Here is a 57,671-nt window from a genome sequence, read left to right as displayed (position 1 = left end):
TTTGATGCAACATTCTAAAGAGTCTAAGTTGGAAGTTGAACAGGGAATGAAAATATTTTGACATTCTGATTTAAATATCGTAATATTACGATATAACGATTCAGGAGGGGTAATTTTGAATACTGAAGCTTTTGATAGCACTAATCTAAAACTGTTCGACGAGCCTGCTAATTTACTGAAAGCTCTATCTCATCCGATTCGTCTGTGCATTGTGCGCGGGTTGATGCGAAAAAAGAAATGCAATGTTTCATATATGCAGGAGTGTCTGGATCTCCCGCAATCAACAGTGTCTCAGCATTTGCAGAAGCTACGCAGTGCAGGTATTGTAGCGACTGAGCGCAATGGCCTTGAAGTAAATTATGTGCTTGCCGACCAACGGATTGAACAGATGATACCTATTTTGTTTGGAGAGGAAGATTGTGAATCATGAGCAAAAAAGTACTGATTGTAGGCGGAGTAGCGGGTGGTGCATCAGCAGCTGCCCGTCTGCGCCGTCTGGATGAACATGCCGAAATTATCATATTTGAAAAAGGACCCTATATATCGTTTGCCAATTGCGGCTTGCCTTATTATATTGGTGGCTCGATCGAGGAGCGAGAACGTCTGCTGGTACAAACGCCTAAAGGTATGGCTGATCGCTTTAATATTGATGTACGTACTCGAAGCGAGATCGTCGCTGTTGATCCGCATACTCGTACAGTTCAGGTACAAAGCCAGGAGCGTGGTCAATATGAAGAAAGCTATGACGAGTTGATTCTGTCACCAGGTGCTAAGCCAATCGTCCCTGATCTGCCGGGTAAGGATAATCCACTGATTTACACGGTGCGCAGCATTCCTGATATTGATCGGATCAAGAAGCAAATAAGTTCGTCTAACAACGCATCATCAATTGTTATTGGTGGAGGATTTATTGGTGTTGAAATGGCAGAAAATTTGAAGGAAGCCGGGTTGGATGTAACGTTGGTGGAGGGGAATGGTCAGCTGCTCACCCCATTTGATGCTGAGCTGGCAGCAGCCTTGGCACAGGAAATGGAGCAAAATGGGGTAAAGCTGCTGTTTTCCCAGCGTGTTCAGGGCTTTCGTTCACTTGAGCAGGGAATTGGTGTCGAGCTTGTTGATGGTCGTGTTCTGACAGCTGACATGGTTATTCTTGCAATCGGTGTAACTCCAGATACAGCTTTTCTGAGAAATAGCGGAGTTTCCCTGGGAACACGTGGACATATTATGGTGAACGATGCACTCGAAAGCAGTGTGCCACATATCTATGCTGTTGGCGATGCGATCGAAGTAACTGACACCATTCATGGCACAAAGACAGCTATTCCGCTTGCTGGACCTGCCAACAAACAGGGACGCATTGTTGCAGATCGTATTGCCGGACTAAGCTCCATCTACAAAGGAACACAAGGGACAGCCATTATTAAAGTGTTTGGAATGACCGGGGCAGCTACAGGCAGTAATGAGAAAACACTAAAACGTCTCGGCATCGAGTATCGAACTGTAATCGTGCATCCTGCATCTCATGCATCGTATTATCCCGGTTCCAGCGCGATTACGCTGAAACTGCTGTTTACACCGACAGGTAAAATTTTAGGCGCACAAGCAGTTGGTTATGACGGAGTGGATAAACGGATTGATGACATTGCTGTAGCCATTCATTTTGGGGGTCACATCAGTGATTTGACAGAGCTTGAGTTGAGTTATGCGCCACCGTATTCCTCTGCAAAAGATCCGGTTAATATGGCTGGTTATGCAGCTGAAAATATCATGGCAGGGCGTGTTGAAACGTTCACCTATGATCAGCTATCTGAACGCCAGCCGGAGCAATCGATATTGCTGGATGTACGTAGTCAGCTGGAGCATCGCAATGGGAATATTCCGGATTCCATAAATATTTCAGTGGATGAGCTTCGTCAGCGGTTAGATGAATTAGACTCAACCAAAGATATTTGGGTATACTGCCAGGTTGGTCTGCGTGGATATACAGCTTCGCAGATTTTGCGTCAGCATGGCTTTAAGGTGAAAAATCTGAGTGGAGGTTATAAAACATACCGCCAAGCGCAATTTCGGCCCGCTCCAATTTCTACCGGCAACGACGTAAATAATGACGGACAAGATCAGAACAATAATTCGAAACATGCTGTAGTAAAGGAAAGAGAGCTTCCCAACCCAACCTCTGCACAGCCACAGCGTATCGATAACGAGTTGAACGTGTGCGGTTTAAGTTGCCCCGGCCCGCTGATTCAACTCAAGCAGAAAATGGATCAACTATCGAATGGAGAGACCCTGCGGGTGAAAGCTTCCGATCCAGGATTTTATGAAGATGTGAAAGCATGGGCAACCATGTCTGGCTCCTCACTCCTACACTTGGAACGATCCAAAGGCGGCACTATTGAAGCTGTTATTGCGAAGAATATCGCGCAGCCCGTATCTTCAGCTATGGAAACTCCTAAAGAGGAGCCTGCCAGCACGATGGTTGTCTTCAGTGGTGATCTGGATAAAGCGATTGCTTCTCTTATTATTGCAAATGGGGCAGCAGCAAGTGGACGTAAAGTAACCATGTTCTTCACTTTCTGGGGATTGAATATTATCCGTAAGCATCAGCCACAGCCTGTATCCAAAACAATGATCGGCCGCATGTTTGACATGATGTTACCGCGCGGCAGCCACAAGCTTGGCATGTCCAAAATGAATATGCTCGGCGTTGGTCCGAAGATTATCCGCAGCGTTATGAAGAATAATAATGTTGCTTCTCTGGAAGAACTGATGCAGACCGCAACTGCGCAGGGAGTTGAGTTTGTCGCTTGCCAGATGTCCATGGATTTAATGGGGATTCAGCGTGAAGAATTAATGGATTCGGTTAACATTGGTGGAGTGGGTTATTATCTGGGGCAGGCAGCTCAGGCAAATCATAATCTATTTATTTAAAATGGGTGTATTAGTAAACCATTCAACTGTTCAGTGACATGTATTATCTTAAAAAGATAAAAGGCAAAAGCCCCTTCGTTTCTGAAGGGGCTTTGTTTCGTTTTTAGGTTCCATCAAAAGGATATGACATTCCTTTTCGGCGGAAGGTTTGATCTCGAGTCCCCTCTGGACAATAAACATCTCATCTTTGAATATTCTCACCTGACCATCACAAAAATCAATGATCATCTCGCCTTCAATCACGAAAAATAACTTATCGGTTTCGGGATGAACATGCCATTCATATTCCCCGGCAATTTTAACGATTTTAAATTGATAGTCATTCATTTCACCTATTAATTGGGGGGACCAATTATCGTTTATTTTAGATAGTTCCTCGCTTAGTTTAATCGCTTGATAATGAATAATAATCCCTCCTTGTTGTACCTTCAGTATTCTGATGCATACGCAATTCAAGACATGATGATGTTGTTTCCTTGGTCTACCATAAGTATACGGATTTAATTTTGGATATAAAATGGATGCCTGTTGAAGTTAGCATGGATTATTGATGAACTTCCGTCGATATTCAGTAGGAGAAAAGCCAAATTCTTTCTTGAACACTTTACTGAAATAAAAGGGGTCAGCGATTCCAACCGTTTGTGCAATTTGCTGTACTGGCATATCGCTTGTAAATAGCATTTTTTGCGCTATGTTAAGACGGTGTTTTAATAGATATTCTGCCGGTCCTAACTTGAAAAGGAATGTGTGCAAAATGTTCTGCTAACTGATTCACGTCTATTTTCACGTTGCGTACCTCATTTCGATAATAGGTTGCTGATGATTCTGCGATTTATCCGGGTATAACTCATCTTACATTATTGATAACGATTATCATTGTCAACTTATAAAATGAAAAAACACATCACTTGGGTAATTTTAACAGGGAATATGAGGACACATCGTCGAATACGTAAAATATGTTGGTCGCCTTGTGCCTATTTACTGTAAATGAGGCAAACCATAAACTTCGAGGAACGTTTTTTTCTTCTGATCTTTAAGCAAGTTAATGTATCTTCCCAGCCAATAGAACGTAATAGAAGTAACTATTCTGATATCGAGGTGATTAAATGAAAGCTGTAAGTAAGTTGCTGGTCCTATGTATGATTCCTCTATTATTGTCTGCCTGCTTACACAACGCGGAAAGTAACCACCCGACCATTAATTCGGAACTGAGTCCTCCAGTTGAAATTTCATTGGAAGAGGCGGAAGCTAGAACCCCGTTTGAAATCCAACAACCGTCAGTGCCTTTCCAAGTTACTCAAAAATCAGCAAGGATTTTAGATACCAATGGTAAATTTGATGCAGTAGAAATCACGTATGCCAATCCCGATGAAGGATTGAACCTGATCATTATGATTACAAACTCACAGGTTGATACGCCTCCGAATGGAAAGAAAGGTCTAAAATTATCTAATGGTTCGCAAACGTGGGACCAAGGGGACGGACATGTAAGTGCCGTCTATTGGAGAAACGAGGGGTTAACTTACTCTCTTGTTTCAGGGAAAAATAACAATCTTGAACCGTTATACGATTACCAAACATTAATTGAAATAGCAAATACAATAATATGATTTTGATATGCTGAATGGTTATGGTAAAGGGGAGATCGATGTTAGAACGGATGATTAATGATGGTAGCCAATCAGGTCACACCTCATCTATAGTTAAATAAAATCAAGAAGGCAGACGATCAAACGTGATCGAATGCCTTTTTTTGGTTCGTCGAAACTACTTTTTAAAGTTTTTTCTTTACAAAGTAGTTTCGTTATTGTATATTCAGGACATAAAAAAGGTGAATTTTTCCATAAAATCATTTAGGTATGGGGGTGTAGGAGACAAACAACAATCCAATTGGAATTTTTGATACTCCGTACAGAGCGACTACAATTGGTATTATGCTGGTTCTGACAACTGTAGCTTTTGAGGGACTGGCTATCACGACAATTGCCTCGAAAATGGCACAAAGCTTGCAGGGCATTCATTTGTACGGTTGGATTTTCAGCGCATTTTTGTTATCGCAGCTTGTAGGAACCTTGGTCATGGGTCAGCAGGTTGACAAGCGCGGCGTTTTTACATCCATGCTTGTGTCGTGTAGTGTTTTTGTGCTAGGTACCATAGTTGCGGCTGTTTCTTTGAATATGGATATGCTTATTGCAGGAAGAGCCCTTCAAGGGTTTGGAGCGGGAGCTTTGATCACATGTGTTTATACCTGTGTAACATTACATTATCCAGATGCTCTTCGTACTCAAATCTTAGCTGCATTCTCCATGGCATTTGTTCTGCCTTCGTTAATCGGGCCTTATGTGGCAGGGCTTATTGCCTCCTATATCTCTTGGCGGTTTGTTTTCTGGATCGTTCTACCCTTGCTTGTATTGGCAATAAGTCTCACATTTCGCTCTTTTCGTGATCTGCAGCTTCGTCAAGCTCTGACTGGTTCAGCCCAAACAGCCAACTCGAAGATTATCCATGCGATTTTACTTGCCATTGGAACGGGATTGTTACTCACAGGGCTCGGGATGATAACCGATTGGAAAGGAATAGTACTGACTTTTGGTGGGTTATTCATCATGATCCCGCTAATGCACAAGTTGCTTCCAATAGGCACTTTCACGGTGGAAAAAGGGTTGCCGGCAACTTTGGTTTCCAGAGGGCTGTATGTTGCTTGTTATTTTACAACGGAGAGTTTTGTGATCCTGGCACTGACCGAAGTGAAGGGGTTATCATCAGATCTCGCGGGCCTGCTTGTTGCAGCAGGGTCTCTGAGCTGGTCCGCAGCAGCGTGGTTGCAAGCCAAGCTTGATGCACGAGATTATGGTCATGGCCGAAAGCGCAGAGTTATGGTGGGAATTGGGATTATGGTCGCTGGAACTATACTTGTGATCCTAGCCCTTATCTTTTCAAGCGGTGGAATTATACTCATCCTAATCTCACAAATGATTACGGGGTTCGGTGTTGGATTGGCCAACCCTACAACTGCGGCTATCGCTTTACAACATGCCGAGTCTGGGAAAGAGGGAGCAATGTCCGCGGATCTCCAATTTGTGGATTCCTTCTATATGGGTGTAAGCATTGGAGTTGGCGGTGCTCTAATTGCTTTGTCCGAAACTTTACAGTGGGGCATATCGACAGGCGTTTTGATGGTGTTAACGCTCCAATTACTCTTTGTTTTATCAAGTTTCTTAGCATCCTTAAGAATTACGGAACTTGTTCATCAAAAACATCATTCATTAAGCGATGCGAAGGATTCGCTTCCCATGTAATGGAAAACGGATACATCGCAAAATACATCATGAAGAACGGGGGTACTTATTGAAATTGGGAGGTGGAAAAGATGGCACGTGTGTTGGTTGTAATTACTCCGGCTGAAGGCCATGTGAATCCGTCGTTAGGATTAGTTACTCAGTTGAGGAACAATGGCGAGGAAGTTGTCTATGTGTGCACGGAGGAGTACCGTTCCCGAATTGAACAAAGCGGAGCCCAGTTAATTACCTATCCATTTCCGCAAGATGCCTTCTCGCATGATCCAGTACTGAAACCACAGGAGTACAAGCATTCTTATCAATTCATTTATATGATGGTAGGCGGTATCATTCGGAGGGTGATCCCCGCTGTGCTTCGAGCGATAGAACATCAAAAGTTCGATTATTTGATCTTTGATTCCCTGATGGGCTGGGGTGGGACTATTCTTGCCGAAAAGCTGGGAATTCCAGCGGTGTGTTCGATTGCCTCCTTTGCTTTCGCAGAGCCCTTAGGTTCTGGCCAAGATTTGAATGAGAAGGATGATGCCGATACGATGGAACTGTATGAGGCCACGATGAAGATAACGCGTGAGTTGGCCCAAGAGTTCCAAGTGAATATTCCAGCCATGGAAGAGATTCCGGCACATGCAGGTCGGTTAAAGCTCGTGTATACAAGCCGTTATTTTCAGCCGCAGGCAGAAAAGCTGGATGATAGTTTTATTTTCACGGGTCCTTCGATCATACCGCGTCAAGATGCTCCGACCTTCTCGTTCGAGCTGCTTCGTGAACGTTACCCGCAAACGGTGTACATTGCCATGGGAACCATTTTAAATAAAAACCTGGATTTTTATCAGCTTTGCTTTGAAGCATTTGGGGATTTGCCGGTGAATGTTGTACTATCTTCTGGAAAATACACCGATATGGAGCCACTGGCTGATCGAATTCCAGATAATTTTATCGTCAAGCCATACATCGCACAGTTGGATATGCTGCAGCATACGGATGTTTTTATTACACATGCCGGAATGAACAGCACTAGTGAGGCGCTTTATTACAACGTTCCATTGGTGATGATTCCATTAACGTCGGATCAGCCTCTTGTAGCCAGTCGGGTAGAGGAGCTGGGCGCGGGTATCACTTTAGATAAGCATAACCTCACCACAACTGGTTTGAGAGAGGCATTAGCAGAAGTACTAAGAAACCCTCTTTATAAACAGCAGGCTTACCTCATCGGCGAATCTTTACGGCAGGCCGGTGGTTATAAGCGAGCCGCCGATACAATTATGAATCATTTTGCTAAGGTCTAATCTTCATATTCCATAATCGTATATAGTACCATTCAAAGTCGCTGAATTAGCGGCTTTTTTTGCTTTAAGGAACCAAGTTATTGTCCCATAATAAACAAGAAAATAGTGCAAAAGAGTACTTGATATTACATGAAATTCAAAAGTTTTATTTTTAGGACAAGACTTATCTTAATAATTTTCTCCACGATAATAGCGCTCCAGTTTGTGATCCAGATGAACGAGCTGCGCTTTTTTCTGCTCGATATCTTCCAACAGCTTTTGCCTTTGATCTTGAATCAGTTTGGTTCTTTCAGGCAGAGTTGAGGTTCCTTCATTTACCTTGTCATAATACGTTTTAATGTCCTCCACACTCATCCCCGTTTCGCGAAGACATTTGATAAAAACCAGCCAATTCAGATCATCTTCCGTGTAAAGACGGTTATTCTGCTCACTGCGCGCAGCAGGCTTCAACAGGCCCTTTCTTTCGTAAAAACGTATCGCCCCGACAGCGATATCGACTTTCTTCGCTACTTCTCCAATTGTTAACATGCTAACCCTCTTTTATCAAAATTTATGGTTGACCTACACTAAGTGTAGCATAGTAACTTATACATTGTTAATGAAAATCAAATTAGAGAAAAGAGGATTCACATGAAAAAAATCGCTTTTGTAACTGGAGCAAATAAAGGTATCGGATTTGAAATCGTTAAGCAGTTAGGTCAGGTCGGCTGGAAAGTCCTCCTTGGTGCACGCAGCGCTGAACGGGGGGAAGCGGCTGTTTCCGAGTTAATTTCCGAGGGGTTAGACATAGAGTTTGTGCAAATCGATATGAGTGACTTGGAAAGCATCAAAAGGTCGGCCGATACGATTACTAAGGATTATCCGGACTTCAAACTTCTGATCAATAATGCGGGTATGCCTGGTGCTTTCTCGCGTTCATTTACGGATACCAAAGAGGAGGATCTGAGGAACGCTTTCGAAGTCAACTTTTTCGGAACCTTCCGTCTGAACCAGCGTTTGTTCCCGTTAATCAAAGATAACGAAGGCACAATCGTTAATGTATCGACCGACATGGCTTCGCTGGATCATATGCAAAATACGGGATTTACTTTAAACGCATTTGACTATAATTCATCCAAAACCGCCAACAACGCCATGACAGTTTCGATGGCATATGAACTCAAAAGCAGCAGGGCTCAAGTATTTGCGGTAACGCCTGGATTCACATCAACAGACCTTAACGGTAATGCCGAAGGCGGTAAATCAAAAGAAGCAGCTGCTGCGATAATCGTGGGTTATGCGACAGATGGCAAACATCATAACGGAGAGTTCTTGGATGAGAAGGGCGTGTACGCCTGGTAATGCAGATCTGCAAAACGATGGTATCGTAAAATACGTTGTTACTCGTTAAAAAACAGACGTATTAAACCGGGTACTCGCTTGGGGCACCCCGTAATACGTCTGTTCTTTTTTTAATAATGAAGAGATATGGGACGACATATGGAGTGGTCTTTATTTTAAAATAACCAAATATTCTTCCCAAGGTCCCACCTCCGAATCGTTTCTTTTGGCCATTATCCAAACGATCTTTGCGATGTGTGTTAAATCATGATCAGCCCATGCAGCAATTCATTCGTTATGAAGTGATCAGTCAATTAACCACTCCGATTGGAGAATGGCATACTGATACTCGTCCACCCAGTTTCCTTTTGACATGTAATTTTGCAACATATGCCCTTCACGCCTCATGCCTAAGCGTTCAAGAACGCGAATGGATTTGTCATTCCGTACATCCGTAAATGCAATCACCTTGTGTTTGCCCAGTGTTTTAAAAATATAATCCAACAATGCCTTTAGCGCTTCATGGATATATCCATGCCCTTGATGCTCAGGTGAGAGAGTGAACCCAATCTCTACAATTCTCGGTTCATTAAGGGGTGTATGCAGAGCGCAATCTCCAATAAGCAGATCCGAATCCGCTAAGGCAAGAGCGAATTGAAACCATGTACCTGGCTGATTAGGAGTGTGGTTCATTTGCTTGTCAACAAACAATTCGGCATCCTCATACGAATAGTTCTCCCAGGATTGGAACTGGGAAATGGTTGGATTTGCTCGGTACTCGTAGAAAGGCAGCGTATCCTGCAAGCCAAATTGCCTAATATGTAGACGATCTGTTACTGCATATACCTGTGACTTCTTCATATTTTCTATCTCCGTTCTGAAAAGTAATTTAATTGGAGTATATACGCTTTTTTTTCTTTCTTAATAATATTATCTTACTAACACAGTAAATAAAAGTGAATGCAATAGAGCTTCAGTAACAGCATTTCTCTTGTTATTCGCAAGCTAATGTTTTATATTGACATAATAGTAGGTCAAAAAAAGAGGTGATCCGACGAGATGACTCCACGCACGAAAGAACAAAACGAAGAAATCCGGCTGCGGCGTCTGGCGCAAATCCGTAAAGCCGCTGCCGATGTGTTTTTGAATAAAGGGCCTTTACTGGAAATCCGAGATGTGGCCGCTCAGGCTGGACTCGGGTATGGCACGGTATATCATTATTACAGCAATAAGGGCGATTTGCTCAACGATCTCCTGTGGGACGCATTGGAGCGGGCCGAGGGATGGCCAGATGCCCCGCGCGATTCGGCTTTGGGCGAGGAGCCAGCGAGTGGGCCCTTCGTCTTGGGTGCTGCCGTGCACACCGGGAATGCGGTTGCGACGAATTCCAGCCGGGAAAGCCATGAAACGACTGCTTCCGCAGAACTTGGCCCCGTCGCGGCAGCCAGCGTCCAGTTGCTGCAGCTTTGGGCGGAGGACCACGCCCTATACTTGCTGCATAAGCTGGCTGTTGAGGGTTTTGCCTCGCTACCTGAAGCTCGATCAGCCACACTCTTGGCCGCTTTTCAGCATGAAGTGGTTGCGCCATTTGCCGCGCTGGTGGACACCGGGCATGCGTCAGACGGGGATGCCGCTTCCGGCGGGAAAGCGGCGGAGCAGCCCTATGGACTGCAGCGCGCGGAAATGCTGCTGGCCGCCTTGGTTGGCTGCGCCTCGCTATCGATGCGTCGCGACAAGCTGCACGGAGAGGCGATGGATATCGTCCGGATATTAAAATTATAGGATGGATGAGGAGTGAATAAACAAAAGATGATCATTATAAAATCACCTAAGGAAATTGAAGAAATGAAGCCGGCGAGCCAAATCGTTGCGGACTGCTACCGCGAGGTGACCAAACTCATTGAGCCCGGCATCACCACGCTAGAAATCAATGATTTTGTTGCCAGACACATCACCAAGCTGGGTGGCAAGCAGTTTACGAAAGGGTATAATGGTTTTCCCGCCGAAACCTGCATTTCGATCAACGATGTCGTAGCCCACGGCATTCCCTCGAACCGGGTTCTTCAGGACGGTGACTTGCTGAAACTTGACATCGTCGCGGAATACGGGGGGTGGTTTGGCGACTCGTGCATGAGCTATGCGGTGGGCAATATTCGGCCGGAAGCGCAAAAATTAATGAAGGTGACAAAGGAATGCTTGGATCTGGGAATTGCCCAGGCTGTACCCGGGGGCCGACTCGGCGATATAACGTCGGCGATTCAAAAGCATGCGGAAGCTCACGGGTATTCGGTCGTACGCGATCTGTTGGCGCACGGAATCGGTCGGAGCCTACACGAGGAACCGACCTATGAGCATATCGGCGTAGCCGGCAAAGGCATTCGATTAAAAGAAGGCATGGTGTTTACCATTGAACCGATGATTAACGAAGGTACGTTCCGTATCACGATCGACGAAGATCATTGGACGGCGAGAACGGCCGACGGCAAGTTGTCGGCACAATATGAGCATACGATCGCAATCACGTCGGATGGACCGCTGATTTTAACGGCTCAGTAATAAATTTATGAATCTAAGAAAACCGCGTTGTTATGCGGTTTTTTTATTATGACTTGGGTATCATGCCCAGGATAGCGCAATTGTTAAGTGATAATATCATTTAGTAATATAGAAGAATCTAGCCATACGTAATACTTAAGTTACATGGGGATTTCTTACAGGGAGGTTACTTACAATGCATTATGACGTAATCGTAATAGGAGCAGGTTCAATGGGGATGGCGGCGGGTTATTTTTTATCCAAGAGTGGGAAAAGTACATTATTAATCGATTCTTTTAACCCGCCCCATAACAAAGGCAGTCATCACGGAGAGACGAGAATCATTCGACACGCGTATGGTGAAGGTGAAAATTATGTTCCGTTGGCGCTCAAGTCTCAAGAATTATGGAATGACTTAGCAAAAGTGTCGGGAAAACAGTTATTTCTCCCTACCGGGGTTCTAAACGTGGGTTACGAGAAAACAGATTTTATCCAAAATATCATTTCAAGCTCAAAAACATATTCATTGCCACTTGAAATTTTAGATTCCATTGAAGTAAATAAGCGCTGGCCAGGCATCACTTTACCGAACAACTACATCGGCTGTTACGAACCAACTTCAGGAGTGCTGAAATGTGAGGAGTGCATCGAAGCCTATCGAGAACTCGCAGAGCAGAACGGAGCGACCATCATAACCAATAGCAAAGTAAAAGAAATCATGGTTCATGATCAAAGAGTTAACATCAAAACCGATGATCATACTTTTAGCGCAGATGCATTAGTAGTTTCGGCAGGGGCCTGGTCAGGAAGTCTTCTTTCCATGTTGGATCTAAATCTTCCTCTTAACCCTATAAGAAAAACATTTGCCTGGTTTGATACTAATGAAGATTTATATAATCATAAGGAGTTCCCAGCCTTTTCCTTCGAAACATCTAACGGACATTATTATGGTTTCCCAAGCATCGATGGTTCCGGATTAAAATTAGGCCGACATGATGGAGGAGATACAATCGATCCAGATGAAGCCATCCAGGGATTTGGTGAACTAAAGGAAGACACAACAGATTTAAAACAATTTTTACATCACTATATGCCCTCTGCACAAGAATTGAAGTTCGGTAAAACGTGTATGTACACAATGACTCCTGACGAAGATTTCATTATCGATACACATCCTAACTATCCTAACGTTGCCATTGCATCCGGTTTCTCAGGACATGGCTTTAAATTCAGCAGCGTAGTTGGACAGATTTTAAGTGATTTGATTATATCAGGGAAAACGGAACATAACATTTCTACATTTTCAATCAATCGATTTTAAGAATCCATTCAAGAGAATCTTTACGAGCTGCCCCTCGTATGCCGTGCGAAAACAATCTAGCGATAAAAAGATAAAAAGACCGGTCTTCTTTTAATAGAAGTTTGGTCTTTTTTGCATTTACAGAATATTAACACGATGCAGATACGGATTTGATTTTTAACCCGTAACATAAGTATTAGATGTGGGAACGGTCCCACATTCAGGGGAAGTGTATCACGCAAGTCATCAATATAACGGAATAATGAAAGGTGGTGCGGCGCAATGAAGCTGCTGGATCTGCAAGGATACGCATCTCCCGAGGATTCCAAAACACATATCCGCATTCCTTTTGAATTGGAAGAGGGCTGTGGAAAGCTGAACCTGCGACTACAATATACGCCGAAAACGCTCGAGAATCGGGAGAAGGCGCTACGGCTGCTCAAGGACAGTTACGATCTATACATTTTGCCGCAAAATCGGGAATACGCGATTGCCAATGCCGACCATCATCTCCCTCTGAAAAATCTGATCACACTCTCGCTGGATGATGCGCGGGGATACCGAGGGGCGTGCCACCGCCAAGACGAGGTGCAGGATCTATACGTATCGGAGGGAGAAGCTTCTCCCGGCCTAATGGCGGGCGAGCTGGTTCCGGGGCCTTGGAGCGTCACATTAAGCCTGCACTGCATCGTGACCGATACGTGCGCTTATCGACTGGAAGTCTGGACGACAGAGGAGGACTCGATATGAAGTGGTTCGCCTGTGAACTGCATACGCATACGCTGCACAGCGATGGCAGTCAGACGCTGGGAGAACTGGCAGCGGGAGCAGCTAATCTGGGCTTCGACGCCATCGCGCTGACCGATCACAACACGATGTCCGGTTTGAGCGGCAAAGCAGAAATCGAGCAGAAATACGGACTACGAATCATCCCCGGCATGGAATGGACAACTTTTCACGGCCATATGGTGACGATCGGACTGAGCGCTTTTGCTGATTGGCGTCAAGCGAATCGGGATGGAATCGATGAGGGGATCGAGAACGTGCATCGCCTTGGTGGAATCGCTGGGCTTGCTCATCCCTTCCGGATCGGAAGTCCGGCGTGTACGGGTTGTTTCTGGGAATACGAGATTGGGAACTGGTCCGCCGTTGATTACATTGAAGTCTGGTCCGGCACGTTCCCTTCCATTCAGACGAACAATCGGCGTGCATTTGATCTGTGGACGGAGAAACTGAATGAAGGATATCGGATCGCGGCCACTTCAGGCAGGGACTGGCATGCGCAGGGCGAGACAGACGATCCGATCTCGGTGACTTACCTCGGCATCGAGGACGACGCAGTGGCGGGGAACGGGGATTCGACAGCCCTTTCGCTCCATGAAGAAATGCTTATCCAAGCGCTGCGAGAAGGGCGCGCGTCCGTAACGATAGGTCCTCTGCTGACCCTGACACTGGCCGCTGGAGGTGCAATCTATGCAATCGGCTCTACGTTTCCAACGGCAGACGAGAGACGGGAAGCTGCAGAGGAGCCGATCCGGGCGAACTTGACGCTGGACTTCTCGGTCCGCACCGGACTGTGGTCGCTACCGAACCAGGTCTGCAAATTGAAGCTGTATTCCAATCTGGGCGAGGAGCTTAACCTTGAAGTTCCGTCTTCATCGGACGGACAGATGATGCAACTCGAAGCCCAACTGAGGGAGTCAGCTCCAGATATCCCCCGCAGGTGGATTCGCGCCGAGCTATGGGGAACCGTACGAGGAGCCCATGTGCTGATCGCCTTTACCAACGCGATCTATTTCGAAGAAGGAGGATACTCGCGATGAACAAATTCCCGCTGATCACAGCCCATACTGGCTGCATGAGCCATCCCGATCATTCTTTCGAGTCACTTGAGGCGGCGCTAAGACTTGGCGTAGATATTTACGAAGACGATATCCGTTCCACTCGGGACGGCGTACCGGTGCTCGCCCACGATGAAGATATCACTTTGGCAGATGGGAGCTGCGGCAGTCTTACAGAAATGACACTGAAGGAGTTGAACACCGCTAGACTAGCGCCCGTTCCGACGCTTCAGGATGTGCTTGAGCAGATACGCTCAGCCGGTAAAATGATGAATCTGGATATCAAAACAGACAGCGCTCTGGAGCCGGTGTCCGCCTTGATTGAACGGATGGGGATGACGGAGATGGTGTTCTTCAGCGGCTGCGAATATGAGACGGCCCTCCAAGCCGGTCGATACGCTCCAAGCATCCGCAGACTGCTTAATGTGAACATGCAAAGCTTCAGGAGTCTGAGCTGCGACGAGGCAGTGTTCAAGGCGTGTGCAAATGCTCACGAAGCCGGCTGCTTTGGGATTAACGTGCCGTATCAGGTCGTTCAGCCAGAACTTATGGAAGCTGTGCGGCGGAATGGTCTGGCTATCTACGTCTGGACGGTTACGGAGGCGGACGACATGCGGCGACTTGCACAGTTGGGCGTTGACTCGATAACAACCCGTGATCCGGCGAAGCTGATTGCTGTCCGGGAAGAGACGGATTTTGCAAAGGAGAATAGGGATTGGACAATAAGCTGAATCATAGTTTGCGGGAGCTGGCCCAACTGGCCGGTGTATCGAAATCGACCGCTTCTCGGGTGATCTCCGGAAACGGATATGCGAGTCCTGAAGTCCGGGATCGCGTCCTGAAGGCGGTCGAGCAGCTTCGCTACAAGCCGAGCGCCGTCGCCCGGGCGATGGTTGCCAAGCGTACGTACAACATCGGAGTCATCGTTTTCCGTGACAGGCTGCCGATTGTGTCCCACACGCTGTATGGCAGAATCATTGACGAGATACTGATGTCCGCTGAAGAGATGGGCTACTCGATTTTCCTGAAGACCGATAGGGAAATGTCGCTGCGCTCCACCGATTATATGCTGGAACAGCGTGTGGATGGACTCATTCTGGTCAGCCGGCTGCAGAAGAACGTCATCGATTACGTCAAAAACTTCAATATCCCTTATCTGATGGTGAACGGATCGACGGAAGATCCGGACGTCGTACATCTTGTGAGCAACGATGAAGCCGGTGGAGAACGAGCGGCACAGCATTTATATGACTGCGGACACCGCAAATTCTTTATCATCGCCGGACCGAGCGAGCATCGGAGCCACTCGCTGCGATTGGAGGGCTTCCGAAAGCGGCTTGAATCCCTCGGTGTTAGTTCTGAACAGGACGGGTTTACCATTGCCGAGTCGTCGGAATCAAGCTTCGATTCCGGTCGGAAGTTGATGGAGGAGCATTATGTGGCCTTCCGGGAGGGACGATACAGCGCTCTGTTCAGTACAAATGACATGCTTGCACTGGGGGCGATGAAGGTGCTGATGGAGCGCGGCGTCCGCGTTCCGGAGGAAGTATCCGTTATGGGCTACGACAATACCGAAGTGGCCGGCATGTACCACCCATCGCTGACTACCGTCAGCGTGGATGCGTCTGGTATCGGCCGAGACGCGGTATCGATTCTGGATCGCCTGATTAGCGGCGAGGGGAGCGTGCCGCGACTGATTGAATACGAAAGCGAAGTGATTGTTCGTCAATCGACGAATGGAAGGGAGGACGGAACATGTCTTGGTACTGGAAACACGTAGGTCCGAGAAGAATAATCGAATTTGTGTTGCTGACCGTGTTCGCCATTTTTTTCGCGGGTCCGCTGGTCAATCTGCTAGTGCTTGCCTTTAGTGAAAAGTGGAATTATCCGGATATTCTGCCCCAGGTATGGGGCTTCAAATGGTGGGAGTTCGTACTGGCGAAGGACGATATTGTCTCGTCGATCTCATTGTCGTTCCTCATTGCTACTCTGGTGACCTTGCTGTCCATCGTCGTCTGCATCCCAGCAGCGTATGCCTTCGCAAGACTCCAGTTTCCGCTGAAGCGGATGTTCCTGTTCTCGTTCCTGCTGACGCACGCTTTTCCGAAAATGGGGTTGTACGTCTCCATCGCAGTTCTTTTCTACCGGATTGGACTGATGAATACGCTGCTCGGCGTTGTGCTGATCCATATGATCAATGTGCTGATGTTCATGACCTGGATTCCGACCTCCGCCTTCCGCAACGTGCACCGGGCGCAGGAGGAATCAGCGCGGGATGTTGGGGCAAGCCCGTTCAAAGTGTTCCGCAGCATTACCCTGCCAATGGCGATGCCCGGCATCATGGTCGCTTCGATCTTCACGTTCCTCAATTCGCTAGACGAAGCACAGGGGACGTTCCTGGTCGGTATTCCGGATTACAAAACAATGCCAATCGTCATGTACTCCATTATTTCCGACTTTCCGAGCAGCGCCGGAGCCGTATTCTCGATCATCCTGACGCTGCCGACCATTATTCTGCTGGTGGCAGCCCAGCGGCTGGTGAGCGCGGACGTGCTGGCGAGCGGTTTTCAAATGAAATAAACATGTTTCGGTCGATATATCGAAGCAAAGGGAGGCAGAAGTATGCAGTTGTCTGTACGAGAGTTAGCCAAACGTTACAAAACGGGTGACGGGGTCAGCGGCATCAACATCGATATCAAAAAAGGCGAGCTGGTCACCCTTCTTGGTCCCTCCGGGTGCGGGAAAACTACTGTACTCCGAAGCATCGGCGGGTTTCTCGAACCGGACTCCGGTGACATCCTGATTGAGGGCAAGAGTGTCATTCAACTGCCACCGGAGAAACGGCCGACCTCGATGGTGTTCCAGAGCTATAACTTGTGGTCGCATATGTCGGTATACGACAATCTGGCTTTCGGCCTGAAGATCCGCAAAATGCCGAAGGAAGAGATCCGCACGGCGGTTGAGGATGCGCTCAAGCTGGTCCGACTGTCGGGTTTCGAGAAGAAATATCCCGCAGAGCTTTCGGGTGGACAGCAGCAGCGGGTTGCGCTGGCGCGGTCTCTGCTGCTCAATCCGGCGGTACTGCTATTGGACGAGCCTTTCTCGGCGTTGGACGCCAAGCTGCGGCACGAAATGCGTGAGGAGCTGCGTGAGATCCAAATGAAGACCGGGCTCACCATGGTCTTTGTCACGCATGATCAGGAAGAAGCGCTGTCGTTGTCCGACCGCATTATCGTCATGAATCACGGGCGCATCGAGCAAATTGCTCATCCACAGCAGATTTACGATGAGCCCGCTTCATTATATGTCGCCGGTTTTATAGGCAAAATGAATTTCCTTAAGGGGGTGGCGGAAGGGGAGAGCATCCGGGTTGGACATCTTCGCCTGCCGAACGAGAAGGGGTTAAGCGGACAGGTGACAGCTGCGGTCCGACCAGAAGACGTACAGGTGAGCAGTACTACGATGGGTGAAGGTATTTTGGCGGGCAAGGTCAAGCAGGTCATGATTCTTGGACATTACGCCGAAGTTACCGTGGAATTGGTGGAATTCGGCATTATACGTGCTTTTCTGAACAAGGAATTCGTTGAGCAGCTGCAGGTAGGAAAAGATGTCGGCGTCTCGATCTCGAAAATGACCGGATTCCCGGTCGATGAATCGAACTGAGGAGGATGAATGATATGCGTATGAAAAAGCCATTTTTATCATTGTTGACTGTTGTGGGATTATCAGTGTCATTGCTAGCCGGGTGTGGGAACGGAAGCGAGATTAAAAGTACAACTACCACCGGAGGGAGCGCTGCTGCATCGAGCGATCCGGTGAAATTTAACTTCTACTTTACGGGCTCTCAGAACGTCAAGGATCTGTGGGATTCGCTGGAGCCGATGTTTGAGAAACAGCATCCGGATATCGACGTGAACCTGGTTTATATCCCGTCCGGTACTGGCGCTGAGCCGACCTACGACCGGATCGTGGCTGCCAAGAAAGCGGGTAAGGGCTCAGGAGACATTGACCTGTACGAGGACGGAATCACCTCCGTCGCGCAGGGCACCAAGGATGGTGTTTGGGAGCAGCTGAACGAGAAGGACATTCCTAATCTGAGCAAAGTCAACACAGACACGATGAAGGATGTGGACAACTTCGCAGTTCCGTATCGTTCGTCCGCCGTGGTTCTGGCCTATGACAGCAGCAAAATCTCCAATCCGCCAACTACGCTGGACGAGCTGCTGCAGTGGATCAAAGCCAATCCTGAGCAGTTCGCCTACAATGACCCGTCAACGGGTGGTTCCGGCAGCTCGTTCGTGCAGACGATTGTCTACAAAGACCTGCCGGAAGAAGACATTCACAACTCCGATCCGGCGATCATGGAGAAGTGGGACGGCGGTTTCGACACGCTCAAAGAGATCGGACCGTATGTCTACGGGCAGGGCATCTATCCGAAGAAAAACCAGGGCACGCTGGATCTGTTGATGAATGGTGAAGTGTCCTTAATTCCGGCCTGGTCGGACATGGTGTTACAGCAGCTGAACGAAGGTTTGTTGCCGGATACAATTAAGATGCAGCAGATCACGCCGGGCTTCAACGGCGGACCAACGTACCTGATGGTCAACCAGGAGTCGGACAAGAAGGAAGCGATCAATGAATTCCTGAACTTTGTCCTGTCCCCTGAAGCGCAGGAAGTGATCGTTGACAAAATGAATGGCTTCCCGGGCATTGAGCTCTCCAACATGTCACAGGAAATGCAGAATAAATTCGACGGTGTGGCCGAAGGCTTCCGCACGTTCAACATCGGGGATCTGGGCACGGAGATTAACAAACGCTGGCAGAGCGACGTTGCCGCGAAATGAGTAAGGAAGCCAGACAGTCGATCACAGGCCTGGCGATGGTGCTCCCCTCCTTCGCCATCCTCTTGATCGTCGTCATAATCCCGATTGTTCAATCCTTCATCATGAGTCTGAGCAACAGTTCGGGTGGATACGATCTGAGCCGCTATACCTATCTGTTCACTGATAAAGGGATGCGCAGCAATATCGTATTTACACTTCGGGTGACTGCCATTACGTGTGTTGCCGTAATTTTGATCAGCTACACGTTGGCAATCTACATGCGCTTCAATCAGGGGCCAATCGTTAATCTGATTCGTAAAACGTACATGATCCCGCTGTTCATCCCTGGTGTCATTGCAACTTATGGTCTGATCAACTTGCTCGGCAACCATGGCTGGCTCGCCCGCATGCTTGAGGTGGTTGGAATCACGCTGCCACGCATCATCTTTGACGAGAAAGGAATCATCATCGCCAACCTGTGGTTCAACATTCCATTTACGACGATGCTGCTCAGTTCCGCGCTGTCGGGCATTCCTTCATCGATCATTGAAAGTGCAAAGGACGTGGGTGTAGGCAGACTGACGCTGTTTACCCGGTTTATTTTCCCGCTGTCATACAAGACATTTCTTGTTGCCCTGACCTTTGTCTTCATGGGGGTCATCGGCTCGTTCACTGCGCCCTATCTGATCGGAGCCAACTCTCCGCAGATGCTTGGTGTCTCCATGCAGCAGGTATTCAGCGTTTTCCAGGAGCGCGAACAAGCCGCAGCGATTGCTTTCTTCTCATTCTTGCTGTGCTCGGTGCTGGGTGCTTTCTACATCCGGTCGATGGCGGAGGAGGAGAAGGCGAAGATATAGATGGGGGTATAGATTATTCATTGTTGAAGAGTCTGAAAAGCTACAGCGCTCCTTTATTAGGGAGCGCTTTTTTGGTGCAAAGACATGAACGAATTTCTTCACCATCTCTCTTTGTTAAGTAGTCAGATCAAGACGGATCATACCCGCTTCTTATACACTCTCATTGCGAAGATATATGCTACAACCAAGATCCCGACACACCAGGCAAGCGCGACCCATATATCATTGCCTACCGGCTGACCCAACATTAGTGCCCGGATCGCTTCCACGATGGAGGTTACCGGTTGATTTTCGGCAAAGGCTCGAACGACCGAAGGCATCGACTCGGTTGGTACAAAAGCAGAACTGATAAAAGGCAGGAATATAATCGGGTAGGAGAAGGCGCTTGCGCCATCCACAGATTTGGCGGACAGTCCGGCAATTGCCGCGACCCAGGTTAATGCCAGCGTAAACAGAGTGAGTATGCCAGCTACCCCAAGCCATGACAGTATCCCTGCGGGTGAACGAAAGCCCATAACGAGCGCTACGAGAATGATGACTATCACCGACAAAAAGTTGGATAACAGAGAGGTCAGCACATGTCCCCATAATAAGGTGGAACGTGAAATCGGCATGGAGTGAAACCGCTCGAATATGCCCCGCTGCACATCAATGAACAGACGGTAAGACGTGTAGGATATACCGCTAGCTATAGCAATCAATAGTATACCCGGCAGTAGATAATTTACATAATTATCGGTTCCGGTATGAATGGCTCCACCAAACACATAGACGAACAGCAGCATAAACGCGATGGGCATAATGGTGACCGTAATAATGGTGTCCATACTGCGGAAAATATGCCGCATGGAACGTCCAAGCATAACGCTCATATCGCTAAAAAAGTGTTTTTTCACCGTTTCCATTTAGTTTGCCTCCTGTTTGCCGATGATTGCGAGGAATATATCCTCCAATGTTGGCTGTTTTTCCACATACTCGACCTTTCTGGACGGGATCAACTTTTTTAGATCCGAGAGTGTTCCGCTAGCGATAATCCTGCCTTCATGCAGAATGGCAATTCGATCGGCAAGCTGTTCCGCTTCTTCTAAATACTGCGTGGTCAGGAATACCGTCGTACCTCCGGCTGACAGCTCCTTTACAATCTTCCAAACCTCTATACGTGCTTCGGGGTCAAGTCCAGTCGTTGGCTCGTCGAGGAAAATGATCTGCGGTTTTCCCACAAGGCTCAAGGCGATGTCGAGTCTGCGGCGCATACCACCAGAATAAGTAAACACCCTGCGGTCGGCGGCATCTGTCAGGCCAAAACGTGTAAGCAAATCGTCCGCAACCTGACGGGGATTTTGGAGGTATCGAAGTTTGGCAATCATGATCAGATTTTCTCGTCCGGTTAAAATCTCGTCTACGGCGGCAAATTGCCCAGTCAAACTGATCGCTTGCCGCACATTGTCGGGTTTGGTTTCCACATCGAACCCGTTTACGGTGGCGGTTCCGCTATCTTTTTTGAGCAGCGTGGTGAGGATTTTGACAACGGTTGTTTTGCCCGCACCGTTGGAGCCGAGCAGGGCGAAGATGCTCCCTTTTTCCACCTCGAAATCAACGCCCTTAAGGACTTGCAGTTGCTTGAAGGATTTTTGCAGGCCATTCACATGAATTGACTTGTTTTGCATGGGATCCCCTCCTTAGATAACCGTAACTTTTGACAAATTGGCATCCATGCCTTTAAGGGCGGCATACGTCAGTTTATCCATCATCGCACCGTCAAAGCAGATGGTTTTGATAATACGGTAATATTTTTTAGACCACGAAGATGTCGGGAAAGAGACGTTCTTAAGTGTCGCATTTTTAAACGAAACTTCGTTCAGTGCTGCCTTATCAAACTTGACACCGATAAAAGTTTGCCCGTCAAAACACATCCCTCCCAGATCGGAAGATTTGAACTCCACGCCGTCAAAGATACAGTTTTGAAAAATGGTTTTTCTAAGATCGGTCAAGGAGAACGTGACGTCGGTCAGTCTTACACCTGTGAATTTTGCTCCGTCCAGTCCCGACTTGCTGAAGATTGTGCGTACAAGGATCGATCGATTGAAGCTCACATTTCCTAGGTCTAGGGTGGATAGGTTGCAATCAGTCAAATTTGCGCCGTCGAAATTGGCATCCCGCACATCGCTGCTGGCAAACGAGCTGCCGGTCAAGTCGGCGTTCGTGAAATTAGAGCCTCGCAACGCGCTGGACTTAAATTGTCCTTTATGGGCGATAACGCCCGCAAAGTCGCTTGTTGGTAGGTTACTCGCGTTAAAGTTCGTCACCACCTGCCGCTCCAGAGAGCGGGAGAGGTTGGCGACCTCCTGTACCGTTTGCTCAATATCACCGATGCTCTCTATGGTCATCTCAAAAGCAGTTTCATCATCCTTGCCCTCGGCTTTGAGATCACGGAACCTCTCCTGCAAATCGGAGTGAAGGTCTGCTTTCAATTCGGTGACGCTTTTCACCTCATCGTACGGTGCGAAAACGCCATTCAAATAGTGGGTTAACTTCTCATTCATAACCTCAACACTCCCTATAATAAGTTTTCAAGAACACGCTTGGCGTACTCCCAGTTGTCTTTGTTACTGGCATGCGTTGCCTTACCCTTTTCAGTAATCCTGAAATATTTACGACGTCCACCTTGAGATTCATCGCCCCAATACCACTCGATATCGCCCTCCGCTTCAAGTCGCCGAACGCTGGAGTACATGGTGGCTTCTTTTAATTCGTACTCACCACCCGAGCGCTCGGCAATCATTTTGACAATCTCGTACCCGTATCTGTCAGCTTCGGATAAGAGCCGTAATATCATCGTATCGGTATGGCCGCGTAGTAGGTCGGATGTAATTTTATTCTGGCTCATGTAATCACCTCGCATCTGTATAATACGACACACTACTGTGACTGTCAAGGTAGTATTACGAACAAAATACCTTGATTGAAAATTTGATTTTTCAGAACGATATTTAAAAGGGATTAACTTTCCAGAATGAGCCGGAAATTCGCTTTAATTTTGGCAGGAGGTTACGGAATCAATTGGTTAATTTTAGCATTATCAAACTGAGACAAAATTTGCTAAAGTAATCTAAAGTTACTCTAACTAATTACAGCTATGCTGGCGGAGGATAGGACGAAGTATGAGGAAGTTTTTGAGTGAGCAGTCCATTGAGGCATTTAGATCGATCATTAATTACAATCCGGATGCCATCTTCATTGTTTCCAACGAAGCAAAGATCGTTGAAGTGAATGAAGGGGTTACAGAGTGTTTAGGTTATAAAAAGGAAGAAATTATGGGTTCATCTTACAAAGATATATTTTGTCTACATCAGCTTGATTTGATTAGCCAGTTTTTCTTTGAAGTTTTAAAGGGTGCATCCTGTCAATACGTTGCCGAAGCTTATCATATAAATGGAAATATCGTTCATTTGCAAATTAAGCAAGTTCCCTTGTTCTTTGAAGGCAAGGTCAATGGTATTTTTGGAGTAGCTAAAAACATTACTGAGCAAAGGCAGTTGCTCACGGCCTTGAAAGAAAGTGAAGAGCGATATCGATTGTTAGCAGAAAACTCCCTTGATCTTATCCAACTGATTAATCTTGACGGTATTGTGGAGTATGCTTCTCCTTCTCACAAAATGGTACTTGGATTTGATCCAAAAGAATACATAGGCAAATGGGTATTCTATCAACCGAATGATGAAGTAGATGAGAATTTTCGTACGATTTTTATGAGTATGTTGCTTTTACAAAAGCCCTTTACCTATGAGATACAGCGTCAGCATGAACAGGGATTTCCAGTATGGTTAGAGTTAAAAGGAACACCGATGTTCGATGAGTCCGGTGATTTTAAAAATATGATGCTTGTCGGAAGAGAAATAACAGAACGAAAAAAGTACCAAATACAATTGGAGCAATTAAGTTATCATGATGCCTTAACTGGAGCACCTAACCGAAGATTTCTTAATAAAATGTTAAGTGATGCCTTGAGTGGAGAAAAAACAGATGTGGGTCAGCTGGCTGTCATGTTTGCAGATCTAGACAATTTTAAGCAGATTAATGATACATTAGGGCATGATGCTGGGGATGAGTTACTTCGTCAATTTGTAAAGAGGGCTGGAGCTTACCTTCGAGAACACGAGGTTTTGACCAGAATGGGTGGTGACGAATTCGTATTTGTAATTCCCCAAGTTCAATCCTCCTCAGACGTCAGGCAAATGGCTGAAGATATCTTAGAATCGTTGCAACTTCCCTGGAATATAGACGGGCAGGAGCTCTATACTACTTCCAGCATAGGAATTGCCTTTTATGAGAAACACGACACAGTAAAAGAACTGCTTCAAAAAGCAGATGCGGCTCTCTATCTTGCTAAAGCGGAAGGGAAAAATACATATCGCATATTCTCCTTCCTTGACTCGTCAATTTCCTAGTGCGAATACCGCACGTATGTCTCATTCGCACAGGCAAGTAGTCCACTTCTCGCGTAAACTGAAGTAGATCAGTAGAGCGAGGTGAAAATCCATGGCTAAAACCAACGAAATACGCCTTAAGGCAAAGCGGTATAAGGCCCGGCCCGTCTGCGTGACTCTTCATAATGGTGAAACGTACATCGGTTACATTTCTGACGTCAATAGCGGAGGCGTGGTGCTTACCGGAGGAGGCAAAGTATCGCGCACAGCGACCACAGGGGACAGTACCCAGCGTTCCAATAAAAAGGTCGTTTCACGCAGCAAAAACGGTCGTCCTCAGAACCGGAAACGGGTAAATGGTACACGCAAACCATCTACCCGCTCGCGCGCAGTATCACGTGCGCAGGTTTCGTCCTTTCTACCGATGATGGGCTCGCTGTTTGGCGGGCTTGGTGGTGCGGCTTCGGCTGGAGGTATACTTGGAGGTGGAATGCGGCTATTTGGCATGATCCAGCAATTCATGCCGGTCATGAAAATGGGCTACGGCATGATCAAATCCATCCATCCGTTTATGGGTGCCGTCAAAGGTCTGATGGCTCCACCTAGTCAGGCCGAAGAGGAAGAGGCCTAATTCGAAATTCAGCCCCTTTGACGTAAGGGGCTTTTCTTTTTTAGTATCCATGTGTTATTGATAAATCGAGTTTTTAAAAAAAGTTGCGAAGCTTTGACCATTTGGATATGATTATCTAATTGGTTGTTTCAGCTTATACATTTAATTGATGATAAAAGATAGTGAGGTCAGAAAACAATGATTGCAAAAACAGAAGAAGACTTTAATGGTTTGAAGGAAATTGGCAGAATTGTTGCCTTTATTAGAGATGAATTGGTACAAAGAACAGTTCCTGGAGTAACAACGAAGGAACTTGATGATATAGCTGGAGAGCTTTTCGAGAAAGAAGGCGCAGTCTCAGCTCCAAAAAGTGCATATAATTTCCCTGGCTTTACTTGCATTAGTGTTAATGAAGAAGTGGCACATGGTATTCCGGGGCAACGGGTTATTCAAGAAGGAGATCTAGTCAATATAGATGTCTCTGGCTCGAAGAACGGCTATTTCGCTGATACAGGAATCTCGTTTGTAGTAGGCGAAGGAGACGAAGTATTAACGAAAATATGCGACGTTGCTAAACTGGCATTTGAAGCAGGTCTTAAGAAAGCAAAACCTGGATCCAAAAAAAGCGGCATCGGAAAAGCGGTATTCTTAACAGCAAAACAGCATGGATTAACCGTTATTAAAAATCTTACAGGACATGGTGTTGGACGTAACATACACGAAGCACCTGACCATATTTATAATTATAACGATACATCGGATGATGAGTTATTAAAAGAAGGCATGGTTATTGCATTCGAACCATTTATCTCAACTTTAGAAGAACAGGTGTATCAAAAAGAAGACGAATGGACCTTTGCTACCGAAAAAAGCTATGTAGCTCAAATCGAACATACGATTATCCTTACTAAAAATGGTCCGATTATTGTCACACAATAATATCAAGTGTATTGTCTAAGGTCGATTTCCCAACTGGGAAATCGGCTTTTTTTGATGCCCTGTAACAAAACGATTCGAGGTAGGAGGGAATGAGCTATATGGAATGATGTAGAATAATAATATCGAGGAACAAAAACTACAATTGTTAAATTGTGATGAGGAGCGGATGGAGTTTGAACAGAACAGTCATACTGGAGCGTCTTCAATCACAGATCTGCGAGGGAAATCACATCATCGGTGTCTCAACAGGCACGGGGATTACAGCCAAGTATGCAGCTCAGAGTGGAGCGGATTTTATATTAATGCTGAACTCCGGCAAGTTTCGCCAGATGGGCAGGAGCTCTCTAGCCGGCTTTTTGCCGTTTTGCAACAGTAATGATATGGTGATGGATTTTGCGTCAAGAGAAATTGTGCCGCTGGTGAGGCATTCTCCCGTACTCTTTGGACTGAATGCGAATGATCCAACCATAGAAATAGCTGATTATATAGAGGAAATCAAGAGGAGAGGGTTTTCGGGAGTCAACAACTATCCTACGGTCGGCTTGATCGACGGATTATTCAGAGAGGCTCTGGAGGAAGACGGAATTCGTTATGACATCGAGGTTGAGGCCATACGCCGGGCCCATCGACAGGATTTGTTTACGGTGGCGTTCGTATTTGATGAGCTTCAGGCGGCCCAGATGATTGAAGCGGGAGCAGATGTAATCTGTGCTCATCTCGGCCTGACCGAAGGCGGGTTATTGGGTGCACGAAAGGTTGTATCCTTGGAGGCCGCCAAATCAAAGGCGCTGCGTATTTTTGATACCTGCAATCAGCTTAAGCCGGATTTGATCAAGATGATTTATGGCGGTCCGGTAAAGACGCCGGTCGATGTCCAGTACATGTATAGCGACAACACAGACATTATGGGCTATATTGGCGGGTCTGCTTTTGAACGAATTCCTTCTGAGAAGTCGATTACGGTAATTACTCGCGATTTTAAACGCCTGGGTAAACTTGATGAGGACGATTTTATGGTCAAAATGCTGAAAGGCATCACCCAGCATTATGATTACGTTGAGTTTGTCAAAGAGTATGTGGCGCAAAACTATAGTAGTGAAATTGTTTTTTCGGATCTGGCCAAGGTTGCTCATGTTTCCCGCAGCTATTTGAGCAGTTTGTTTAAAAAGGAGGTTGGCTGCAGCTTTCAGACCTATCTGGTGAGCTTCCGCATCAATAAAGCCGTCACGCTTCTTCATGCGCCACAGCTTCAATTATCCGAAGTGGCCGGGATGGTTGGGTATCCCAATTACGCACAATTCAGCAAAATGTTTAAAAAGCTTAAGGGCTGCTCCCCCAAAAAGTACAGATCTAACCTAAGCACAAAAACATAGAACATAAAAGCGTTTTCATAAATAAACAGGACCAGTATGATGAAGTTATAACGATCGTACTGGTTTTTCTGTTAGCGAAAAAATCAGCATGCTACCTGCGATCGAGCTTGGTTTCTAAAGAGTCATACGAGGAGGCCGTGGAATGAAAACCGTCGCAATTATTGGAACGTTTGATACAAAGGGTGATGAATACCTTTACATCAAGAGCATTGCAGAGGAGCTTGGGTTGGGGACATTGATGATTCATACAGGTGTATTTGAATCGTCCTTTGTTCCGGATGTGTCCAATCAGGAAGTCGCCCACGCCGCAGGCATGGTCATAGAAGAACTTGCGGCAAAGAAGGATCGGGCTTTGGCTACAGAGGTTTTGTCCATAGGATTGAAGAAGCTGGTGCCACAGTTGTACAAACAAGGTAAATTTGACGGAGTCATTTCCTTTGGTGGCACTGGTGGGACCTCACTGGTCACACCTGCCATGAGAGCTCTGCCGATTGGTGTCCCTAAGGTGATGGTATCCACCGTTGCTTCTGGAAACACAGCTCCATACGTAGGCACGAGTGATATTGTCATGATTCCGTCTGTGGTGGATGTAGCAGGATTGAACTCCATTTCTACAAAAATATTTACAAATGCATTATTTGCGATGGCGGGCATGCTCAAGTTTGAGCATACACACAAACCGGATAAGAAGCCGCTGGTTGCAGCTACGATGTTTGGAGTGACAACACCATGTGTGACAGCGGCAAGAAAATATTTGGAGGAGCGGGGCTACGAGGTGCTTGTGTTCCACGCCACGGGCATCGGAGGGCAGTCGATGGAGGCGTTGATTGAAGCAGGCTTCATTGAAGGAGTATTGGACTTGACGACGACGGAGTGGGCGGATGAAATCATCGGCGGTGTCTTAACTGCGGGGCCGAATCGCTTGGAGGCTGCAGGCCACAATCGCATTCCGCAGGTAGTCTCGGTAGGCGCTTTGGATATGTGCAATTTTGGGCCGAGCGATACGGTGCCTGAGAAATTCAAGGATCATACCTTTTATCAGCATAATCCGACGGTAACTCTGATGAGAACCACGGTGGAAGAGAATGAGCAGATCGGCAGGAAGCTTGCGGAGAAGCTGAACATGGCAAAGGAACGCACCGTGCTAATGCTGCCCCTTAGAGGCGTATCCGCAATTGATGTGGAGGGGGAGCCTTTCTACGGACCGGAGGAGGACCGGATGTTGTTTGATACCCTGCGCCAGCATGTCGATCGCACAATTGTTGAAGTGATTGAAATGGATTGCGCCATCAACGATCCAGCCTTTGCAGAGGCTGCAGCACAAAAGCTGATCGCTCTCATGACATCAAATTCTTAATGAATTTAATAAGGAGGATATACGAAATGAATAAGCTGAACAGATCAGAAATTATGAACAAATTTAGAGAAGAGGTACAGCAGGGTAAAATTCTACTAGGTGTCGGGGCAGGTACAGGCATTACGGCCAAGAGCAGTGAAGCAGGCGGAGCAGATATGTTGATCGTATACAATTCCGGCCGGTATAGAATGGCGGGCCGTGGCTCGCTGGCGGGCTTGCTCTCCTATGGAGATGCCAATCAAATCGTCGTTGAGATGGGTGCCGAGGTGCTGCCCGTCGTCAAACATACGCCTGTTCTGGCAGGGGTGTGCGGCACCGACCCTTTCCGAATAATGGAGGTATACCTGAAGCAGCTGAAGGAGCAGGGCTTCAGCGGAGTTCAAAACTTCCCAACCGTTGGTTTGATTGATGGGGTGTTCAGACAAAACCTGGAGGAAACCGGTATGGGGTACGATCTGGAGGTTGAAATGATCCGTATCGCCCATGAATTGGATTTGCTGACTACGCCGTATGTTTTTGATCCTGCTCAGGCAAAGGCCATGGCGGAGGCGGGGGCTGACATTTTGGTAGCACACATGGGGTTGACGACCAAGGGCTCCATTGGTGCAAAAACAGCACTGACCCTGGACGACTGTGTGCAACGAATTGAGGCTATTATTGAAGCAGGACGGGCTGTGAACCCGGAAATCATGATTATTTGCCACGGTGGACCCATTGCAGAGCCGGAGGATGCGGCTTATGTCATTGAGAGAACGAAGGGCATTGATGGATTCTTCGGCGCATCCAGCATCGAGCGTTTTGCGGCAGAGAAAGGCATTAGACAGCAGACGGAGTCCTTCAAGTCGATTCGGAAATAGTATTCAACCTAACGACAGTCAATTATTTGGCTGTCGTTTTTTTATCCATAGGGGAAGAGGAGACTCTCAACTCCTCATATGAGCGCTTACAATTTTCTGTTGCGATCAGCCCTAATGTTCAGTAAATTGGGAGGTACATACCGATGGGAGGGCTGAACAACAATCATGTTGACCAGATGGCTGCGACGAATAACGCCAGGTACGTTTAAACACCGAATACTATTTTCGTTTCTGTTATTCCTCCTGACGCCTATAGCCATTTTAGTTCTCTACAACTTCCGAGAAACGGAAGTTATGCTCCAGCGGGATGCTTCGGACATTAACGTCAAGCAACTCGAAGGCATCAAAGCCGATCTTATTGATTTGATGAGTCTTGTGATGAAGACTGGGATGCTGCTGGATCAGGATTCTGTTCTCCGCGAAGTGATGCAGAAGCCGGAATTATATAATGCCATCCATCGAAAGCGAATTGTGGAAAATAAATTTGCTAGTATTGAAAACAGTTTTTTCCTTACGGGAGCTACCGTATTTTATACATTGATCGATTTAAAAGGAAACGCTTACACTTCGTATACGCCGGAGAATTCTTTGAATTATGCCCACATCAGTTCCGAGCCCTGGGTACAGGAGCTGAAGAGGACTGAGGGACAACGGTACGTATGGAAATCCAATGATTTGACGACCGGCATTCGTGAGAGAAAAGGAAATCGGATGCTGAGCCTTTACGAAGTGCTGCGTGACGACGGACTGAAACCATTTGCTTATGGACGTTTTAGTATCGATTATGAAGCATGGTTTCAGGAAAAAACGGAGGAAAATACATTTGGCAGCGATGGTGAAGGGGCCTATTTTCTAATGGATGGATATGGGCAAATTATGCTTCAATCCAAGTCGGGGGATAACATACCCTCTGCCGTGTCATCTGCCATTACAGCAGCAAGTCAGAGCCAGGGACAGGATACCTCCTCCCAATCCATTGTGAACAATCATATGATGTATACCTATAGCAAGATTCAAGAGCTTGACGGTTATCTTGTGAAAAAGATCCCCCTGTCCTTGTTATTCGAAGAAGTGAACAAACAAAAGCTGAGGTTCTATACCGTATATGGGGCGATCCTGCTGATGTTTGTGCTGCTGACTTACTTCATTTCCTCAACGGTTACCGGTCCTTTAAAGCATCTTCAACGAAAAATGGAGACAACCGTAAAATTGAATTTGAAGACAAAGCTGCCGGAACAAGGCAGAGGTGAATTGCTGGCGCTAACCCGAAGCTTCAATTTCATGATCGCAGACATCAATAATCTGTTGGAACAGTTAAAGCTGGAGGAGCGGCAAAAGCAGTTTGTCCGATTTCAGGTGTTGCTTGGTCAGATGAATCCTCATTTTCTGCTGAATACGCTAAATACAATCAAGAGCATAGCACTGGATAAGGATGAAGATGAGATTTACGAGATTTGTGTATCGTTAGGAAAAATATTAGAAACTACGCTGAATTTGGAGGTTGATCTTATTCTTCTGAAGGAGGAGATTGTGCTAATCGAATCCTATATGGATATTCAACGGAAACGGTTTGGACATGGCATCGAGCTCCATTATGAAGTTTCCAGGGATTTGGAGTATGCACTGATTCCGAAATTTTGTCTTCAGCCGCTGGTAGAAAATTCGTTGATTCACGGGTTTGGACAATCACAGCTTGAGGGGCGGATCGACATTCGTGCTTCAATCCACCATTCGATGCTTATTTTGGAGGTTGCGGACAATGGTATAGGAATGAAAAAATCCCAGGCGAATCAGTCCTACCGGAAACGAAAAAGCATTGGCATACAAAACCTTCGCGAGAGCTTGGAGCTTATGTTTAAGAACCAGCCAACAGGACTTCGGATAGAGTCGACGGAGGAAGGAACGCAGGTCATCATGCATTTCCCATTATTGTTATCCAAACCATATTTGAAGGAGGGGAGCACCATTGTGGCGCACATTGATCGTTGAAGATGAACAGTACGCAAGAGCAAGCTTGCGCAAATTGTTTACAAAGGCGAATATCCCGTTTGAAATTATCGGTGAGGCGGTAAATGGCAAGGAAGGTTTGCAGTTGATCCGGGAACTGCAGCCCGATGTTGTCATTTCCGACATTTTCATGCCGCTAATGGATGGCATCCGTTTACTCCAGCTCACGAGAAAGGAAGGACATGAATGCCGATTCGTTATGTTGACGGCAGTAAGTGAATTCGAGTATGCCAGACAAGCATTGGAATACGGGGCTTCAGGTTATTTGATGAAACTTTCTCTGGATTTGAAGGAACTGAAGCAAACCATGGACAAAGTAGCCGGAGAGCTGACGAGAATGGATAAGCTTCGCCTGGCAGATAAATGGTTCCCGGATAAGACTTCCCTAGAACCAACAGATCATCCAGAGCTGAACCGAATGATTACCTACATTGAGGAGCATTTCGCCGAGGATGTGACATTAAAGGGATTGGCTGAATATGTTCGCATGGATGCCAGTTATATTAGTGATTTATTCAAGAAGAAGATGGGGATCACGATGACGCATTTTATTCAGAACCGCCGCGTTCAAGCAGCGAAAATGCTGCTGACAGAGACGGAGAAAACGGTGAGTGAAATTGGCAGGTTGGTAGGCTTCGAGAACGACAATTATTTCATTAAAATATTCAAGCGGTGGTGCGGGTTGACCCCGAACGAGTACCGGAAAGAACAAAAAATCGTTCTATGAATATCCAAATACCGTTCATACCCCCAATGTCAGGCTGGTGATAAAGTTAAAGACGTAGCAAGCAGCTTATCAACTTGATAAGGGGGACTGTAAATGAAATATAGAAATTGGTTAAAGGTTGCTTTGATTACGACTTTGACAGCTTCGATGCTCAGCGCCTGCGGAGGGGCTAACAACGAAGGAGCGAGTGCGGGATCGGCGAATCAAAATGCCGGTGAGACCATTAATCTCACGCTATGGGGAGCTGTTCCTGCCGAGGCTGGACCTCAAGAGGTGATTGACAGCTGGAATAAAGAAAATCCTGACATTCAGGTCGAGTACTTCCGTTATGTAAATGATGACCCCGGCAACCTGAAGCTGGATACGGCGCTCATGACGGGTCAGGACGCAGACTTGTTCGTCAACTACGCGATTAACCGTTTACAGAAACGTGTTGATGCAGGAGTCGCTTTGGATCTGAGCAGCAGAACCGATTACAACATCGACGAGCAAATGGGAGTAGACGCCGCTCAATGGAAAATCGGGGATAAGTATTATGGCATTCCGACAAAGAAAAACATGTTATTCATCTGGCTTAACAAAAGCATGCTGGATGAAGCCGGTCTTCCGATTCCTCCCGTTGATTGGACATGGGATGACTTGAGGGAATACTCGAAAGCGCTAACAAAATCAAATGTGTACGGTCTTATGCAGCATGATGCTGCTTTTACCGCTGCAATTGACGGTACCATTGCGGGCCTTGGCGTAACCACGCCGGAAGGAACATCTAACTTCAATAATGATCTTTGGAAAAAGCAGCTTCAAATCGTGCATGACATGATGTTTGTAGACAAATCGACACCCGAATATGGAGAACAAGTAACCAGCAAAATGCCTGTAGATACAATGTTCCTCAAAGGGGAGGCAGCGATGTTAGCCGCAGGAGAATTTATTTTCCGCAACGCCAATAACCTGAAGGAATTTCCGCATGACTTCAAAATCGCATTCGCTACAATTCCGAAAGTATCTGCCGATCAAAAGGACTATAAATATGCTGGCGGTTTAGGTGACATGCTCTCCGTTAATGCAAAATCCAAGCATCAGGATGCGGCATGGAAATTCGCAAAGTGGTATGCGGACGGCGGAATGTTGCCGATGGCGAGCGGAGGACGTCTTCCATCCTCGAAGAGCGTCGATAACAAGCAGGCGATGGACCTGCTGCTCAAGGGTGTTGAAGACAAATACGATACAGAGTCGATGAATAGCGTTGTGTTCGGAGAGTTCCCATCATTCCAGCTAAATGTACCGCAGCAAGCGCTGGATGCCCGCAAGGAAGAATACGAGAAATACTTCCTGAATGAGCAGGATATCGATACAACGCTTAAGAATATGGCCAAACGCCATCAGGAATATATCAAATAATCAAATAATCGAATATTGACAATATCCCTAAGAGAGAAGAAGGATTCTTCGCTTCCGTCTTCTCTCTTTGCTGTATTTAAAAAGTTCCATACGAGAAGAAAGGCGGCGTTTTCTGTGAAAAGGAACAGCTGGATTCGGAAACAAGGCTGGGTGGGCTACGTATTTATTTTGCCTAATATGCTCGGTATCCTCGCATTTTTTATTCTGCCAGCCTTGTACTCCTTCTTTATGATGTTCACGGACTATCAATTCGCCAATCCGAATTGGACGTTCACCGGGTTAGATAATATCAAACGCCTTTTTGGTGATGATCAGTTCTATGCTTCAATTAAATATACAATCATATTCCTGATGTCCGTTCCGGTCTCATTGGCAATTGCATTTCTCGTTGCTCTTGTGCTTAACCGGAGCGTGTATTTGAAAGGATTGCTTAGAGGCATGTTCTTCCTGCCATATATCTCTAGCGGTGTTGCCGTTGCTTTTGTATGGATGCTGCTGTTCCAGCCGTCCCAGGGGCCGATTAATGAAGTGCTTCGCTTTATCGGCATTGTATCGCCTCCCGGCTGGTTCGCTGATTCGAGTTCGGCGATGTATGCCATTGACGTCGTGCAGATATGGTTTATGTTAGGCTACAACATGATTATCTATCTGGCAGCCCTGCAGGAGATTTCGACCGAGCAACTTGAAGCCGCACGTATCGACGGTGCAGGGAAAGCGACTATTACATGGAGGATTGTATGGCCGCTTGTTAGTCCAACGACATTTATGCTACTGATTACGGGGCTGATTATGACGGTCAAATCCTTCTCTCTCATCCAAGCGATTACGGGCGGCGGCCCAAGCGGAAGCACCACGATTCTGTCGCTGTTCGTCTACAAAACGGCATTTAGCTATTATGAGATGGGCTATGCATCAACCATTTCCTGGTTCCTGTTTGCAGTTATTCTTGTCATTACCATAATCCAATGGGTCGGCCAAAAACGCTGGGTCCATTACTAGAGAGGAGCTGGCCTATGTTTAGAACAACGAAGACACGCTCGGTTAAGCTTTCTGTCACGATCCTCATGTTAATTGCAGGGTTGTTTATGATTGTTCCTTTTCTATGGATGCTCAGTACTTCCTTCCAGACCCCGAGTGAAGTATTCCGTCAATGGCTTCCTTCGAAGCTCGACTGGACCAGCCATAAGCGAATCTGGACGGGGAACTATAATTTTCTCCCTTATTATTTGAACTCCATTAAGATTGCTGTGATTGGTACAGCTGGTGCTGTTTTTTTGTCGGCCTTTGCTGCTTATGGCTTCGCCCGTACGGAATTTAAAGGACGTAATACCCTCTTCATCGTGTATCTATCCATGATGATGATACCTCCTCAAGTCGTTTTTGTTCCGAAGTTTATCCTGTTTAACTGGCTTCATATTTATAACACACATTGGGCATTAATTCTGCCAGCCATGTTCTCGATATTTGGTGTATTTATGCTCCGTCAATTCTTTCTCAGTATTCCGAACGAGATTACAGAATCTGCATTACTCGATGGTGCGGGTCATTTTCGGATTTTCTTCAAGCTGGTGTTACCGTTAGCCAAACCAGCGCTTGCAACGTTTGCAATTATCGATTTTTCCTGGCAGTGGAATGATTATGAGAATGCTCTGGTTTTCCTGCAGAGTCCAAAGCTTTATACAATTCCGCTTGGTTTACAAAATTTCGTTCTGGAAAACAACGTTGACTATAACGGCATGATGGCAGCTTCTTCCGCAGCGATTATCCCTATGATTTTAATCTTTCTGCTTGGTCAGAAATATATTATTCAAGGCGTATCCAGTTCAGCTGTAAAAGGCTAATTCAAAGGAGGCTTATATAATGAGACGCGAAAAACTATTATTCGATGTTACGGTCATTGGCGGAGGACTTTCCGGGATTTGTGCCGCTATTGCAGCGGCAAGATTAGGTCAAAAGGTTGCACTTGTGCATAATCGTCCTGTACTTGGCGGCAATTCCAGCTCCGAGGTACGTGTATGGGTATGCGGTGCAACGGGGCATGGCGTGAATCGTTATGCACGGGAGACCGGCATTATGGGTGAATTATTCATTCAGAATCAACAACGGAATCCGGAAGGCAACCCTTATTTGTGGGACGTTACTTTGCTGGAGGCAGTAAGAGCCGAACCTAATCTCACTTTGTTTATGAATACAGATGTTAGAGAAGTAGAAGCAGACGGTGAGAAGGATGCAAGGATAATTCGTAGCGTGAAAGGCTGGATGATGGGCTCCGAGCGTGAGATTACGTTTGAAAGTGAGATGTTCCTTGACTGTACAGGTGACGGACTCGTCGGATTTCTCGCTGGAGCAGCATACCGGATTGGCCGTGAAGCCCGTCATGAGTTCGGGGAAGAATGGGCACTGGAAGTTGCTGATGATATTACGCTTGGCAGCACACTGCTGTTCTATACGAAAGATACCGGAAAACCGGTACGGTTTGTAGCCCCATCGTTTGCTAAAGACATTACGACAACCCCCATTCCGCTAAAGCGTGTGATCCGCAGTGGAGATTCGGGCTGTCATTACTGGTGGATTGAATGGGGCGGAGAGCTGGATACGGTACATGAGAATGAGCAGATTCGGGATGAGTTATGGTCTGTTATTTATGGCGTTTGGGATTATATTAAGAACTCCGGCAAGTTTCAGGCCGAGGAGATGACGTTGGAATGGGTGGGCTCGATTCCAGGCAAACGCGAATACCGCCGCTTCCTTGGTGATACGATTCTGACGCAAAATGATGTTATCTCTCAACGCCCATTCGACGACCGCGTCGCCTTTGGCGGTTGGTCCATCGACCTGCATCCCCCACAAGGGATGTATGCAAGCGAGAGCGGCTCCAAGCATCTGCATGCAGATGGCATTTATCATATTCCGTTTGGGAGCCTGTATTCCCGCAATGTCAGCAATCTGCTGTTTGCGGGACGTAATATCAGTGCATCGCATGTTGCATTCGGAACAACCCGCGTCATGGCAACTTGTGCGGTAATGGGAGAAGCCGCAGGTGTAGGCGCTGCCTTGTCGGTAATTAAAGGTATCACGCCTCGTGAGCTGCGTGAGCAGCATTTAACCGAATTGCAGCAAACGATGTTGCGGACCGATGCCTCAATTATAGGACTGAGAAATATGGATTCCGCTGACATTGCGAGAAAGGGGACCATCACGGCTTCAAGCACGATGACCCGCATTTTGATCAACGAACCTTCCGAGGAGTACCGGCTGGTCGTTGACGTTGGATGGCTGTTCCCGACCGAGGGTGGAATTGAAGGATTTAGGCTGTTGGTCTCTGCCCGAGAAGCGACAAGTTTGACTATTGAACTGTGGGACACAGGTCGCCATGAGAATTATGTACCGGCAAACTTCAAGCAAGCTTTGGACATCCAAGTCGATGTAGGTGAGGAGCAATGGTTGGATGTGCCTGCAGACAGTGCAATGATTGGAGGCGATCCTTGTAATGTATTTGTCATTGTTCGGGCGAATGAAGCAGTTAGTCTCTACACATCAGCTGTCCCGATAAGTGGTGTCCTCGCCTTTGAGAGAGGGGTCAAACCAATAGTCAGCTCCGATCTGGAGGATCATCAGCCAAATCAGCCGATTATCGAATGGTCGATGAAGCGCCTTGTCCGGAAGCCATTCTGTTTTGCAGTTGAGACTGACGCGTATTCACCTGATAAAGTCATCAACGGCTATGTCCGTCCGTTTGGCGGTCCACAGCTGTGGATATCGGAACCCATCGCTAATGGCGGTGAAGAATGGATTGAAGTCAACCTTCCAGAACCAGTGGATATTCGGGAAATTCACCTTACTTTTAATGACGATGTTAATGAGGATTTGATCAATTTGCATCATCATGAAACACCGTTTCTGACCATTCCGGAGTTGGTTAAGAGCTATGAGGTGCAGGCTTATATTAATGGGCAATGGGAACGTATTGCTGGTGATAACCATAACCTTACTCGCAAAAAGATTCATCGTCTTGAGAATCCGATACTATCCAAACGGATTAGGGTCATCATCAAGGAAACGCACGGGGGCGATCGGGCAGAAGTGTACGAAATTCGACTATATGTTTCTCATAGATGACGGCCCCCGTTTTCCGCAGGTAGCATCCATAAATTGATGGTTGGCCGATATCTCGCCTTCTTCTCCTGAATTCTCATCGTATGGAAAAGAATCTTGATAAACGATATACTAGCTTATAATTGCTTTTTTGTTGAGGTGAATATCAAATGGAAGAAGTCGATGAATCCAAACAACTTGTATTACAAATTGGTGCTGCCTTAAAAAGGTACAGAAAAGAAAACAACATGAGCTTAGATGACTTAGCGGAATTGACAGGCGTGAGCAAACTTACTTTGGGAAATATCGAACGTGGAGAGACAAATCCAACTTTGGCGATGATCTGGAAAATTTCCAAAGGCATATCTTTACCACTCTTGGCTTTGTTCAAATCAGAAGAGCCTGTAAGTTTGTATCGAGCCGGCGAAGGACTGCGTTTTTCTAATGAACAAAAAAATTGGGTTATTGAGCCCGTCTTTAAAAATGCTAGCAGCGATATTGAAATGTGTCGGGCTTACATACAGCCCAATAGCTCCTATCACCCTGAAGGACATCATGTGAATACAACTGAAATTGCGACCGTAATGACGGGATCTATTGAAATTCAAGTCAATGAAGAGATTCACACATTGAATCAATACGATACGATTAGTTTCCGTGCTGATTCTCCACACTCTTATACCAATCATACCAATAGTGAAACCGTGCTGCATATAGCCTTGAAGTATGGTTTCTAAAAGTAGCATATTTTCGCTTATGAAAACAACTCCGAATTCCATCACCGGAATTCAGAGTTGTTTTTGTTTTTCAGAAGATTAAATTATAATATAAAATACTTATTGTAAATAATGATATATTATAATATACTTTTGTTGTCCGCGCGGATCATATTACAACATTTTTATAATCAGCAGAGAACAAATAGTACCTGTAATTTCAGGAAGGAGTAATGGAGATGCTGAACAATCAAAATACAAAAGCCCTACCATCCTCTATAGGGTTTATCATTCTTGGCATTATTTTTATTGCTGCTAATTTACGTACTCCCTTAACATCAGTGGGTCCTTTAGTGAGTCTAATAAGGGATGACGTTCATATTTCAAATACATTAGCGGGCTTGATAACGACTTTACCCTTGCTTGCCTTTGCTTTATTATCACCTCTAGTACCCAAATTAGGCCGAAAATATGGGGTGGAACGTATCATTTTGCTTGCCCTAATTTTTTTGACAATTGGTATTGTAATACGTTCTTTATCTGGTGAAGCCAATCTGTATATTGGAACAGCCATTCTCGGATTTGCAATTGCCATATGTAATGTATTATTGCCAAGTATAATCAAAAGAGATTTCCCTAATAAAATTGGCTCTATGACAGGTCTCTACTCTGTTTCAATGTGTTTATGTGGAGCCATCGCATCAGGAATCAGTGTACCGCTAGCAGTGAACGCAGGTCTTAAATGGCAGGGAGCATTAGGAATATGGGGGATTCTAAGTTTTGTAGCCATTCTCTGTTGGTTACCCCAATTAAGAAATCAATCGAAGCAAACAGTCACGACAAGTCAACAGAGGGCCAGTAACGATGTGAGTGTTTGGCGTTCCCCTCTTGCATGGCAAGTAACCTTGTTTATGGGTATACAGTCTATGGTTTTCTATGTGTTAATCGCATGGTTACCTGAAATTTTAAAGCAGCAAGGAATTGATTCGACCCAATCAGGTTGGTACCTCTCGATAATGCAATTAGCACTGCTTCCATTTACATTTATTGTTCCTGTTATTGCAGGGCGCATGTCTAGCCAACGTTTGTTAGTGGTTATCACTACCATTTTGCTTTTGACGGGAACGCTCGGGCTTCTTTACGGAAGCTCCAATATCATATTATTGTGGATCATATTACTGGGAATTGGTGGGGGCTTCGCCTTTAGTTTATCCATGATGTTTTTCGGGTTACGCACTGAAAATGCACATCAAGCTGCGGAACTGTCTGGCATGGCGCAATCGATCGGATATCTTCTTGCCGCAATTGGTCCTGCCCTTATAGGATATCTGCATGATGCGACAAATAGTTGGGATATGCCGCTTTTCATTTTGCTTGGCGCTTCGGTCTTACTCTTGTTAGCCGGAATGGGGGCAGCAAGAAACCGTTTTGTAGGTAGCGGAAGTAGTTATGAGCTGCCACGGAAAGGATGATAACGATGTTTAACAAAATTATTGTGGCCATTGATCAAGCTGAAATAACGAACAAACTTCTCAATGCAACCGTTGAAATAGCCCGAGATAAACAAAGCCAAGTTACCTTGGTTCATGTTAGTCAGGAATATGTATCGAATGGTATGACCTATTTACCAGAGAATTTCTTGGAAGAAATATTGAACGAAATGAAGAAAGCGAGTCTGGAAAAGTTGCAACAAGCCAAATCCAAATTAAAATCTGTGGGGATTAACTCAGAAACAGTTCTTCTTAAGGGAGATCCTTCACATGAAATATTAAAATATGCAAAGGATACTGAGCAGCAACTTATTATAATTGGAAGCCGGGGGCTAAGTGGCATAAAAGAAATGATGCTTGGAAGTGTCAGCCACAAGGTTTCACAGTTATCAAAATGCCCAGTCCTCATTGTGCACTAAATCATTAGAAAACTGCAAGGCTGATGCATTAATAGTCTCGCCCCCTACTAGAGCAAAACTATACTTTGTTCTAGTAGGGGGCGATGATTGTTTTTAAACGAACTTTGGTTTCAATATGAAGGGATAAGCTTATCCATTGGTTATGCCCCCAACCCCCTTTTTAAAATAAATGATTTGACTTACAGTTAACTCTATGTCTTATACTCCGAATAGGAAGAAAAATAAGTGGCTTTTTGGAGTAGAGCATTTACAATTTGTTAGGATTAATAGGATGTGGGGTGTGAACAGGGGATAGGTAATGCTAAATGGATTGTAATAACGATTCAAATAAACTAAATCACGTAATGAATTGGAGATTTAATCAACAATGATGAAGAGCAAGAGCAATAATTGGAATGTATTTGGCCTGGCATTGCTGCTGGGTTTATTTTCAACATTAGGTCCATTTACGATTGATATGTATTTACCGGCTTTCCCTGAGATTGCAGGGAATTTCAATACAAGCGCATCACTTGTTCAGTTTAGTCTTACTGCTTGTTTATTAGGGTTAGGTATGGGACAACTCGTTATGGGTCCTTTGAGTGATGCTCACGGTAGACGCAAACCGTTGTTAATCTCCATGGCGGCCTATATTATTTGCTCCTTGGCGTGCGCATATGCTCCTAATATCGGGCTCTTGATTTTGTTTCGTTTCACTCAAGGATTTGCGGCCTCAGCAGGGATTGTCATTTCTCGTGCGATAGCTAGGGACCTTTATAGTGGACATGAACTTACTAAATTCTTCTCTTTGCTGCTGCTTGTAGGGAATTTAGGGCCTTTGGCAGCACCGATCGCTGGAAGTGGTATTCTTTCATTCACGTCATGGATTGGTGTGTTTATCTCACTCTCATTTTTGGGCGTTTTCTTATTAATAATGACCAAATGGAGTTTGAAAGAGTCCAACCCGCCTGAACGACGTATGGCTCCCGACTTCAAGCAGCAGTTGGGGAATTACAAAACGCTTCTACGTGACCGCAAATTTGTTGGTTATATGCTGGCACAGGGAATCATGACGGCTGGCGTCTTTGCATATGTAGCGGGAACACCATTTATTTACCAAAATATTTATGGAGTCACACCAACTGTATTTGCTATATTATTTGCCTCGAACGGGATCAGCTTGATCATCGGTTCTCAAATCGTGGGACGGTTGGCACAACGTATACCGGAGCAGACCCTTCTATTAGCTGGACTCTGGCTTGCTTTGGCGGCAAGCGCTGCTGCATTGGTGGTAACTATAGTTCATGGTCCGCTGTTCGCTTTGGTCATTCCATTGTTCTTCTTCGTTTGCTCCATAGGGATTACGTCTACTGCGGCTTTCCCGCTTGCCATGGAGAGTCAAGCCAAGATGGCTGGAAGTGCAGCAGCACTGCTCGGAGTTGTTCCTTTCCTTCTAGGTGCCCTCGTTGCTCCTCTGGTTGGTATCGCAGGTGAAGACACTGCTGTCCCGTTAGGACTCACTTTATTAATGACGAGTCTTGTTGCGATTCTTACTTACTTCCTACTCGTTAAAAACATCTCGCATCAAACCCCACAACATGCTCAGTCTGATCCTGACTTTAATTGAGAATATGAGGGTTCCACCCTGTTGAATACAGAAAACCGTTGAACTTTGATTTAAAGACTCAACGGTTTTTCTATTGTGTGTAATGAAGGAAAGACGGCAAAGAAATTTCGAAAGGTTAGCCCTTCGGGATCTTCCGATAGCTGGAAGGGGAGTATCCCGATATTTTTTTGAAGAGGCGGGAGAAATAATAGGGATCACTAATGCCCACTGCATAGCTGACTTCCTTAATACTCAGTTCGGTAAGATCCAGAAGATGACCAGCCCGCTGAATCTTGAGCCGGAGGAAATATTCGATCGGAGCGACGCCCGTTTCAGAATTAAACAGAAAGATCAGGTGCTGCTTCGATACCCCGACATGCTTAGCCAACTCTGTAAGAGAAATAGAGTCGCTCATATGTACATTCATGTATTGAATTGCCTGTTCCAGGTAAGATTCACGTTTCTTCTCTTGTGCTGATTTGACGGCATTTAAGCCAATCCCGGAAAGCAACTGTCTTGTCGTTTGGGCCACATGTAAGTGGGTAGTCAGAGCATATGTCCGCTCGGCCAGCATTTCATAAGTAGGGACGAACCATTCCATTAAACGGGCTTTGCCGCTTGGCGATAAAGAGAGAGAGGCGTTAGACAAACCAAACATCTTCACCAATCGATTCGCATGGCTGCCTTTGAAATGAAACCAGTAGATACTCCATGGATTCTTCTGCATTGCCCCGTAACGATGTGCAGTTTCGGGTGGGATGATCATCATATCTCCCTGCTGAATCATCATTCGCTCTCCATGATTCAGCTCAACCCATCCTTCTCCCGCTTCACAAAAAATGAAAATATGTGATGGACTGCCTTCCAGACGTTCCCTGAAATGATACTGAGCGTTGGGAAAATAGCCGATATCCGTAATGAATAAGGTAGAGGTCAGTTCTTCTTGTTCCAGTTCTTTCATCCAATATTCCGGAAGTACATATAGCTTCTGCTCTTCAAATCCCTCACGCTTGCGAATATGGTCTGGCCCCATTCCAGTTACCCCCGTAATTCATAATTAGAATAAGAATATAATCCATCAATACCCGCATTTCGTCAATTGGAACCTGCCTTGCCAGCATATACAGTATAACTATCAAGACAAGGGAGGCAGTTCTGACATGAAGCATGAGGCTGTGGATCATAAGCTGGAGGTGGGTCCAACCGGGTCCAATCAGGTACAAGTGTGGGAAACCAGCGTGTTGATACCAACGTATGAGGCGGGTGAAGCTGACCCGAATCCTATGTTTCTGGAGAAAAGAGTTTATCAGGGAAGCTCCGGTCGTGTATATCCGCATCCAGTGATCGAGAGTATCTCGGATGTGAAGCATGATAAAAATTACAAATTGGTTATTCTGGAGAATCCATATATCCGTATTGAGATCATGCCGGAAATCGGCGGCAGAATCTACCGCGCGCTTGACAAGACGAACAATTATGATTTTGTCTATTATAACCGTGTTATTAAGCCTGCGCTGGTGGGCCTTGCTGGTCCTTGGATCTCCGGAGGAATTGAATTTAACTGGCCTCAGCACCACCGCCCTAATACATTTGGTCCGGTTGAATACAAATACGAGGAAAATGACGATGGCAGTGCTACAGTATGGGTAAGTGAGATTGACCGGATGTACGGCACAAAAGTAACGGCAGCCTTCAAGCTCTATCCAGACAAAGCCTACTTGGAGATCCATGCTCAATTATACAACCGGACACCTGAGCCGCAGACCTTCCTGTGGTGGGCGAATCCGGCTGTAGCGGTTAATGAATATACGCAATCCGTGTTTCCTCCAGACGTAACGGCTGTATTTGATCATGGCAAAAGGGATGTCTCGCGTTTCCCAATCGCGACCGGGACCTATTACAAACAGGATTATTCGGAAGGCGTAGATATTTCACGGTATAAAAACATCCCGGTTCCGACTTCGTACATGGCTTATAAATCCGATTATAATTTCGTCGGCGCATACGATCACGGCGTAGAGGCCGGATTGCTGCATGTGGCGAATCATCATATTTCTCCTGGCAAGAAACAATGGACCTGGGGAAATGGGGAGTTCGGTCAGGCGTGGGACCGTCAATTGACCGATGAAGACGGCCCGTACATTGAACTCATGACTGGAGTGTACACAGACAATCAGCCCGACTTTACATGGCTGCATCCCTACGAGGAGAAGACCTTCACCCAGTATTTCATGCCCTACAAAAACATCGGTGTCGTAAAAAATGCCTCCATCGAAGCAGCCATCAATCTGGAAGTGGATGCTGAAGCCGGAGAGGCAGTAATCAAGGTATATGCCACATCTGAACTTGAACATGCCCTTGTGGAGTTAAGCGGAGCAGCAACCCGATATCTACAGGAAACGCTTGAATTGTCCCCGGTAAAGGTTTACCAGAAGGTTATACCGCTGGAGAGCGGGGAGCAGGAGCATGATTTGAAGCTTTCTGTCCGAAATAGGGAAGGCAGGCTGCTGATTTCCTATCAACCGAAACGTAAGGATATTGAGCGCGTCCCTGATGCTGCCAGACCACTGGTGGCACCGGAAGAACTGCATTCAACCGAAGAACTGTACTTGGCTGGTCAGCATCTGGAGCAATATCGTCATGCTACGTTTGAGCCTGAAGCCTACTATCTGGAAGGCTTGAAGCGGGACAACGGAGATATCCGGTTGAATGTAGCTTATGGAACGTTACTGCTTCGCCGTGGATTATATATAGACAGCGAGCCGTATTTCCGTAAAGCGATGGAGCGGTTGACCTGGCGTAATCCGAATCCTTATGACAGCGAGGCATACTACCAGCTGGGGGTAGCACTGCGTGGCCAAGGCCGTTTGGATGAAGCGTTTGCTGCTTTTCACAAATCGGTATGGTCGGCAGCATGGCAGGATGCAGGGTACTTCTCACTTGCTCAGATTTCCATCTTGAAAGGCCAGTACGTCGAGGCAATGGAACAGGTTGAGCGTTCACTCATCCGCAATTCCCGAAACTACAAAGCGCGTAATCTGAAAGCCGCATTGCTACGCAAGCTTGGGTTGTTTGATAAAGCAAAGGGCTATGCACTTGAAACCCTGGAATTGGATGTTGCGGATTTTGGAGCTTATAATGAATTGGCATTGGCTTATTCAGCCTTGGGAGATAAGGATGCTGCACAGGGTATTTTGTCTGAATTACAGCAATTGATGAGAAAGGATGCTCACAACTACCTGAATGTCATCGCAGACTATATGAACAGCGGTCTCTACGAAGAAGCCATTGAAGTAGGGGAAAGAATAGTGAATCCGGAGAATTCCGTCTATCCGATGCTGTATTATGCACTCGCTGCATTATATGAACGTACCGGACAACATGAGCATGCTCAAGAAGCTCGCCGTAAGGGACAATGGGCTGATCCAATCTATTGTTTCCCGAACACGTTGTTTGAACATGAGCTGCTGGTAAGTGCAGTTCATGCTAATCCGGAGGACGATAAGGCTCATTACTATCTGGGAAATTTCTATTATGACAAGAAACGGCCTATCGAGGCGATTGCCAGCTGGGAGCGGTCCCGCGAACTCCGCAATGATTATCCGACGGTACACCGCAACTTGGGGTTGGCCTATTACAACAAGCAGAACAACCCGCAAGCGGCCCTAACTTCGCTTGAGATGGCCTTTGCTTGTGCACCGCATGATGGTCGTATCTTCTATGAACTGGATCAGCTGCGTAAGAAGCTCGCATGGTCAATAGACGAACGCCTAAATATGCTTGAAGAGCGGCGAGATCTGGTTGAGAAGCGGGATGATCTGTATGTGGAATACGTAACCTTGCTAAACAATCTTAAACGTTATCAAGAGGCTCTCGCTGCCCTGTCTCTGCGCAATTTCCATCCGTGGGAAGGTGGAGAGGGAAAAGTGACGGGGCAATATAAGTTGGCTCATACCGAGCTTGGTAAACAAGCGCTGCAGAACGGTCATTATGAAGCAGCGACTCAGCATTTACAACAAGCATTAGTCTATCCGTTGAATCTGGGTGAAGGGAAGCTGGAAGGAGCTCAGGAGAACAATATTTATTATTATCTTGGCATGGCCTACGAAGGTATGCAGCGGGATACAGAGGCCATCGCCAGTTACACCATAGCTTCACAGGGTTTGGCAGAGCCGACAAGTGCGTTGTTCTACAACGATCAGCCGCCAGAAATGATCTTTTACCAAGGGTTGGCCTGGTTAAAGCTCCGTAACGAGAAGGAAGCCAAGCGCCGCTTCAATAAACTGATTGATTATGCTGAAAAGCATATTTTTGACGATATCCAATTGGATTATTTTGCTGTATCCTTGCCGGATTTCCTGGTATTTGATGATGATTTGAACCGGCGCAATGTAATCCATTGCCGATACATGAGAGGCTTGGGACTTCTGGGGCTTGGCCGTGAAGAAGAAGCTGGAACCGAACTTGAGTTGGTTCTGAAAATGGAGCCAGCTCATCAAGGAGCAATGGTTCATAGACGGTATTCCCGGCGACTGCGCGAAGGATGTCAACCTTAATGATCCCTCAAATAGCTATTGTCCATTGGCGGGGTCACAGAGGAAGAAATCTGTATAGCTAAAAACTAAAAAGAGGGTGTAATGATAATGGATGTAGCGCTTAGCAGGTTACCGAGCAAACTAACCATCACAATGTGGGATTTCTCCTGGTACACCATGACCTTACCGGGAGAACCATACAGCGACCTAGAGACGAGATTTAAGGAAGCGGTGGAGAGAGGCTACAATACAATCCGAATCTGTGCGATGCCCTTCTTATTGTTTACGGCGGAAGGCAAGCGGCCGGGCCCGTTACACTTCGGTAGTCTTGGTGAGATTGGACAGCGGACACGCTGGTACAACTGCCGGGGCGGGGCTGAGCTGGATGGGCATGCTCATTTGCTGGAGTTGTTCAGACAGGCCAAGGCCCATGGCTGTTATATCATGCTGTCTTCGTGGGAATATCAGCAGAGCCCAAGCTTCCTTGCCTTTCCCGGGTTGCGCGACGAACTGGCCGCCATCGCTCCGGAGAAGCGGTTTATGGCTATTGCCAAGTCTATGGATCAGCTTATCCGATATCTAAAAGAGGAAGGATACGATGAACAGATCATCTACGCAGAGCTGCATAATGAGGTGGAGTTTGGGCAATTGACTGCCGTTGGAACTGCTCAAGGTATTGTCCCGTCCAATGTGCCGGCTCTGGTGGAAGCCATGCAGCCTTACATTGAAGAAGCCATAGGTTATCTTAGAAGTGTGCACCCGGATATTCTGATGACAGCAAGCTATACACTAAATGAAGCCTATCCCAAATCCTATGTAGCGGGAAATTTACAGGTTGCGCATTTTCATCTCTATATCAAAGGGGTATTGAGTGAATTAACCGAAGCGGCAGGACTTGAGGGTGACCAGGCACCTTTTCCCGGCGCATTCGTCCAATCGCTCTTGAGTGAGGATGCGCCTCCATTTGAAGAGTACTCGCTACCCCGTGGCCAAGAATGGAGGATGGAAGGAAATCCGGTAGGGCTTAGACTGCTTTATCTGCATGACTGGGTGGAGCCAGACCGATGGGATCTTTTTTTATATGACAATTACAGTAAACATAAGCTGGCAATGCTGCAAAAGGCAGATATGCGCTTGGAGGAAGCTCATGAATGGGCGGCTCATTCCGGGTTGCCAGTCGTTATAGGGGAAGGATACGTTGGTTATACGCCGCTGTTAGCGGGATTCGAGGAGGGGCCTGTGGGGAAATTTATTGCAGAGTACGCGCTGCGAAAAGGAATGGCTCTGGGCTTCTGGGGAATGACTCTATGCTCTAACTGTGCACCGCATCATCCATTCTGGGATGATATCGCCTGGCAACAGAAATGGAACCGCTATATTCTTGATTCGAAATAGCAGTTATATTAGGCAGGAACCAAACTTGATCTGCGCCTCTTATCAGAAACGTCGTACATCAGAGGGAATACTTAACTATATTCGTACACTACGACTAAAGGAAGAAAATAAGAAAAAAAAGTCCAATATATGTTCCAGCCATTAAAATAGATAACTCTTCCCATTTCTTTAGCCACCCATTCGAGCAGCGTTAATGTAAAAGATGTGATTAGAATGGCTAGCCACGACTTGGCCTTTTTTTCAAGAATCATGTATATCATGAGGCATCCCGCAATAGGGTATATCCCTAAATCGAAAGGGAGCGCCGCATATGATTGGTTCCGGGTGTTCGGAAGGATATTCCAGAAAAAATTGAAGCCCGCACTGTTTAAACAAGCAGAGGTGGCTACTCCCAGCGGATAATAAGCTAAGAGGATGTTGAAGTTTCTACGTAAAATCCATCCACCAATTAAGATGGGGATAACTAAACCAAACATGACATTCCCCAGCATCGAATCACTCCCAGCGTTTTCATTTGCATAATTTCTTAGTATTCACCATATTTATGATTTCATAAGGGATACATCCTACTTTTGCATGATCAGGGTTAGCCAGAATCTTCTGGTTAGCCTTTTTGTCGATTGAATAACATGGTACTAGATGATAATGTAAATTAAGGGAGAGCTTCCTCATTGAAGGGAATGAGCCTTGGGGAGTTCGTCGATTTCTATGTCCGTGATCCATTTGGTAAGTTAATCAACATTCTTGCTTATAGACATGGCTGTTCAAATTAAAGCATTTTCTTTAAAAAGTATTGTTTATTGGCTTGAAGTATTGGTATTCTTTACTAGGAAGTTATGATGATTAAATATCTTAATTTCGAGGAGAACGCTGACATATAATTGAAACAGAGAGATTAATGTTTTTGTCCAAGTTAAAAGCAGATTATTCATCACTATTAACGGGGGGAAACAAGAATGATGAATGTTTTGTTGGTGGATGATGAGCCATGGGTACTGGAAGGTCTACGAACAATGGTAAATTGGAACAAATACGGTTTTCAAATTTGTGGAGAGGCCGAGAACGGAAATGCTGCTTGGGCCATTATTGAGGATCTTCAGCCAGACCTGGTATTTACAGATATTCATATGCCTTCCGTTAGTGGACTTGAGCTGATTGGCCGTTCGATGCAAAAACTAGCCAAACCGCCGCGATTTGTCATATTAAGCGGATACGATAGCTTCGATTATGCAAAAACAGCGCTGGAACAGCGTGTGGAGGATTATTTACTCAAACCCATTGATGAGGTTGAGATTGAAAACGTATTAGAACAGATGAGTCTTAAAATTCAGAACGAGCTTGTCTCAGAGAAATTGCATCAACACGAGCGTACTTTATATGTAAATTGTTTGTTCAACCGCCTGTTTCAAGGGGAGGACAGCAGCGAACTGCAAGCCGAAGTGGAAAGTTTATTGCAAATGGAGGGTCATGAGAACATGGCCTGTCTTTTAATTGAGACGGATTCATGCAATGAGGAAATACAGTCACACGTACAGCGTTTTGCAAGCGATCATCACTATGAATTTTTTATGGATGCTGAAGGAAGAATGGGTGTGTTTGCTGCTGAAATTGAAGATTCTTTGAGCTGGCTTGAGAGGTTAGGGGGAAACCTGTTTGAGATGTACTCCGATCATGCATCGATCATTATGGCATTTGGATATCATTCAGGTGGAGTAGGCGCTATGCGGACGGTATATGAAAAAGCATTATCTACGCTAAAATGGAAGCGTTATCAGAAAGGGAGCGGTATTTTTCACGATCAAGATTTGCCACGAAATGGTAGCATCGCAACCGTAAACCAAAAAGCTTTGACTAATCTGTTTAGAACTATTTTAACAGGTGAAGAGGATGGGCTGGAGAGAGGCGTGCAAGAGCTGCTTGCGAATCCAGACCGGGGGTTACCTGTGTCGGATATAGAATATGTTCGTGTACAATTGCTCGCCCTTGAAATGGGAGTTCTCAAGCAGCTGAAGGAGCTGGATGGAGATGTTGACAGGTTTGTGTTGCAGTTGCAACCTATGTTAGGAGGCTTAACCGATATTGACTCTTATCCTGCATTTCGGGAATATGCGCTTATATTAAGTCTCAACGCTTTGAGAGCTCTTCAGGAGCAGCGGAAAGAAAAAGAATGCAGCACGATTTTTCGTGTGGTGCAATATGTTAACCAGGAGTTTCGGGAGAAGCTGCAGCTCCAGGAACTTGCACAGAAATTTCATATGAATGCCAACTATTTGGGGCAAGCCTTCAAACAGCAGACGGGTAAGTCTTTTCGGGAATATCTGAATGATAAACGGATCGAGGAAGCCAAGAGGCTGCTTCGTCAGAGCTGTTCCAGCATAGCCGAAGTTGCGGTCCATTCAGGGTACCCCAATGCCGATTATTTTGTAAGTCAGTTCAAACGAATGACGGGGATGGCTCCTTCTGCATACCGGAAACAACTGTAGATACACTCGACAAGTAACAAATGAAGGATGGCGATGGAAGATATGCTTAAAAAAATCCGATTTCGCGGCATCGTGAACGATATTCCTTTGAACTACAAGTTTATGCTGATCTATGTTTTTGGTATTTTGCTTCCAATCATAGCAAGCAATTATTTGTTCATGGATCGGATGTCGGGGCTAATCAAGGAGCGGGAAGAACAGAATTTGCAAATCTCACTGGGGCGGGCCAGAAAGGATATTCACACCATGATTGACGGGGGGGTAGCTGTCAGTCACGCCTTAATCACGGACAAGCTGTTGTCTGAATCTATGGATCGTGTATACAATGGCCAGCTGGATTTCTACAATACATTCGACGAACAGCTGCGCCATCGGATGACTTCCTATATTCCCGTGAACAATCAGATTCAGCGAATCGGCATCTACACGGATAACCCAACCATTGTGTCAGGAGGGGACTATTATTATCTGGGCAGCTCAATGAAAACCAGTGCCTGGTACAGACAATGGGAAAAGGCAGGGGAAACACTAAGTGTGCTCGCTTATCGCGATCAGGCGGTGAATGATCGCGCGGCGACCTCGTCTTATTTTAGCGTGATTGAAAAAATGGACTATTACAACGCAGACAACTCTTACAAGAAGTTGGTGCGCATTGATTTTTACCTGAATCGGTTCTATGACGTTATTGCAAGAGAGAAAAGTTCGCTGGACCTGTATCTGGTCAACGCCGAGAATCAAATTATCGTGTCCACAGATGACAAGTATCAGGGCGAGGTAGGTAGTGATTATGCGTTATTCGATACGAGCAAGGCGGCAGACCAGGACCTACATATCGTCCCGATTGGCAATGCCAGCTATGTGAAAGGTTGGAAGCTCATTGGCGTGCCTCAGGAAACACGTGTCAAACAAGCAATGCTTTCCATGAAACTATATTACGGCATGCTGGCCGGTATCATTACTTTGGTTACCTCCATCTTCATCTATGTCATGCTGCGTTCATACAATTATCGAGTGAAGCGTCTGTCCAGACATATGCAAAAGGTGGGTAACGAGAAATTTGATCTGATCAACATTGATGGTGGACAGGATGAAATAGGTCATCTGATTCGTAATTTCAATATGATGACCGCACAGATCCATTCCTTGATCAATAATGTGTACAAGCTTGAAATTCAGCAGCGGAGCCAGGAAGCTGAGCGCATTCGCGCTGAGCTGAATTTGCTGCAAAGCCAAATGAATCCCCATTTTTTATTCAATACGCTCAATGCGCTGCTGGTGGTCAGCACCAAAAACAATTATGCGGATGTTAAGGATATTATCAAGGACCTATCCAAGCTGCTTCGCCGTCTGTTGAATTGGAAGGACGATGTGGTCACCCTGGAAGAAGAGATGAGTTTTACGGTCATGTATCTGGGAATTGAAAAATTCCGTTTTCGAGACAAGTTTGAATTTTACATTGATATTAGCGATGAGGCGAGTCAGTATAGAATTCCCAAAATGAGTATCCAGCAATTGGCCGAGAATGCATGTAAACACGGAATTCAGGCTATTGAGGGGCTCGGCTATGTGAAAATTAAAGCGGAAGTTGTGAGCGAGCGCCTGCGCGTCGTTGTATCTGATAATGGTAAGGGCATGAACAAGGAACGGTTACAAGAGGTTCTGTATCATATGCGAAGCAAGGAGGAGAGCGGGGAGAGTAATATTGGCATACGTAACGTATATCGCCGTCTTGAATTGTATTATGACGATAAAGTGAATTTTAACCTGGTGAGCAGAATAGGTGAGGGGACAGAGGTCTCATTCGAAATCCCGTTGCAACTGCTAGAGCATCAGGGTAAAGAGGGAGGTAGAGACAATGGCATTTAAAGTGCTGCTGATTGATGATGAACCATGGGCGCTAGAGGGCTTGGAGCTGGTGATTCCATGGGAAAGTCTTGGCTTTGAGGTAGGCGCTTTGTGCGGCAATGGTGCGGAAGGATTAAAACGAATGGAAGAGCTAAAGCCCGATCTTGTTGTGGTGGATATTCATATGCCAATCATGAATGGACTTGAAATGATTGAAGAATGGCGGCGTAGAGGTAACTGGTCGACCAAGTTCATTATTCTTACGGGGTACAGCGATTTTGAGTTTGCGCGAAAAGCGCTTAAATTCAAAGTTTCCGGTTATCTCTTAAAGCCATTGGACGAGGAACAGGCGGAGTCCGAAATTCGTATGATGGGCAAGGAACTGATGAAGGAGCAAGAGCAGCTTTATATTGGGCAGATCGCATTGAGAGAGCAGGAGATTTTGACAATGAAGGAGGCTTTATTAGGCAAAGTGCTGTCAGCAGAAGGGACTCAATTAATGGACTCACTGTCCCGGTCAGCTGAATCCTGGAATGTCTGCCTGGTTCAGGTGTCGGAGAAAGACTTTGGCCAGTGGAGCAGTCTTGCTTCAGAGGTTATGAACGGACGGCATGTTATTTATATCATTCGTATGCGAAATGATCTCGTATCTATTGTGTTCGGCGATGTTTCCCCCGGGCCGCAGAGAACGAGCGACAATTTAAGAAAACAATTAGAAGCACTGGCTCGCCGTCTGGCGGGCTTTCGTACATATATGGCGATTGGCTCAACCGAATCCTCTCTTCATCACATCAGCAACTCCCGTATAACAGCAGAGAAGGCGCTGCTGCACGCCTTTTATGAAGTGGAAGGGAACAGCATATTGGATTATACCGATCTCCAGAACCATGATTTTCAAAGGCATTACCAACAGGTTGAACTGATTGAGCGAGTGCTGGGAGCACTTCAGCTCATTGATTACAATAACTACCAGTCCGCTGTGGAGTTTATAGAGCAATCTTTTCGACAGATGCGGGTCCATCCGGATGAGGCTCGGAAATTTGTAATTTACCTTCTTCATGAAATTCGGGCTTACATGAGGGCGCAAATGGCTGAAGATTCAGAGAATTACCGTTTGTTCGAAATCCCGGATCTGGATGAAGCACTGTTAACCTTTGATGATTTGATCGGCATGCTGCATTCGTGCGGTAGAGTCTGCTTTGAGTTATTGCTTAAAGAGAGCGTATTCGAAGCGCAGGGTATTGTGCAGGATATCAACGACTACATACATGCGCATTTCCGGGAGGCATTGACGATTAAGATGCTGTCTGAACGTTTCTTCCTGCATCCGGCTTACTTAGGGCAACTGTTGATACGCAAAAATGGAATCGGCTTCAATGAACTGCTTCATAACCTGAGGGTTGAGGAGGCATGTCGGTTGCTACAGATGAATCAGTACAAAAATAGCGAGGTCTCGGAAAAGGTTGGATACGCCAATTACCATCATTTTTTAAAACAGTTTGAGAAACGCATGGGAATGTCTCCTACCGAATATAAGAAAAACGTCTAGCAACGTACCTTCTAGGAAGCCAGACCGCGTATCGTAGAAGTTTTTCTTGATATGTCAGGAAGCATTGCTCTGAAGTTTAACCATTTCAAGATATGATAAGAAAACCTGAGCTTTTCTCGGAAAGAGCTATAATTCGAATATAGTTTCCATGTAGATGTAAATTTATAATTAAATTATTCAAATGAAAGGGCTTTCATGCAGTAAGACCAAACTTTGGAGGTGCTTTATGGGGGACAACAAAAAATCATTCTTCCGTATGGGGGCAACGTTGTTATTGTCGTTGAGCGTTGTGCTAGCAGGTTGCTCAAGTGGCAATTCAGGCAGCGGAGAAGAGAGCAGTAAAGGTAGTGAGGTGGGGGCTGACAATCCGTTAGAAATCTCGGTATTCCTGAACGAGGCCGGACAACAGCCAACTGCTGACAACAAAATTTACAAAAAAATCAAAGATGAGCTTGGCGTTACATTCAAATTTGAATTTTTGGCCGGCGACAAAAACCAGAAGCTCGGCGTCATGATTGCAGGAGGAGATTATCCGGATCTCATCTCTGCGGATACCAAGCTGACAGCAGCCGGCTCGGTCATTCCGTTGGAAGACCTGATCGAGGAGCATGCGCCTAATCTGAAGAAGCACTATGAGAAGTACTGGAATCAGATGAAGGACCCTAACGATGGACACATTTACTACCTGCCAAACTACGGCGCATACAACGGCGAAGTGGCGGATACTTACTACAGCGGACCTGCCTTTTGGATTCAAAAAGCCGTGTTGAAAGAGTTCGGTTATCCGACGCCAAAAACACTGGACGAATACTTTGACTTGATCGCGAAATACAAGGAAAAGTATCCAACTATTGACGGCAAACCGACAGTCGGTTTCGAGGTATTGAACTATGATTGGAAAAACTGGGGCTTGCTGAACCCGCCGCAGCATTTGATCGGTCATCCGAATGATGGTGGAGTGGTCGTCAACGATGGCAAGGCAGAGATCTTTGCAGACAAGGATTATGCCAAAAAATACTATCAGAAGCTAAATGAAATCAATGCCCAAGGCTTGCTTGATAAGGAAGCGTTTGCACAGAACTACGACCAATATATGGCCAAATTGTCCAGTGGGGCCGTACTCGGCATGTTCGATCAACACTGGAATTTCCAAAGCGCGGAAGATTCACTTATAACGCAAGACAAAATTGAACGCACTTATGTAGGTTTCCCGCTTGTGTATGACAGCAGCACCAAAGACTATTATCGTGACCGCGCAGCACTGAATCTCAACAATGGTTTCGGTATTACCGTGAGTGCCAAAGACCCTGTAAAAATCCTCAAAGTGCTCGACAAACTGATGGAGGAAGAATGGCAGAAAACACTCACTTGGGGCATTGTGGATGAAGACTATTATGTCAATGAAGAAGGCCGCTTCATGAAGACACAAGAGCAGCGCGACAATGCAGCAGATGCTGCCTGGAAACTGGCCAATAAAGCAGATGCTTTCTATGGAACCGCACCGAAGATGGAAGGTTACTTCAGCGATGGCAACGCGACTTCAGCAAGCAATCAGCCGGAAGAATATCAAGCCAGCTTGAGACCGTTTGATAAGGAAGTTTTGGACGCCTACGGTTTCAAAAGCTATGTCGATTTCTTCAGTGCTCCACCAGAGAATCCGGTGACTTACCCTGCTTGGTCTGTCGATGTGGTAGAGGGATCTCCAGCCAAGATTGCCAATACGAAGTTGAACGAGTTGTCAACCAAATATTTGCCGAAAGCGATTTTGGCTAACACGTCTGAATTCGACAGTGTATGGAGCGAATACGTTTCCGAAATTCAAAAGCTGGATATCAAAACGTATGAAGATCGTATCAATGAAGTATTGCAGTGGAGAATCGATAACTGGTCTGTAAAGTAAGAAATTGCTGTCAGGAAGGAAGGATACCTTCCTTCCTGATTTTTTGAAGAACATATCGCTGGACGTTATTCCTTTCAATATAAAGATGGATAGGAGCCTGATATTATGGAGGAAATTGTAGTGGGTACCAAGCCGCTCCGCCCGAAGAAAAAACCGAAAATTAGGCGGATTACTTGGCAAAATATCAAAGCACAGAGACAGCTCATATGGATGTCGGTTCCTCTGCTTGCGTACATTATCATCTTTGCTTATGTACCTGTCTGGGGTTGGACGATGGCCTTTCAGGATTACAAACCGGCCAGAAGTTTCTCGCAACAAACGTGGGTAGGGTTCAAGCATTTTCAATTTTTGTTCACTGATGACAATTTCTTGCGCGTGCTTCGCAATACGCTTGCCATGAGTATCATCAACATGATTTTAGGTTTCGTTACAGCCATCGTTTTGGCCTTGTTACTCAATGAGATCAAGAAGATCATGTGGAAGCGGACGGTACAAACCATCTCTTATCTTCCTCACTTCTTATCATGGATTATCGTTACCGGCATCGTAGCGACATCGCTTGCTTCTGACGGCATTATCAACGATATCCTCATGAAACTGCACTTAATCAACGAGCCGATCTTGTGGCTGACGGAAGGGAAGTATTTCTGGGGCGTTGTTGCAAGTTCTCATATTTGGAAAGAAGTCGGATGGAGCACCATTATTTATTTGGCGGCCATGGCCTCTATTGATCCGGCACAGTATGAAGCTGCCGATATTGATGGAGCCAATCGATATCAAAAAATGTGGAATGTCACCTTGCCAGGAATCAAGCCTACCATTGTCATCCTGTTGATTATGTCGATTGGACATATTCTAGAAGCTGGCTTCGAGGTTCAGTATTTGCTGGGTAACGGGTTGGTTGTTGACTGGGCAGAAACGATTGATATCTTCGTGCTCAAATACGGGATTGCACAGGGCAACTATTCGCTCGCAACTGCAGGCGGAATATTCAAGACCGTGGTCAGCATTACAATGTTACTTGTAGCGAATTGGACCGCCAAGCGGCTTGGGGAAGAGAGGCTGTTATAATGACGAAAAAAACACCATTGTCTGGTTTAGGAAATACAGCGGCGCTTTCCGTTCGCCGCCCGGGTGGCAGAGGCATTGAACCGTTTCTGTTCAATACCTTTAACACGATCTTCATGGTTCTGTTGGTAATTGTGACGTTGTATCCATTTTTGAACACGATTGTGGTTTCGTTTAATGCAGGGAATGACACCATTCGAGGAGGCTTATATTTGTGGCCCCGCGATTTCACCATGCAGAATTACAAAGCCGTATTTGCATCAGGCACAATCTATAACGCATTTTTGGTTTCCGTTGCACGTACAGTACTATCTACCATTCTGAACATTTTCTTGACCACCATGCTGGCTTACACGCTGAGTCGGCGTGATTATATTTTCCGCAAGCTGATTACTACCATTTTTGTGCTGACGATGTATTTCAATGCAGGGCTAATTCCGGGGTACTTCCTGATGAAGGATCTGCATTTGATTAATTCCTTCTGGGTGTATGTCCTGCCTTCATTGATTAGTGCGTTTAACCTGATCGTCATTCGTACTTATATATACACGATCCCCGAAAGCTTGATTGAATCAGCCAAAATCGACGGAGCAGGAGATTTCAGAATTTTCTGGAGAATTATTTTTCCACTGTGCAAACCTGTGCTGGCGACTATTGCGCTCTTTGTCGCGGTCGGCGCGTGGAATTCCTGGTTCGATGCA

General features: G+C 46.0%; 50 protein-coding genes and 1 pseudogene (1 of these 51 running past the window's edge). 41 read left to right on the top strand and 10 right to left on the bottom strand.

Annotated features, from left to right (window positions below; genetic code table 11):
• Positions 1–115 precede the first annotated feature (115 nt).
• Positions 116–430, top strand: coding sequence for an ArsR/SmtB family transcription factor (locus BMY78_RS13450; RefSeq protein ID WP_090899301.1), 315 nt, complete (start codon positions 116–118; stop codon positions 428–430).
• Complete coding sequence (locus BMY78_RS13445; RefSeq protein ID WP_090899299.1) at positions 427–2,928, top strand: FAD-dependent oxidoreductase; 2,502 nt, start codon at positions 427–429, stop codon at positions 2,926–2,928. Before BMY78_RS13450 ends, BMY78_RS13445 begins: the two co-directional genes overlap by 4 nt.
• Before the next feature lie 48 nt (positions 2,929–2,976).
• Here the strand turns inward: BMY78_RS13445 and BMY78_RS13440 are convergent, their stop codons facing one another.
• Entirely contained in the window at positions 2,977–3,255 is a 279-nt protein-coding gene (locus BMY78_RS13440; protein ID WP_371129132.1) for a cupin domain-containing protein, read from the bottom strand.
• A 207-nt stretch (positions 3,256–3,462) separates the two neighbouring features.
• Positions 3,463–3,660: pseudogene (locus tag BMY78_RS13435) on the bottom strand (helix-turn-helix transcriptional regulator); the annotation flags it as partial.
• A 377-nt stretch (positions 3,661–4,037) separates the two neighbouring features.
• On the opposite strand from BMY78_RS13435, the gene BMY78_RS13430 reads away from it, so the two are divergent.
• From BMY78_RS13430 to BMY78_RS13420, 3 genes are all read left to right on the top strand, one after another.
• A complete protein-coding gene (locus BMY78_RS13430; protein WP_090899290.1) occupies positions 4,038–4,541 on the top strand; it encodes a hypothetical protein in 504 nt (167 codons plus the stop codon).
• Between the two features lie 324 nt (positions 4,542–4,865).
• Positions 4,866–6,230 (top strand): MFS transporter, encoded by a 1,365-nt coding sequence (locus BMY78_RS13425; protein WP_090899288.1) that lies wholly within the window; start codon positions 4,866–4,868, stop codon positions 6,228–6,230.
• 71 nt (positions 6,231–6,301) lie between these two features.
• Entirely contained in the window at positions 6,302–7,516 is a 1,215-nt protein-coding gene (locus tag BMY78_RS13420; RefSeq protein ID WP_090899285.1) for a macrolide family glycosyltransferase, read from the top strand.
• Positions 7,517–7,684: 168 nt separating this feature from the next.
• Here BMY78_RS13420 and BMY78_RS13415 read toward each other — a convergent pair whose 3' ends face one another.
• Positions 7,685–8,044: a MerR family transcriptional regulator gene (locus tag BMY78_RS13415; protein WP_090899282.1), complete on the bottom strand. Its 360-nt coding sequence runs from the start codon at positions 8,042–8,044 to the stop codon at positions 7,685–7,687.
• 102 nt (positions 8,045–8,146) lie between these two features.
• Between BMY78_RS13415 and BMY78_RS13410 the strand changes: the two genes are divergently transcribed.
• Entirely contained in the window at positions 8,147–8,857 is a 711-nt protein-coding gene (locus BMY78_RS13410) for an SDR family NAD(P)-dependent oxidoreductase (protein ID WP_090899279.1), read from the top strand.
• Positions 8,858–9,142: 285 nt separating this feature from the next.
• Here BMY78_RS13410 and BMY78_RS13405 read toward each other — a convergent pair whose 3' ends face one another.
• Positions 9,143–9,697, bottom strand: a complete 555-nt coding sequence (locus tag BMY78_RS13405) for a GNAT family N-acetyltransferase (protein WP_090899276.1) — start codon at positions 9,695–9,697, stop codon at positions 9,143–9,145.
• Between the two features lie 198 nt (positions 9,698–9,895).
• On the opposite strand from BMY78_RS13405, the gene BMY78_RS13400 reads away from it, so the two are divergent.
• From BMY78_RS13400 to BMY78_RS13350, 11 genes are all read left to right on the top strand, one after another.
• Complete coding sequence (locus BMY78_RS13400) at positions 9,896–10,618, top strand: TetR/AcrR family transcriptional regulator (RefSeq protein WP_090899273.1); 723 nt, start codon at positions 9,896–9,898, stop codon at positions 10,616–10,618.
• Positions 10,619–10,645: 27 nt separating this feature from the next.
• Complete coding sequence (gene map, locus BMY78_RS13395; RefSeq protein ID WP_090899270.1) at positions 10,646–11,392, top strand: type I methionyl aminopeptidase; 747 nt, start codon at positions 10,646–10,648, stop codon at positions 11,390–11,392.
• Between the two features lie 175 nt (positions 11,393–11,567).
• Positions 11,568–12,692, top strand: a complete 1,125-nt coding sequence (gene solA, locus BMY78_RS13390; protein ID WP_090899268.1) for an N-methyl-L-tryptophan oxidase — start codon at positions 11,568–11,570, stop codon at positions 12,690–12,692.
• A 261-nt stretch (positions 12,693–12,953) separates the two neighbouring features.
• Positions 12,954–13,421 (top strand): hypothetical protein, encoded by a 468-nt coding sequence (locus BMY78_RS13385; protein WP_090899265.1) that lies wholly within the window; start codon positions 12,954–12,956, stop codon positions 13,419–13,421.
• Positions 13,418–14,494 (top strand): CehA/McbA family metallohydrolase, encoded by a 1,077-nt coding sequence (locus BMY78_RS13380; RefSeq protein WP_090899262.1) that lies wholly within the window; start codon positions 13,418–13,420, stop codon positions 14,492–14,494. Before BMY78_RS13385 ends, BMY78_RS13380 begins: the two co-directional genes overlap by 4 nt.
• Complete coding sequence (locus BMY78_RS13375; protein ID WP_090899259.1) at positions 14,491–15,243, top strand: glycerophosphodiester phosphodiesterase; 753 nt, start codon at positions 14,491–14,493, stop codon at positions 15,241–15,243. The genes BMY78_RS13380 and BMY78_RS13375 overlap by 4 nt, the downstream gene beginning before the upstream one ends.
• Positions 15,228–16,292 carry a LacI family DNA-binding transcriptional regulator gene (locus tag BMY78_RS13370; RefSeq protein ID WP_090899257.1) on the top strand — a complete coding sequence of 355 codons (1,065 nt, stop codon included), beginning with the start codon at positions 15,228–15,230 and terminating at the stop codon, positions 16,290–16,292. Before BMY78_RS13375 ends, BMY78_RS13370 begins: the two co-directional genes overlap by 16 nt.
• Positions 16,268–17,092, top strand: a complete 825-nt coding sequence (locus BMY78_RS13365; RefSeq protein ID WP_076289304.1) for an ABC transporter permease — start codon at positions 16,268–16,270, stop codon at positions 17,090–17,092. The genes BMY78_RS13370 and BMY78_RS13365 overlap by 25 nt, the downstream gene beginning before the upstream one ends.
• A 42-nt stretch (positions 17,093–17,134) precedes the next feature.
• Complete coding sequence (locus BMY78_RS13360) at positions 17,135–18,175, top strand: ABC transporter ATP-binding protein (RefSeq protein WP_090899253.1); 1,041 nt, start codon at positions 17,135–17,137, stop codon at positions 18,173–18,175.
• A 14-nt stretch (positions 18,176–18,189) separates the two neighbouring features.
• Positions 18,190–19,356 carry an extracellular solute-binding protein gene (locus tag BMY78_RS13355; RefSeq protein ID WP_090899250.1) on the top strand — a complete coding sequence of 389 codons (1,167 nt, stop codon included), beginning with the start codon at positions 18,190–18,192 and terminating at the stop codon, positions 19,354–19,356.
• Complete coding sequence (locus tag BMY78_RS13350) at positions 19,353–20,192, top strand: ABC transporter permease (RefSeq protein WP_090899247.1); 840 nt, start codon at positions 19,353–19,355, stop codon at positions 20,190–20,192. The genes BMY78_RS13355 and BMY78_RS13350 overlap by 4 nt, the downstream gene beginning before the upstream one ends.
• A gap of 137 nt (positions 20,193–20,329) precedes the next feature.
• Here the strand turns inward: BMY78_RS13350 and BMY78_RS13345 are convergent, their stop codons facing one another.
• From BMY78_RS13345 to BMY78_RS13330, 4 genes are read right to left on the bottom strand one after another with little or no spacing between them, the layout of a single operon-like run.
• A complete protein-coding gene (locus tag BMY78_RS13345; RefSeq protein ID WP_090899244.1) occupies positions 20,330–21,097 on the bottom strand; it encodes an ABC transporter permease in 768 nt (255 codons plus the stop codon).
• Positions 21,098–21,859 (bottom strand): ABC transporter ATP-binding protein, encoded by a 762-nt coding sequence (locus tag BMY78_RS13340; RefSeq protein WP_090899241.1) that lies wholly within the window; start codon positions 21,857–21,859, stop codon positions 21,098–21,100. It lies immediately after the preceding gene.
• Positions 21,860–21,871: 12 nt separating this feature from the next.
• On the bottom strand, positions 21,872–22,735 hold the full coding sequence (locus BMY78_RS13335; protein WP_090899238.1) for a pentapeptide repeat-containing protein: 864 nt from the start codon (positions 22,733–22,735) through the stop codon (positions 21,872–21,874).
• Positions 22,736–22,749: 14 nt separating this feature from the next.
• A complete protein-coding gene (locus BMY78_RS13330; protein WP_090899236.1) occupies positions 22,750–23,079 on the bottom strand; it encodes a PadR family transcriptional regulator in 330 nt (109 codons plus the stop codon).
• A gap of 286 nt (positions 23,080–23,365) precedes the next feature.
• On the opposite strand from BMY78_RS13330, the gene BMY78_RS13325 reads away from it, so the two are divergent.
• The 16 genes from BMY78_RS13325 to BMY78_RS13250 all read left to right on the top strand — a co-directional run bounded on the left by BMY78_RS13325 (position 23,366) and on the right by BMY78_RS13250 (position 42,216).
• Positions 23,366–24,640, top strand: a complete 1,275-nt coding sequence (locus BMY78_RS13325; protein ID WP_177185735.1) for a sensor domain-containing protein — start codon at positions 23,366–23,368, stop codon at positions 24,638–24,640.
• A gap of 91 nt (positions 24,641–24,731) precedes the next feature.
• A complete protein-coding gene (locus BMY78_RS13320; protein WP_090899231.1) occupies positions 24,732–25,250 on the top strand; it encodes a hypothetical protein in 519 nt (172 codons plus the stop codon).
• Between the two features lie 177 nt (positions 25,251–25,427).
• On the top strand, positions 25,428–26,168 hold the full coding sequence (gene map, locus BMY78_RS13315; protein WP_090899228.1) for a type I methionyl aminopeptidase: 741 nt from the start codon (positions 25,428–25,430) through the stop codon (positions 26,166–26,168).
• 173 nt (positions 26,169–26,341) lie between these two features.
• The gene (locus BMY78_RS13310; RefSeq protein ID WP_256222099.1) at positions 26,342–27,541 is read left to right on the top strand and encodes a phosphoenolpyruvate hydrolase family protein; all 1,200 of its coding nucleotides are present in this window, start codon (positions 26,342–26,344) and stop codon (positions 27,539–27,541) included.
• A gap of 142 nt (positions 27,542–27,683) precedes the next feature.
• Positions 27,684–28,898, top strand: a complete 1,215-nt coding sequence (locus tag BMY78_RS13305) for a Tm-1-like ATP-binding domain-containing protein (RefSeq protein ID WP_090899222.1) — start codon at positions 27,684–27,686, stop codon at positions 28,896–28,898.
• Between the two features lie 53 nt (positions 28,899–28,951).
• Positions 28,952–29,755: a phosphoenolpyruvate hydrolase family protein gene (locus tag BMY78_RS13300; RefSeq protein WP_256222215.1), complete on the top strand. Its 804-nt coding sequence runs from the start codon at positions 28,952–28,954 to the stop codon at positions 29,753–29,755.
• A 165-nt stretch (positions 29,756–29,920) separates the two neighbouring features.
• Positions 29,921–31,744 (top strand): cache domain-containing sensor histidine kinase, encoded by a 1,824-nt coding sequence (locus tag BMY78_RS13295; RefSeq protein WP_090899215.1) that lies wholly within the window; start codon positions 29,921–29,923, stop codon positions 31,742–31,744.
• Positions 31,722–32,489, top strand: coding sequence for a response regulator transcription factor (locus tag BMY78_RS13290; RefSeq protein ID WP_090899212.1), 768 nt, complete (start codon positions 31,722–31,724; stop codon positions 32,487–32,489). The genes BMY78_RS13295 and BMY78_RS13290 overlap by 23 nt, the downstream gene beginning before the upstream one ends.
• 93 nt (positions 32,490–32,582) lie before the next feature.
• Positions 32,583–33,890, top strand: a complete 1,308-nt coding sequence (locus tag BMY78_RS13285) for an ABC transporter substrate-binding protein (protein ID WP_090899209.1) — start codon at positions 32,583–32,585, stop codon at positions 33,888–33,890.
• 114 nt (positions 33,891–34,004) lie between these two features.
• Positions 34,005–34,889 carry a carbohydrate ABC transporter permease gene (locus tag BMY78_RS13280; RefSeq protein ID WP_076289323.1) on the top strand — a complete coding sequence of 295 codons (885 nt, stop codon included), beginning with the start codon at positions 34,005–34,007 and terminating at the stop codon, positions 34,887–34,889.
• A gap of 14 nt (positions 34,890–34,903) precedes the next feature.
• Positions 34,904–35,731, top strand: a complete 828-nt coding sequence (locus tag BMY78_RS13275) for a carbohydrate ABC transporter permease (protein ID WP_064637560.1) — start codon at positions 34,904–34,906, stop codon at positions 35,729–35,731.
• A 19-nt stretch (positions 35,732–35,750) separates the two neighbouring features.
• Positions 35,751–38,009, top strand: a complete 2,259-nt coding sequence (locus BMY78_RS13270) for an FAD-dependent oxidoreductase (protein WP_090899206.1) — start codon at positions 35,751–35,753, stop codon at positions 38,007–38,009.
• 146 nt (positions 38,010–38,155) lie between these two features.
• Positions 38,156–38,722 (top strand): helix-turn-helix domain-containing protein, encoded by a 567-nt coding sequence (locus tag BMY78_RS13265; protein ID WP_090899203.1) that lies wholly within the window; start codon positions 38,156–38,158, stop codon positions 38,720–38,722.
• Between the two features lie 218 nt (positions 38,723–38,940).
• On the top strand, positions 38,941–40,173 hold the full coding sequence (locus tag BMY78_RS13260; protein WP_090899200.1) for a CynX/NimT family MFS transporter: 1,233 nt from the start codon (positions 38,941–38,943) through the stop codon (positions 40,171–40,173).
• A 5-nt stretch (positions 40,174–40,178) separates the two neighbouring features.
• The gene (locus BMY78_RS13255; RefSeq protein ID WP_090899197.1) at positions 40,179–40,610 is read left to right on the top strand and encodes a universal stress protein; all 432 of its coding nucleotides are present in this window, start codon (positions 40,179–40,181) and stop codon (positions 40,608–40,610) included.
• Between the two features lie 367 nt (positions 40,611–40,977).
• Complete coding sequence (locus BMY78_RS13250) at positions 40,978–42,216, top strand: multidrug effflux MFS transporter (RefSeq protein WP_090899194.1); 1,239 nt, start codon at positions 40,978–40,980, stop codon at positions 42,214–42,216.
• 115 nt (positions 42,217–42,331) lie between these two features.
• Here BMY78_RS13250 and BMY78_RS13245 read toward each other — a convergent pair whose 3' ends face one another.
• Positions 42,332–43,228 (bottom strand): AraC family transcriptional regulator, encoded by an 897-nt coding sequence (locus BMY78_RS13245; protein ID WP_090899190.1) that lies wholly within the window; start codon positions 43,226–43,228, stop codon positions 42,332–42,334.
• A 127-nt stretch (positions 43,229–43,355) separates the two neighbouring features.
• Between BMY78_RS13245 and BMY78_RS13240 the strand changes: the two genes are divergently transcribed.
• Both BMY78_RS13240 and BMY78_RS13235 read left to right on the top strand, forming a co-directional pair.
• Entirely contained in the window at positions 43,356–46,751 is a 3,396-nt protein-coding gene (locus tag BMY78_RS13240) for a tetratricopeptide repeat protein (protein ID WP_090899187.1), read from the top strand.
• Between the two features lie 87 nt (positions 46,752–46,838).
• Complete coding sequence (locus tag BMY78_RS13235) at positions 46,839–48,125, top strand: cellulase-like family protein (protein WP_090899184.1); 1,287 nt, start codon at positions 46,839–46,841, stop codon at positions 48,123–48,125.
• A gap of 71 nt (positions 48,126–48,196) precedes the next feature.
• On the opposite strand, the gene BMY78_RS13230 is transcribed toward BMY78_RS13235, so the two are convergent.
• Complete coding sequence (locus BMY78_RS13230; RefSeq protein ID WP_090899181.1) at positions 48,197–48,616, bottom strand: CBO0543 family protein; 420 nt, start codon at positions 48,614–48,616, stop codon at positions 48,197–48,199.
• A 465-nt stretch (positions 48,617–49,081) separates the two neighbouring features.
• On the opposite strand from BMY78_RS13230, the gene BMY78_RS13225 reads away from it, so the two are divergent.
• The 6 genes from BMY78_RS13225 to BMY78_RS13200 form a co-directional block, all read left to right on the top strand.
• Positions 49,082–50,608, top strand: coding sequence for a response regulator transcription factor (locus BMY78_RS13225; protein ID WP_090899178.1), 1,527 nt, complete (start codon positions 49,082–49,084; stop codon positions 50,606–50,608).
• 42 nt (positions 50,609–50,650) lie between these two features.
• Positions 50,651–52,474 carry a sensor histidine kinase gene (locus BMY78_RS13220; protein WP_256222096.1) on the top strand — a complete coding sequence of 608 codons (1,824 nt, stop codon included), beginning with the start codon at positions 50,651–50,653 and terminating at the stop codon, positions 52,472–52,474.
• The gene (locus BMY78_RS13215) at positions 52,464–54,002 is read left to right on the top strand and encodes a response regulator transcription factor (RefSeq protein ID WP_090899172.1); all 1,539 of its coding nucleotides are present in this window, start codon (positions 52,464–52,466) and stop codon (positions 54,000–54,002) included. Before BMY78_RS13220 ends, BMY78_RS13215 begins: the two co-directional genes overlap by 11 nt.
• Before the next feature lie 226 nt (positions 54,003–54,228).
• Positions 54,229–55,902 (top strand): type 2 periplasmic-binding domain-containing protein, encoded by a 1,674-nt coding sequence (locus BMY78_RS13210; protein WP_090899169.1) that lies wholly within the window; start codon positions 54,229–54,231, stop codon positions 55,900–55,902.
• A gap of 105 nt (positions 55,903–56,007) precedes the next feature.
• Positions 56,008–56,973, top strand: a complete 966-nt coding sequence (locus BMY78_RS13205) for an ABC transporter permease (protein WP_090899167.1) — start codon at positions 56,008–56,010, stop codon at positions 56,971–56,973.
• Positions 56,973–57,671, top strand: partial view of a carbohydrate ABC transporter permease gene (locus tag BMY78_RS13200; protein WP_090899164.1) — the 5' portion only. The gene runs 255 nt beyond the window's last position; the window shows 699 of its 954 coding nt (coding positions 1–699); the start codon lies at positions 56,973–56,975; the stop codon falls past the right edge of the window. Before BMY78_RS13205 ends, BMY78_RS13200 begins: the two co-directional genes overlap by 1 nt.

This window comes from Paenibacillus sp. OK076, assembly GCF_900110055.1.
Lineage (GTDB): Bacteria > Bacillota > Bacilli > Paenibacillales > Paenibacillaceae > Paenibacillus.
Note: the sequence above shows the minus strand (reverse complement) of the source record. Positions and strands in the feature narration are given on the sequence as shown.

Coding starts and splice junctions, on each gene's coding strand:
- BMY78_RS13275 (WP_064637560.1), top strand. CDS start 34,904: ATGTTTAGAACAACGAAGACACGCTCGGTTAAGCTTTCTGTCACGATC.
- BMY78_RS13360 (WP_090899253.1), top strand. CDS start 17,135: ATGCAGTTGTCTGTACGAGAGTTAGCCAAACGTTACAAAACGGGTGAC.
- BMY78_RS13405 (WP_090899276.1), bottom strand. CDS start 9,697: ATGAAGAAGTCACAGGTATATGCAGTAACAGATCGTCTACATATTAGG.
- BMY78_RS13430 (WP_090899290.1), top strand. CDS start 4,038: ATGAAAGCTGTAAGTAAGTTGCTGGTCCTATGTATGATTCCTCTATTA.
- BMY78_RS13445 (WP_090899299.1), top strand. CDS start 427: ATGAGCAAAAAAGTACTGATTGTAGGCGGAGTAGCGGGTGGTGCATCA.
- BMY78_RS13270 (WP_090899206.1), top strand. CDS start 35,751: ATGAGACGCGAAAAACTATTATTCGATGTTACGGTCATTGGCGGAGGA.
- BMY78_RS13350 (WP_090899247.1), top strand. CDS start 19,353: ATGAGTAAGGAAGCCAGACAGTCGATCACAGGCCTGGCGATGGTGCTC.
- BMY78_RS13320 (WP_090899231.1), top strand. CDS start 24,732: ATGGCTAAAACCAACGAAATACGCCTTAAGGCAAAGCGGTATAAGGCC.
- solA (WP_090899268.1), top strand. CDS start 11,568: ATGCATTATGACGTAATCGTAATAGGAGCAGGTTCAATGGGGATGGCG.
- BMY78_RS13295 (WP_090899215.1), top strand. CDS start 29,921: ATGTTGACCAGATGGCTGCGACGAATAACGCCAGGTACGTTTAAACAC.
- BMY78_RS13415 (WP_090899282.1), bottom strand. CDS start 8,044: ATGTTAACAATTGGAGAAGTAGCGAAGAAAGTCGATATCGCTGTCGGG.
- BMY78_RS13330 (WP_090899236.1), bottom strand. CDS start 23,079: ATGAGCCAGAATAAAATTACATCCGACCTACTACGCGGCCATACCGAT.
- BMY78_RS13340 (WP_090899241.1), bottom strand. CDS start 21,859: ATGCAAAACAAGTCAATTCATGTGAATGGCCTGCAAAAATCCTTCAAG.
- BMY78_RS13440 (WP_371129132.1), bottom strand. CDS start 3,255: ATGAATGACTATCAATTTAAAATCGTTAAAATTGCCGGGGAATATGAA.
- BMY78_RS13385 (WP_090899265.1), top strand. CDS start 12,954: ATGAAGCTGCTGGATCTGCAAGGATACGCATCTCCCGAGGATTCCAAA.
- BMY78_RS13260 (WP_090899200.1), top strand. CDS start 38,941: ATGCTGAACAATCAAAATACAAAAGCCCTACCATCCTCTATAGGGTTT.
- BMY78_RS13335 (WP_090899238.1), bottom strand. CDS start 22,735: ATGAATGAGAAGTTAACCCACTATTTGAATGGCGTTTTCGCACCGTAC.
- BMY78_RS13305 (WP_090899222.1), top strand. CDS start 27,684: ATGAAAACCGTCGCAATTATTGGAACGTTTGATACAAAGGGTGATGAA.
- BMY78_RS13300 (WP_256222215.1), top strand. CDS start 28,952: ATGAACAAATTTAGAGAAGAGGTACAGCAGGGTAAAATTCTACTAGGT.
- BMY78_RS13425 (WP_090899288.1), top strand. CDS start 4,866: ATGCTGGTTCTGACAACTGTAGCTTTTGAGGGACTGGCTATCACGACA.
- BMY78_RS13400 (WP_090899273.1), top strand. CDS start 9,896: ATGACTCCACGCACGAAAGAACAAAACGAAGAAATCCGGCTGCGGCGT.
- BMY78_RS13355 (WP_090899250.1), top strand. CDS start 18,190: ATGCGTATGAAAAAGCCATTTTTATCATTGTTGACTGTTGTGGGATTA.
- BMY78_RS13255 (WP_090899197.1), top strand. CDS start 40,179: ATGTTTAACAAAATTATTGTGGCCATTGATCAAGCTGAAATAACGAAC.
- BMY78_RS13220 (WP_256222096.1), top strand. CDS start 50,651: ATGCTTAAAAAAATCCGATTTCGCGGCATCGTGAACGATATTCCTTTG.
- BMY78_RS13250 (WP_090899194.1), top strand. CDS start 40,978: ATGATGAAGAGCAAGAGCAATAATTGGAATGTATTTGGCCTGGCATTG.
- BMY78_RS13265 (WP_090899203.1), top strand. CDS start 38,156: ATGGAAGAAGTCGATGAATCCAAACAACTTGTATTACAAATTGGTGCT.
- BMY78_RS13210 (WP_090899169.1), top strand. CDS start 54,229: ATGGGGGACAACAAAAAATCATTCTTCCGTATGGGGGCAACGTTGTTA.
- map (WP_090899228.1), top strand. CDS start 25,428: ATGATTGCAAAAACAGAAGAAGACTTTAATGGTTTGAAGGAAATTGGC.
- BMY78_RS13215 (WP_090899172.1), top strand. CDS start 52,464: ATGGCATTTAAAGTGCTGCTGATTGATGATGAACCATGGGCGCTAGAG.
- BMY78_RS13240 (WP_090899187.1), top strand. CDS start 43,356: ATGAAGCATGAGGCTGTGGATCATAAGCTGGAGGTGGGTCCAACCGGG.
- BMY78_RS13205 (WP_090899167.1), top strand. CDS start 56,008: ATGGAGGAAATTGTAGTGGGTACCAAGCCGCTCCGCCCGAAGAAAAAA.
- BMY78_RS13235 (WP_090899184.1), top strand. CDS start 46,839: ATGGATGTAGCGCTTAGCAGGTTACCGAGCAAACTAACCATCACAATG.
- BMY78_RS13225 (WP_090899178.1), top strand. CDS start 49,082: ATGATGAATGTTTTGTTGGTGGATGATGAGCCATGGGTACTGGAAGGT.
- BMY78_RS13345 (WP_090899244.1), bottom strand. CDS start 21,097: ATGGAAACGGTGAAAAAACACTTTTTTAGCGATATGAGCGTTATGCTT.
- BMY78_RS13375 (WP_090899259.1), top strand. CDS start 14,491: ATGAACAAATTCCCGCTGATCACAGCCCATACTGGCTGCATGAGCCAT.
- BMY78_RS13410 (WP_090899279.1), top strand. CDS start 8,147: ATGAAAAAAATCGCTTTTGTAACTGGAGCAAATAAAGGTATCGGATTT.
- BMY78_RS13365 (WP_076289304.1), top strand. CDS start 16,268: ATGTCTTGGTACTGGAAACACGTAGGTCCGAGAAGAATAATCGAATTT.
- BMY78_RS13380 (WP_090899262.1), top strand. CDS start 13,418: ATGAAGTGGTTCGCCTGTGAACTGCATACGCATACGCTGCACAGCGAT.
- BMY78_RS13285 (WP_090899209.1), top strand. CDS start 32,583: ATGAAATATAGAAATTGGTTAAAGGTTGCTTTGATTACGACTTTGACA.
- BMY78_RS13420 (WP_090899285.1), top strand. CDS start 6,302: ATGGCACGTGTGTTGGTTGTAATTACTCCGGCTGAAGGCCATGTGAAT.
- map (WP_090899270.1), top strand. CDS start 10,646: ATGATCATTATAAAATCACCTAAGGAAATTGAAGAAATGAAGCCGGCG.
- BMY78_RS13245 (WP_090899190.1), bottom strand. CDS start 43,228: ATGGGGCCAGACCATATTCGCAAGCGTGAGGGATTTGAAGAGCAGAAG.
- BMY78_RS13230 (WP_090899181.1), bottom strand. CDS start 48,616: ATGCTGGGGAATGTCATGTTTGGTTTAGTTATCCCCATCTTAATTGGT.